Origin of the sequence: Ketobacter sp. GenoA1 (assembly GCF_003671475.1) — a bacterium.
Taxonomy (GTDB): domain Bacteria; phylum Pseudomonadota; class Gammaproteobacteria; order Pseudomonadales; family Ketobacteraceae; genus Ketobacter.
Genome location: NZ_RCHM01000020.1, coordinates 345,286 through 402,956 on the forward strand (window position 1 = coordinate 345,286; position 57,671 = coordinate 402,956).

51 protein-coding genes and 1 pseudogene (2 of these 52 only partly in view) are annotated in these 57,671 nt (G+C 55.8%); 15 read left to right on the plus strand and 37 right to left on the minus strand.

Going from position 1 to position 57,671, the window contains the following annotated elements; all coding sequences use genetic code 11:
* Together D9N13_RS07590 and D9N13_RS07595 are read right to left on the minus strand one after the other, a co-directional pair.
* Nucleotides 1-200, minus strand: partial view of a VOC family protein gene (locus D9N13_RS07590; protein WP_290587848.1) — the beginning only. It extends 604 nt beyond the left edge of the window; the window shows 200 of its 804 coding nt (coding positions 1-200); it begins with the start codon at nt 198-200; its stop codon lies off the left edge, out of view.
* Between the two features lie 110 nt (nt 201-310).
* Nucleotides 311-1,231, minus strand: coding sequence for a LysR family transcriptional regulator (locus D9N13_RS07595; RefSeq protein ID WP_290587850.1), 921 nt, complete (start codon nt 1,229-1,231; stop codon nt 311-313).
* Nucleotides 1,232-1,404: 173 nt separating this feature from the next.
* Here D9N13_RS07595 and D9N13_RS07600 point away from each other — a divergent pair, with 173 nt between their 5' ends.
* Both D9N13_RS07600 and D9N13_RS07605 read left to right on the plus strand, forming a co-directional pair.
* On the plus strand, nt 1,405-2,388 hold the full coding sequence (locus D9N13_RS07600) for a cyclase family protein (protein WP_290587852.1): 984 nt from the start codon (nt 1,405-1,407) through the stop codon (nt 2,386-2,388).
* A 15-nt stretch (nt 2,389-2,403) separates the two neighbouring features.
* Nucleotides 2,404-2,961, plus strand: coding sequence for a nitroreductase family protein (locus D9N13_RS07605; RefSeq protein WP_290587854.1), 558 nt, complete (start codon nt 2,404-2,406; stop codon nt 2,959-2,961).
* 26 nt (nt 2,962-2,987) lie between these two features.
* Here the strand turns inward: D9N13_RS07605 and D9N13_RS07610 are convergent, their stop codons facing one another.
* The 9 genes from D9N13_RS07610 to D9N13_RS07650 all read right to left on the minus strand — a co-directional run bounded on the left by D9N13_RS07610 (nt 2,988) and on the right by D9N13_RS07650 (nt 11,397).
* Nucleotides 2,988-3,602, minus strand: a complete 615-nt coding sequence (locus D9N13_RS07610; protein ID WP_290587856.1) for an alpha-ketoglutarate-dependent dioxygenase AlkB family protein — start codon at nt 3,600-3,602, stop codon at nt 2,988-2,990.
* The gene (locus D9N13_RS07615) at nt 3,581-3,826 is read right to left on the minus strand and encodes an Ada metal-binding domain-containing protein (protein WP_317622475.1); all 246 of its coding nucleotides are present in this window, start codon (nt 3,824-3,826) and stop codon (nt 3,581-3,583) included. The genes D9N13_RS07610 and D9N13_RS07615 overlap by 22 nt, the downstream gene beginning before the upstream one ends.
* Before the next feature lies 1 nt (nt 3,827).
* Entirely contained in the window at nt 3,828-4,550 is a 723-nt protein-coding gene (locus D9N13_RS07620) for a 2OG-Fe(II) oxygenase (protein ID WP_317622476.1), read from the minus strand.
* 194 nt (nt 4,551-4,744) lie between these two features.
* Nucleotides 4,745-5,761: a type I glyceraldehyde-3-phosphate dehydrogenase gene (gene gap, locus D9N13_RS07625; RefSeq protein ID WP_290587860.1), complete on the minus strand. Its 1,017-nt coding sequence runs from the start codon at nt 5,759-5,761 to the stop codon at nt 4,745-4,747.
* A gap of 244 nt (nt 5,762-6,005) precedes the next feature.
* Nucleotides 6,006-7,280: a tetratricopeptide repeat protein gene (locus D9N13_RS07630; RefSeq protein WP_290587862.1), complete on the minus strand. Its 1,275-nt coding sequence runs from the start codon at nt 7,278-7,280 to the stop codon at nt 6,006-6,008.
* Nucleotides 7,281-7,325: 45 nt separating this feature from the next.
* On the minus strand, nt 7,326-8,447 hold the full coding sequence (locus tag D9N13_RS07635; RefSeq protein WP_290587864.1) for a hypothetical protein: 1,122 nt from the start codon (nt 8,445-8,447) through the stop codon (nt 7,326-7,328).
* Nucleotides 8,448-8,682: 235 nt separating this feature from the next.
* Nucleotides 8,683-9,756 carry a hypothetical protein gene (locus D9N13_RS07640; RefSeq protein ID WP_290587865.1) on the minus strand — a complete coding sequence of 358 codons (1,074 nt, stop codon included), beginning with the start codon at nt 9,754-9,756 and terminating at the stop codon, nt 8,683-8,685.
* A gap of 38 nt (nt 9,757-9,794) precedes the next feature.
* On the minus strand, nt 9,795-10,646 hold the full coding sequence (locus tag D9N13_RS07645; RefSeq protein WP_290587867.1) for a DHH family phosphoesterase: 852 nt from the start codon (nt 10,644-10,646) through the stop codon (nt 9,795-9,797).
* 43 nt (nt 10,647-10,689) lie between these two features.
* Entirely contained in the window at nt 10,690-11,397 is a 708-nt protein-coding gene (locus D9N13_RS07650; RefSeq protein WP_290587869.1) for a glutathione S-transferase family protein, read from the minus strand.
* Between the two features lie 95 nt (nt 11,398-11,492).
* Here D9N13_RS07650 and hrpB point away from each other — a divergent pair, with 95 nt between their 5' ends.
* A complete protein-coding gene (hrpB, locus tag D9N13_RS07655) occupies nt 11,493-14,012 on the plus strand; it encodes an ATP-dependent helicase HrpB (RefSeq protein WP_290587871.1) in 2,520 nt (839 codons plus the stop codon).
* Nucleotides 14,013-14,135: 123 nt separating this feature from the next.
* Nucleotides 14,136-15,197, plus strand: a complete 1,062-nt coding sequence (locus tag D9N13_RS07660; protein WP_290587873.1) for an oxygenase MpaB family protein — start codon at nt 14,136-14,138, stop codon at nt 15,195-15,197.
* Between the two features lie 34 nt (nt 15,198-15,231).
* On the opposite strand, the gene D9N13_RS07665 is transcribed toward D9N13_RS07660, so the two are convergent.
* On the minus strand, nt 15,232-17,130 hold the full coding sequence (locus tag D9N13_RS07665; RefSeq protein WP_290587875.1) for a diguanylate cyclase: 1,899 nt from the start codon (nt 17,128-17,130) through the stop codon (nt 15,232-15,234).
* 242 nt (nt 17,131-17,372) lie between these two features.
* Between D9N13_RS07665 and D9N13_RS07670 the strand changes: the two genes are divergently transcribed.
* A complete protein-coding gene (locus D9N13_RS07670) occupies nt 17,373-19,187 on the plus strand; it encodes a M61 family metallopeptidase (protein ID WP_290587877.1) in 1,815 nt (604 codons plus the stop codon).
* Between the two features lie 10 nt (nt 19,188-19,197).
* Here D9N13_RS07670 and D9N13_RS07675 read toward each other — a convergent pair whose 3' ends face one another.
* Nucleotides 19,198-20,055 (minus strand): M23 family metallopeptidase, encoded by an 858-nt coding sequence (locus D9N13_RS07675; protein ID WP_290587879.1) that lies wholly within the window; start codon nt 20,053-20,055, stop codon nt 19,198-19,200.
* Nucleotides 20,052-21,350 carry a lytic murein transglycosylase gene (locus tag D9N13_RS07680; protein WP_290587881.1) on the minus strand — a complete coding sequence of 433 codons (1,299 nt, stop codon included), beginning with the start codon at nt 21,348-21,350 and terminating at the stop codon, nt 20,052-20,054. Before D9N13_RS07680 ends, D9N13_RS07675 begins: the two co-directional genes overlap by 4 nt.
* A gap of 128 nt (nt 21,351-21,478) precedes the next feature.
* Here D9N13_RS07680 and D9N13_RS07685 point away from each other — a divergent pair, with 128 nt between their 5' ends.
* Complete coding sequence (locus tag D9N13_RS07685) at nt 21,479-23,371, plus strand: diguanylate cyclase (RefSeq protein ID WP_290587884.1); 1,893 nt, start codon at nt 21,479-21,481, stop codon at nt 23,369-23,371.
* Here D9N13_RS07685 and D9N13_RS07690 read toward each other — a convergent pair.
* The 4 genes from D9N13_RS07690 to D9N13_RS07705 all read right to left on the minus strand — a co-directional run bounded on the left by D9N13_RS07690 (nt 23,341) and on the right by D9N13_RS07705 (nt 26,194).
* Complete coding sequence (locus D9N13_RS07690) at nt 23,341-23,847, minus strand: hypothetical protein (RefSeq protein ID WP_290587886.1); 507 nt, start codon at nt 23,845-23,847, stop codon at nt 23,341-23,343. The two genes, D9N13_RS07685 and D9N13_RS07690, sit on opposite strands and share 31 nt — an antisense overlap.
* Entirely contained in the window at nt 23,834-24,250 is a 417-nt protein-coding gene (locus D9N13_RS07695; protein ID WP_290587888.1) for a hypothetical protein, read from the minus strand. The genes D9N13_RS07690 and D9N13_RS07695 overlap by 14 nt, the downstream gene beginning before the upstream one ends.
* A gap of 158 nt (nt 24,251-24,408) precedes the next feature.
* Nucleotides 24,409-25,674, minus strand: coding sequence for a spinster family MFS transporter (locus tag D9N13_RS07700; protein WP_317622482.1), 1,266 nt, complete (start codon nt 25,672-25,674; stop codon nt 24,409-24,411).
* 199 nt (nt 25,675-25,873) lie between these two features.
* The gene (locus D9N13_RS07705; RefSeq protein ID WP_290587892.1) at nt 25,874-26,194 is read right to left on the minus strand and encodes a hypothetical protein; all 321 of its coding nucleotides are present in this window, start codon (nt 26,192-26,194) and stop codon (nt 25,874-25,876) included.
* A gap of 120 nt (nt 26,195-26,314) precedes the next feature.
* Here D9N13_RS07705 and D9N13_RS07710 point away from each other — a divergent pair, with 120 nt between their 5' ends.
* The 3 genes from D9N13_RS07710 (at nt 26,315) to D9N13_RS07720 (ending at nt 28,064) form a co-directional block, all read left to right on the plus strand.
* Nucleotides 26,315-26,827, plus strand: a complete 513-nt coding sequence (locus D9N13_RS07710; protein ID WP_290587894.1) for a hypothetical protein — start codon at nt 26,315-26,317, stop codon at nt 26,825-26,827.
* A 386-nt stretch (nt 26,828-27,213) separates the two neighbouring features.
* Nucleotides 27,214-27,834 carry an RNA polymerase sigma factor gene (locus D9N13_RS07715; RefSeq protein WP_290587896.1) on the plus strand — a complete coding sequence of 207 codons (621 nt, stop codon included), beginning with the start codon at nt 27,214-27,216 and terminating at the stop codon, nt 27,832-27,834.
* Nucleotides 27,828-28,064: a zf-HC2 domain-containing protein gene (locus tag D9N13_RS07720; RefSeq protein ID WP_290587898.1), complete on the plus strand. Its 237-nt coding sequence runs from the start codon at nt 27,828-27,830 to the stop codon at nt 28,062-28,064. The genes D9N13_RS07715 and D9N13_RS07720 overlap by 7 nt, the downstream gene beginning before the upstream one ends.
* Nucleotides 28,065-28,083: 19 nt before the next feature.
* Here D9N13_RS07720 and D9N13_RS07725 read toward each other — a convergent pair whose 3' ends face one another.
* Together D9N13_RS07725 and D9N13_RS07730 are read right to left on the minus strand one after the other, a co-directional pair.
* The gene (locus D9N13_RS07725; protein ID WP_290587900.1) at nt 28,084-28,440 is read right to left on the minus strand and encodes a hypothetical protein; all 357 of its coding nucleotides are present in this window, start codon (nt 28,438-28,440) and stop codon (nt 28,084-28,086) included.
* Nucleotides 28,441-28,512: 72 nt separating this feature from the next.
* On the minus strand, nt 28,513-31,194 hold the full coding sequence (locus D9N13_RS07730; protein WP_290587902.1) for a LuxR C-terminal-related transcriptional regulator: 2,682 nt from the start codon (nt 31,192-31,194) through the stop codon (nt 28,513-28,515).
* A gap of 194 nt (nt 31,195-31,388) precedes the next feature.
* On the opposite strand from D9N13_RS07730, the gene D9N13_RS07735 reads away from it, so the two are divergent.
* The 3 genes from D9N13_RS07735 to D9N13_RS07745 all read left to right on the plus strand — a co-directional run bounded on the left by D9N13_RS07735 (nt 31,389) and on the right by D9N13_RS07745 (nt 35,327).
* Nucleotides 31,389-33,704 carry an IPT/TIG domain-containing protein gene (locus D9N13_RS07735; RefSeq protein ID WP_290587904.1) on the plus strand — a complete coding sequence of 772 codons (2,316 nt, stop codon included), beginning with the start codon at nt 31,389-31,391 and terminating at the stop codon, nt 33,702-33,704.
* Between the two features lie 186 nt (nt 33,705-33,890).
* Complete coding sequence (locus tag D9N13_RS07740) at nt 33,891-34,262, plus strand: group I truncated hemoglobin (RefSeq protein WP_290587906.1); 372 nt, start codon at nt 33,891-33,893, stop codon at nt 34,260-34,262.
* A gap of 285 nt (nt 34,263-34,547) precedes the next feature.
* Nucleotides 34,548-35,327, plus strand: a complete 780-nt coding sequence (locus tag D9N13_RS07745; protein WP_290587908.1) for a hypothetical protein — start codon at nt 34,548-34,550, stop codon at nt 35,325-35,327.
* 64 nt (nt 35,328-35,391) lie between these two features.
* On the opposite strand, the pseudogene D9N13_RS24240 reads toward D9N13_RS07745, so the two are convergent.
* Nucleotides 35,392-35,630: pseudogene (locus D9N13_RS24240) on the minus strand (DUF1272 domain-containing protein).
* Nucleotides 35,631-35,756: 126 nt separating this feature from the next.
* A complete protein-coding gene (locus tag D9N13_RS07755; protein ID WP_290587910.1) occupies nt 35,757-37,517 on the minus strand; it encodes a peroxidase family protein in 1,761 nt (586 codons plus the stop codon).
* 513 nt (nt 37,518-38,030) lie between these two features.
* Here D9N13_RS07755 and D9N13_RS07760 point away from each other — a divergent pair.
* The gene (locus D9N13_RS07760) at nt 38,031-40,706 is read left to right on the plus strand and encodes a helix-turn-helix transcriptional regulator (RefSeq protein ID WP_290587912.1); all 2,676 of its coding nucleotides are present in this window, start codon (nt 38,031-38,033) and stop codon (nt 40,704-40,706) included.
* 43 nt (nt 40,707-40,749) lie between these two features.
* Here the strand turns inward: D9N13_RS07760 and D9N13_RS07765 are convergent, their stop codons facing one another.
* Nucleotides 40,750-42,531, minus strand: a complete 1,782-nt coding sequence (locus D9N13_RS07765; protein WP_290587914.1) for a FimV family protein — start codon at nt 42,529-42,531, stop codon at nt 40,750-40,752.
* Between the two features lie 187 nt (nt 42,532-42,718).
* Here D9N13_RS07765 and D9N13_RS07770 point away from each other — a divergent pair, with 187 nt between their 5' ends.
* Nucleotides 42,719-43,630 (plus strand): succinylglutamate desuccinylase, encoded by a 912-nt coding sequence (locus D9N13_RS07770; RefSeq protein WP_290587916.1) that lies wholly within the window; start codon nt 42,719-42,721, stop codon nt 43,628-43,630.
* Here D9N13_RS07770 and D9N13_RS07775 read toward each other — a convergent pair.
* The 12 genes from D9N13_RS07775 to D9N13_RS07830 all read right to left on the minus strand — a co-directional run bounded on the left by D9N13_RS07775 (nt 43,622) and on the right by D9N13_RS07830 (nt 55,540).
* Nucleotides 43,622-44,944 (minus strand): N-succinylarginine dihydrolase, encoded by a 1,323-nt coding sequence (locus D9N13_RS07775; RefSeq protein ID WP_290587918.1) that lies wholly within the window; start codon nt 44,942-44,944, stop codon nt 43,622-43,624. The two genes, D9N13_RS07770 and D9N13_RS07775, sit on opposite strands and share 9 nt — an antisense overlap.
* Entirely contained in the window at nt 44,934-46,406 is a 1,473-nt protein-coding gene (gene astD / locus D9N13_RS07780; protein WP_290587920.1) for a succinylglutamate-semialdehyde dehydrogenase, read from the minus strand. Before astD ends, D9N13_RS07775 begins: the two co-directional genes overlap by 11 nt.
* Complete coding sequence (gene astA / locus D9N13_RS07785; RefSeq protein ID WP_290587923.1) at nt 46,399-47,430, minus strand: arginine N-succinyltransferase; 1,032 nt, start codon at nt 47,428-47,430, stop codon at nt 46,399-46,401. The genes astD and astA overlap by 8 nt, the downstream gene beginning before the upstream one ends.
* Nucleotides 47,431-47,540: 110 nt before the next feature.
* Nucleotides 47,541-49,358, minus strand: coding sequence for a long-chain-acyl-CoA synthetase (locus D9N13_RS07790; RefSeq protein ID WP_290587925.1), 1,818 nt, complete (start codon nt 49,356-49,358; stop codon nt 47,541-47,543).
* A gap of 126 nt (nt 49,359-49,484) precedes the next feature.
* On the minus strand, nt 49,485-51,788 hold the full coding sequence (locus D9N13_RS07795; protein WP_290587927.1) for a PqiB family protein: 2,304 nt from the start codon (nt 51,786-51,788) through the stop codon (nt 49,485-49,487).
* Entirely contained in the window at nt 51,781-52,398 is a 618-nt protein-coding gene (locus D9N13_RS07800) for a paraquat-inducible protein A (RefSeq protein ID WP_290587929.1), read from the minus strand. Before D9N13_RS07800 ends, D9N13_RS07795 begins: the two co-directional genes overlap by 8 nt.
* Nucleotides 52,379-53,017 carry a paraquat-inducible protein A gene (locus D9N13_RS07805; protein ID WP_290587930.1) on the minus strand — a complete coding sequence of 213 codons (639 nt, stop codon included), beginning with the start codon at nt 53,015-53,017 and terminating at the stop codon, nt 52,379-52,381. Before D9N13_RS07805 ends, D9N13_RS07800 begins: the two co-directional genes overlap by 20 nt.
* Nucleotides 53,018-53,027: 10 nt before the next feature.
* Complete coding sequence (locus D9N13_RS07810; RefSeq protein ID WP_290587932.1) at nt 53,028-53,435, minus strand: DUF1330 domain-containing protein; 408 nt, start codon at nt 53,433-53,435, stop codon at nt 53,028-53,030.
* 22 nt (nt 53,436-53,457) lie between these two features.
* Entirely contained in the window at nt 53,458-53,796 is a 339-nt protein-coding gene (locus D9N13_RS07815) for a hypothetical protein (RefSeq protein ID WP_290587934.1), read from the minus strand.
* A gap of 147 nt (nt 53,797-53,943) precedes the next feature.
* Nucleotides 53,944-54,597, minus strand: coding sequence for a Bax inhibitor-1 family protein (locus tag D9N13_RS07820; protein WP_290587936.1), 654 nt, complete (start codon nt 54,595-54,597; stop codon nt 53,944-53,946).
* A gap of 71 nt (nt 54,598-54,668) precedes the next feature.
* Nucleotides 54,669-55,265 carry a GNAT family N-acetyltransferase gene (locus D9N13_RS07825; protein ID WP_290587938.1) on the minus strand — a complete coding sequence of 199 codons (597 nt, stop codon included), beginning with the start codon at nt 55,263-55,265 and terminating at the stop codon, nt 54,669-54,671.
* Nucleotides 55,247-55,540, minus strand: coding sequence for a winged helix-turn-helix transcriptional regulator (locus tag D9N13_RS07830; RefSeq protein WP_290587956.1), 294 nt, complete (start codon nt 55,538-55,540; stop codon nt 55,247-55,249). Before D9N13_RS07830 ends, D9N13_RS07825 begins: the two co-directional genes overlap by 19 nt.
* A 79-nt stretch (nt 55,541-55,619) precedes the next feature.
* Between D9N13_RS07830 and D9N13_RS07835 the strand changes: the two genes are divergently transcribed.
* On the plus strand, nt 55,620-56,177 hold the full coding sequence (locus D9N13_RS07835; protein WP_290587958.1) for a carboxymuconolactone decarboxylase family protein: 558 nt from the start codon (nt 55,620-55,622) through the stop codon (nt 56,175-56,177).
* Nucleotides 56,178-56,229: 52 nt separating this feature from the next.
* Here D9N13_RS07835 and D9N13_RS07840 read toward each other — a convergent pair whose 3' ends face one another.
* Together D9N13_RS07840 and D9N13_RS07845 are read right to left on the minus strand one after the other, a co-directional pair.
* Nucleotides 56,230-57,279 (minus strand): acyltransferase family protein, encoded by a 1,050-nt coding sequence (locus D9N13_RS07840; RefSeq protein WP_290587960.1) that lies wholly within the window; start codon nt 57,277-57,279, stop codon nt 56,230-56,232.
* 290 nt (nt 57,280-57,569) lie between these two features.
* A protein-coding gene (locus D9N13_RS07845; RefSeq protein ID WP_290587962.1) for a hypothetical protein crosses the window boundary here: on the minus strand, nt 57,570-57,671 show its final stretch. Its footprint extends 507 nt past the window's final position; 102 of the gene's 609 nt are visible here — the last part of the coding sequence; its start codon lies beyond the right edge, outside the window; the stop codon is at nt 57,570-57,572.

Consider the following 57,671-nt stretch of genomic DNA (forward strand, 5'->3'; position numbering starts at 1 on the left):
TCCGTGAGTTGCATCAGGCCCGCCACCTCATGCTGCTCGCCGGTGTCAGCATCACGGGCATGCAGAATGCGGTAATCCATGCCCGGTTGGCCACTGTCGCTGGCCACCCAGCCGAGAATGGCTTGATAGAACCGCTGTGCGGCATCGCTATCGCCGGTGAGTAATTCATACCAGATAAATTCGCCGTGTTGGTTTGGCATCGGGGTCTCCATATTGACGCTGAGATTAACAGGTAGTTGCACCCCTTAGTCGGTAACCGTGTCGCTATTTCGACAATGGCCCCACTTTTTTATGCGACGGTTTGCATTGGTTAACGAGGCAAAGTGGTTGAACTACCAACCTGCCAGGGTGGCGCCGCCAGCGCCTGTGCCAGAAACTCGATAAAGGCCCGGGTCTTGGCGGGCATATACTCGCGCCGAGGAAATACCGCATAGATGTCCCGGCTTACGGAAGTCAGTTGGGGAAACAGATTGATCAAGCTGCCTTTTTCCAGTTCCCGGCCCAATAGAAAACTCGGTACTCTGGCGATGGCGCCGCCGCCGAGGACGATCTCTTTGATCGCCAGGCTGTTGTTGCTCACCACCGCCGCAGTGAGTTTCACAGATTGCGGCTGCCCCTCGTTATCCTCGAATGTCCACTCCAATGCCGATTCCTGAAACCGAAAACTGGCAATACGATGATGAACCAGGTCCTGGGGTGATTGCGGCACACCGTATTGTTTCAGATAGGCGGGGGCGGCCACCACCTGGTGACAACAGGTGCCGAGACGGCGGGCAGCCAGGGAGGAATCCTCCAGCTCACCAATGCGAATGGAGACATCAAAGCCCGGGTCAATCACATCCACCTTGCGATCGTCAAAATTCAGCTCCACCTGCACCAATGGAAACTGCGCCATGAAAGCGGGTATCAAAGGCGCCACATGCAGGATGCCGAACGACATGGGCAAATTGACGAACAGCCGCCCTCGGGGCTCCTGGTTCAGTGACCGCACTTCATCCACGGCGGCATCGATGCCACTCAGGCTGACGCTGCATTCCTGGTAGAAACGCTCCCCGGCTTCAGTGAGGCTGAGGCGCCGGGTGGTACGATTCAGCAGGCGCACACCCAACTGGCGTTCCAACTGGCTGAGTCGCTTACTGATCACAGAACGTGCGCTATTCAACTCCTCCGCAGCCCGGGTAAAGCTGCCCGCCTGCACCACCGCAACAAAATTTCGGATCTCTTCCAACATCGCATTTCCCAGCCATCGGTGGCCCAGCACCCAGCGGCTGAACCTGAATTAGTCAATATTTGCGAACAATCTTATTCCAGATCCAGCATTTATCAACACATTCACGCCGAATAGGCTGTGCTCATCGGTTCAGCGCACCATTCAACTCACCTAACTCACATAGGATGATAACCATGAAACCACGTTACAGCGCCCTGTGCGCACTGCTGCTGTTCAGTACCCCCCTGCCCCTTGCCCATGGCGAGGGCCGCCAGGCCGGCATCAGCCCCTGGGGGCCCAATGATGAGATCGGGCGGTTGAACCTGATGACCGATGAATCCCGTGCCCGGGTGCTGGCTCGCATTCGCGGTGGCAAAAGTTATGACCTGTCGGTGGAGTACTTTATCGGCATGCCCAGCTGGCAGGCGGCCGGCGACCCCCACTACCGCATTTGGATGACCCACACCCCCGAGGGCACGGTAATCGATGATCCGTTACAGCTGGGCACCACCATGAACCAGCACGTCAGTTACACCGGCGCGGCGGTGTCCATGTACACCCACATGGGCACCCACATCGATGCACTCAATCACTTCGGCCTGGATGGGAAAATCTGGAACCGCTTTGCGGCAAAGGATCACGCCGGGGATCGCGGCTGGCGCGTTGCGGGGGTGGAAAACTTTCCACCCATCGTTGCCCGAGGCGTGCTCATCGATGTGGCGGCCGCCAAGGGCAAACCCATGCTGGACGACGGCTACCGCATTACCCGCGCCGATATCGAGCAGGCGCTGCAACGACAGAAAGTAGAGTTGCAAACCGGCGATGTGGTGTTGCTGCGCACCGGCCGCATGCAGGAGTATGAGAACGCCCATGCCTACATGCAAAACCCACCGGGCCTGGGCTACCATGCCGCCCGTTATTTGGTGGAAACCGCCGGCGCTATGGTGGTGGGTGCCGACAATCTCAGCCTGGAGGCGTTTCCTTCGCAACTGGAATCCGATTACGTGCCCGTGCACACCTATCTGTTGGCAGAACAGGGTACCCCCATTATCGAACTGGCCTATCTGGAGGATCTATCCCGCGATCAGGTCTATGAATTTGCCTTTATCGGCAGCCCACTGAAATTCCGCGGTGCGGATGCTGCCCCTCTGCGCCCCACCGCTTTTCCACTTGATTGATAACGGAGTATGCACATGAACCCTTTAATAACCCGATCCAGCAATCTGCCGGTGGACCCGATGTTTCTTGCCCGTTGGTCCCCACGGGCTTTCGATGGCAGCCCTCTGCCGCTGACCGATTTGATGACCATGTTCGAGGCCGCGCGCTGGGCGCCTTCCGCCAACAATAAACAACCGTGGCGGTTTATGTACGCCCTGCAGGGGGATCAACATTGGCAAACCTTTGTCTCGCTGCTGCACCCCGCCAACGCCGGTTGGGCACAGCACGCCGGTGCACTGGTTTTTCTGCTGGCGGACACCGACCCGCCCACCCATCGTTTTGATGCCGGCGCGGCCTGGAGCCATATTGCTTTGCAGGCCCTGCTGTTGGGCTATCAGGCCCACGCCATGGCAGGGATTTTACATACCGACGTGCGCACTAAACTGGTGGTGCCCGAGCACCTCAGTGTGGAGATCGCAATTGCCATCGGTGCGCAGGGCAACCCCGGGCAGCTACCCGAGCCGCTACGTGCGCGGGAACAACCCAGCGACCGGCTGGCCCTGGCCGAACTGATCACCCATGGCGGGTACTGATGTTGATTCTGTCGGGCTGGAGGAGTTTACCGGCCCGCCAGAATCGTGCGGAAGGTCAGATTAATACGTGGGGCATGTACTGTTTTGGTTGGTGGCAACCGGTGCAGCCAGTGCGTTTGCGTGGTGCCTTTCATCACCAGCAGGCTACCGTGCTCCAACACCCGGCTAATGGTTTCCCGGGTCTTTTTGTGTTTAAAGGCAAACTTGCGATCAGCCCCCAAACTCAGCGAGCCAATGGCACCATGCCGCTTCAGATCCTTTTCTGCATCACTGTGCCACGCCATGCCTTCACGGCCATCATGATACAGGTTAAGCAGGCAGGCGTTGTAGGTTTCACCACTGTGCTGCTCTACAATGCCTTTCAATGTCTGCAACACCGGTATCCAGGGCAACGCGGTTTTGGTGGTTCCGGAATAGGTATAGGAGAAAGGGCGATCCGCATACCAAGCCACTTTCCGTTTGGTAAAAATGGTGCGGCCGCAGATGATCGCCTGATCCGGCCGCCATGGGATTGTATTCAGCAACCGGTCATAGTAGTACGCAGCTTGCGCACCGGACAGGATCGGCCCGTAGTAATAGACCGTGCCGTCAACGGGCAACAAATTGCGTGGTTGGTTATCTATCTGTTCCAAGAGATCCATCGTGTATAGGCATCTTTCATACAATGAGCGCAGGGTCGGTAACCGCTCCCAACGGCTTCATCTTCACTGGCAAAAAACACGCGCTGTTGTCGGCCCATGCGTTTACCGGATTTACAATATAACGTGCCGTAGATTTTCAGCCTACGATGACCCGCAAACTGAATACTCTTATCGTTGAGCATGATCCTGAGCTCAGCATCGTCAATATCACAGTGCCGGATCATATCAGCTCACCGCATCGTGAAAGATAATCCCCATGGTATAGCGTTTACCATGATGGACCTCACTCACACCGTGTCGCATAGTGGCACGGCAATAGCCGCGCGCACTCTTAACCGGCCGGAACCGGGTGGCCAGTAAAATCATGTCACCGCGCCTGGGGGTCAGTACGATGGGTTTGGACTGTGCCCTTGGCAACTGCTCGGTCATAACGAATGCACCACCGCTGTAGTCGGCACCCGCTTCACTGAGAAAGCAGGCCGCCTGAATGGGAAAGTACAGGTCACCGTACAAATCCTGATGCAGTGTGTTATGGCCACCTGCGCCATACTCCAGAATTAATGGCGTGGGTTGCCGCTGGCCATGTTCATGACAAACCTTTTGCAGTTCATCGTGTTGTGTGGGAAACCGTTGCTCCAACCGCAACTGTTCCATCCAGCAGTTGGCAATCGGCACAAGCTTTGGATAAAGATGTTGGCGCAACGCCTGCACCGATTCCGGCAAGGGGTAATCCCAATACTTATAACGGCCCAAACCATAGCGATGGCGTTCCATAACAACGGTTTTTCTATAGCCATCCTCGGCATCAAACCCATCAATCAGGCGCTGGCACTGGGTGACGTCCAACAGCCCGGTAACCACGGCAAAGCCTGAGCGATTCAGATCCCCGGTCACTTGCTCCCAGTCAATGGTGTAGAGTTGGTTTTCAATTTCAGGCACGTTGTACATCCGTTGTAAGATCGTTGCAGAACAAGCCTTGGGCACGGCCCCGGCATTTCTATTCTGCAAGCCTAGGCAAAAGCGGTGAACATCTCGACCCGTTTCTTGCGGTTGTTACGTACTGTGGATGGGTGGTTACAGAGAGGGGCAACGGGCTGGTTACTGCACAGCAGCGCCCGCCGCCCCCGGCGGATTCACACTGATTACATCTGGCTGCCCATATGATTCAGGGTCCTGATCAATTGCGACACATAGCTCATTTCATTGTCATACCAGGACACCACCCGCACTTCATAAATTTTGGTGCCACAGCGTTGCGCAAGGGTTTGGGTGGCATCAAACAGTGAGCCGAAGCGGGTTCCGATGATATCACTGGAGACCAGCTCTTCGTCGGTATAGCCGAAGGTTTCATCGGCTGCATTTTTCATGGCTTCATTAATACCCGCAACACTCACGGTTTCCGTATCATCCTTCAGGGTGGCGTCCAGAATGGTAATGGAGCCCGACGGCACGGGGACCCGTTGCGCCGACCCGATCAGCTTGCCGTCCAGCTCCGGAATGACCAGGCCGATGGCTTTGGCAGCGCCGGTTGAGTTGGGTACGATGTTGATGGCACCGGCCCTGGCCCGGCGAAAATCCCCTTTGCGATGGGGGCCATCAATAATCATCTGGTCACCGGTGTAGGCATGGATGGTGGTCATAAAACCTGTTCTCAGTTCCCGGTAATCGTTCAATGCTTTGGCCATGGGCGCCAGGCAATTGGTGGTACAGGAGGCGCCGGAAACAATCAGGTCTTCGCTTTTCAACGTTTGATGGTTGACGCCATAAACGATGGTGGGCAGATCATTACCCGCCGGTGCGGAAATCAGTACCCGCTTGGCCCCGGCATCAATATGCGCCTGACTTTTGGCTTTGGAGCAGAAAAAACCGGTGCACTCCAGCACCACATCCACACCATAGTCACCCCAGGGCAATTTACTTGGATCAGGTTCTTTATGAATTCTGATTTTCTTGCCGTCAACAATCAGCGATTCCTCATCGCTCTCAACCGTATGCCCCGAAAACGGCCCCTGCACACTGTCGTATTTCAACAGCTGGGCCAGCATCTTCGGCTCAGTTAAATCATTGATGGCCACCACGTCAAAACGATCATCTGCAAAGATATTTCGGAACGTCAGCTTTCCTATTCTTCCAAAGCCATTAATGGCAACCTTAAGCATAGTCTTTCCCCTAGTCTGAATATCTGCAGTAGAATTTACACGAGCTACGGTGATTTCTGGCCGGTGGCCAGATTAAGGAGAGGGTGTTTGCTGTTGGCCATCCGGTTGCACCTGGCATCAACAGAACGTTGCACCACAAACCTGATAGTAGTGTTAATCAAATCAAATCACCAGTCCACCGGGGCTGAATCAAAGGGTGAGCGCGCCTGTGGCGGGATAAACAGCCGTGCATATATGATCCAGATCAACGTTTTGCCATATAGGAAGCATTGAGAATACTGGGTCGATCCAACTCCTTAAATACGTTCAAATTGATGCCCTGCCATGCCTGCTGTTTCCGCGCTTGTTTAAGAGCCTGCACCAGTGCCTGTGCCCGCTGGCTCAGCTCCGTGGCATGAAACACATGCTGGTGCGCCACCCAGCGCTTCTGCAACAATTCAACCTGGCTGGAAAGACTGTCTGCCCTTGCGATGATGTTGTTAATGGACTGATCCAACTCACGAAGCTGGTCGGGCTGTACACCATTCTTAACTTCATCCTGTAGTTTCAGTGTCTCGGTAACGATGTTGATCCAGTCCATATCCACACTCACGTGATTGTAAATACGCGGTGAATAATGTTCTGCCCGGGTCAGCGCACTGCGCAGTTTGGTCCAGATTGCCTCTCTTGCCTGCTGATCGCTTTCAACTTCCAGCTTCAGTATCAGGTATTTGCAGTTCAGTAAATTGGCTGAGTTGCTGGTGGGATTAAAAAACAGCGCTGTTTCCACGTCATTAGAGCCTTTTTCAATCAGCTTCAAGCCTTTGTCCTGATATCCATAGTCCGCAATTTGCCGGATCATCAGTTCCGCCCGCAGCGTGTAAGTGTAATACGCTGAAGGTTTCACCATTATTGCACGCTCCAGGTATTGTTCCGCGATATGCAGATCCGCATCAGCCCGCCTTGGTTCCGAGTACACCTGGCCAAGAAACTGAAGTGCCTGGTAGTTATTCGGCAACGCCGCCTCCGCCTGGCGCAACATGTGTTCAGCCAGATTGAGCCGCATTTGAAACGCGGATTTACCCGGCTTACCAGGGCGATCCTTCCATTGCTCCGGTTGTACGTGGTTGTTGCCCGTCTCTGTTTCACATTGATCAAGCAACCAATCTCCAGGCTGAAAATCCTCAAGATCAATGATGGGGTCGGCATCCTGAATCCCTGGAGCGTACTCCAGTTCAGCAATCCGGTAATGGGTGTAACCGGCTGCAAAATAATAGCGCGAGCAGATCTCCCGCGTTCTGGCGTCAAAGTGCCCGATTGCCGTATTGTCCGAATTTCCCGTGTACAAACGGGCTTTCTTTCTGGCTTCCTGCAACCAGCGCAGATGCTCCTGGTTGGCAACCACGATTACGCCACTGACAATCTCTTTTACTTCTCCGGCGTCCGCTTCTTCACCGCTGGTGAGTACTTTGATCTTGGCTTGATCTTCAATTCTTAATTTCCGAGGTGCACTCTGGTTACCAAAAATGGTCGCCACCATCTTATCCTTCAAATAGCCTAGATAAATGCCATAGCAATAGGCTAACTAAATACTGGTCAAGGCCTGCAGTTCCTCAAATTTGGCACAGGTGGTAATCGCGTCGGTGGAGGATGTTTTACAATATACCTTGTAGTCCTGATCCAGTTTTTCAGACAGCGCGACCAGCTCATCATGAGCCTGATGAGTGGATCTCCAAACATAGAGCTTGGACAGGGCGGTTGCCTTATGCAACTCAACAGAGCGGATCTCCAGAACGCTCTGCGCTGAAACGGCTGCGCCGGCCGGCTGGGATCTTTTCATAAGATCCAGCAATTGCTCATACACGTGTATGGCCTCTGTTTCGTTGCGGTTCTCCGCAAGCGCCAAGGCCAACAGTTTCAGGCCTTCATTGAAATCGGGCATGTAGGCCCGCAGCAGACGCAGCTTTTCAATGGCCGTTAGCAGATCCTTCTGCCCGCCAAAGGCAAAGTAGCGGGAAAGCGCGCTTTTGCCGTCATAAAATGCGGCAAACGAGCGCCGGTCAGGAAAGCTGATGTTATGAACCGGCAAAGACCGCTGCCAGTTCACGATGTCTTCATTCTTTTCCGATCGGTTGGTCAGATCAAAGGCAATCTGAAAGATAGCCTGATCGATCAGCCGCTCCAGCATCAAAGCCTTCTCTTTTTCAATCTCACCGGGCACCTGTGCATATTCTTCCAGATACCAGGTACGGATCAGCCGATCCCCTCGGGTCATCCGCAGGGAAAGCAGCAAGCGATCGGGCATGGTTTGTATATCGCCTTCAATGGTCCAGCGCGGCGGTTCCGCCACCAGCGTAATGTACCGGTACAGCAAACCAACGTTGACACCTTTCACTTCAATGGTGATGTCATTGAATTTGGATTCCGAATCCGCGGCTAAAAAAAGTTGGGGAAAATCCAGCGTTTGAACTTCGACAAACCCTTTGGAGAGTGGCTTACTGGTTTTAGGTTGAAAATGGTGATCAAAGCGAGCCCGGAACAGCTCTGCGTGACTTTTACTCTCTGTGTTGTCCACCGTAATGGTGCCGATCTTCAAGTTATTGGGGCGATAGTAATCCCACACCCCTACGACCTGCATAAAGAGTATCCAGGCACCAAGCAACAGAAGAAAGACACCCACTGAGACGATAATGGCTGTAGAGAACATTCGCTTTAACTCCCTTAGGCGTTCCAGCAGACGTGATTGGTCTATTTCTTTTAGAAAGTTGGTGAAGAGCGTCTTTGGCGAAAAAGAATGGAACACGTGATCGCACCTTGAACGTGGGCTCAATGTGATTAGTAATTAATCAGCCAACAGGCTGCAAACTTTCCTCGTCTTTTATCATTAATGGGTCGCCCACGAAAGGCAATAGAAAATTTATGGGTTTGGCGTCCGCAATGGTTCACTCACCCTGATGGTCGTTCAGTTTCTGTGCCGCTTCCTGCGCCCGTGCCTCCTGAATGCTTTTCTTGCGCCACATCTCCAGCCGCAAACGAACCTCACCGATGTATTCCAATGTTTCCTGCGACAGCTCCAGGTCATGCTGATCCACACGCCGTTGCATGATGGCCTCCGGCTGCAGGTGATCCGGCAACACACCCACTCCCCCCTGATTCAGTAACCGACCGTGCAGGATGCCGTACCTGGCAATGGGTAATGTTTCGGAGCGACAATGCAGGCCCTGTTGCTGCACACTGCGCAGCAGATCTTCACTACGAAACAGCGGGCAATTAACGCTTTCATTCCACGCGGCATCCACGTAGTCAGCCCACTGGAAACGGTCAACCTGCTGCCACTGGTCATCCACGCAGGCCACGTAGGCACCCGGCCTTTTTCCGCTCAGCGGATCCTGCTGCTGTGCCAGCACCCGGTTCCAGAAACGCAGCCCCTGAAAATTTGCCGTAAGATCCGCAAAAGAATAAACGCCCGTGGTCTGCGCACCAAAGTAAACCGATTCCGACCACTCACCAAACAGCAACCCGCTTTCCAGGGATTTCTTCAGATGATCCGTTACCAGAAAATAGCTGTAACCTTCGCTGAAAAAATGGCCCAGTTTATCGGTACCGATCTCGATCCCGGCCAGGGTAATCACCGATGCCATGCGCTCGGACAACACCAGGGAAGGTGACGATTGCCAGGCAAAATCCCGGTAGATGGAATCCTGCAGTGCCACCGTGCGCCGCGACAGCAGATTGCTGTCTTCGGCGTAGGCTTCCAAGCGGCCTTCTATGGACTCACCGAATTCACGAATCAGTTTTTCGTACAGGCGTTGCTGGTCACAGCCGGGCTTGAGCCAACGCATAGACTTTTTGGGGTTGGCCTGCATGACAGGGCTGTTGGCCCGATCCAGGGCCTGCCGGATCAGGCGATTGACTTCCTGATTCAGCAGATCGACGCTGTCGGGCAAGGTGGCCGGCTCGTTGGGCAACCGGGTAAATTGATCCACTTCCGCCGCCCCCAGCTCAGTGGGCAGCATGATGAAGAAAATCAGCAGGAGAGAGAAATGCAGATTGATCAGGATGAGGGCTCCAACACCAGATGGTCTTGCTCCAGCCAGGTCACAAACCCGGCCGCATTTTTATGCCCACCGCCACCAAACTGTTGGGCGATCAGCGCCACGTCGGCGCCGTCTTTGGCGGAACGCAACGACCAGCTGCGGCGATTGCCATAATCGGTATAGCCTGCGGCAAAAGGCTGACCTTCTGCCAACTGGCCCACCAACTCGCTGACAATGGCCCGCGGGCAATTGACGATGGGTACTCTGTAGCCGGCGATCACACCCATGGCGGCGGCCCGCATGCCCTGCTCGATCATTTGTTTGCGATACCGGTTGATGGCATTGCCTTCATCCACCAGGCGTTGGAAGGCCTGCTCATCGTTGGCAACTTCGTGCCAGCGCTCGAAGCTGAACGGTTGTGACATAAGCCCGGCATTCAGATCGTGGCTTTCAGGAATGTGCCACCACCACATGTCCCGATCCTGCACGCAGGCAATCAGCTTGGGTGCCGGTTCGGAGTGAAAGTACTCCCAGGTAATCATGGCGCCGGAGCGCTCCATATCCAGGAGCAATTCCAGATTGTCGAACTCTTGATCCAGGCCGTTTAATTCTTCCACCGCGGTAATATGGTGATCCAGTACGATGACCCGCTCGGCCTGGCTGCACAGCTGTTCCATGCCTGCCCGTTTATAGGCGTAATCCAGCAGATAAACGGTTTTGCCACTGACATCCGGCGGAGTATCGCCGTGGGCCGCAGGCAGGTATTCCACCGCCATCCCCTGTTTGATAAAAAAGTGTACCCACGCCCCATAGGCGCTTCCAAATCCATCCAGACAGTTGGCGTGAAATATTACCAGGGGGGCATTCATAGCGATCTACTTCTTCCGCGTCAGTAAAAGGGCGCGCACTATATCACGCGCCGTAAATATCCTTCAGTGCCCGATCGGTAAAACTCACCAGGTTTGGCCACTTTTTAACAGTTTCTTTCAAAGGAGTTTCAATCGGCGGGTTAAGAATGTTGGCCAGATAACTCACCGCCACCACATCCAGCTTCACCGCTTGCTCACCGCCAAACCAGGCCTGCTCACCCAGATACTGCCCCAGGGCTTCAATATGCTTGGCACCAATGGAATAGACTTCCGCCTGGTTGTGGCGCCCCATGCCCTGCCCCACCAGATCGGCCTGGATTTTCTTGCGTATTTGCGTGGTGATCATGGGGCGAATCAACTTCGGCATACTGGCAAACAGGGTATCGCGCACCTGTTCCCAGTTGGCATCATCCATCCAGCGACTGTAGAGCATAACGAAATACAGGCTTTCCTCGCACATGGAACGCATGGCATGGTGCACTGCTTTCTGGTGGGCGCTGAGCGGTTCGTCCAGATCTATGGCCTGATGAGAATGCAGGTAATCATAGATTTGTTCGGAATCCCCCATCAACTGCCGGTCGATTTTCACATAGGGCACTTTGCTTTTCGGGCCTTTGCGGGGATCATTCTGATCCACCACTTTGTATGGCAACCCACCCAGTTTCAAATACCCTTCCAGCTTCATGCAGAAAGGCGACGCATTGGGCAATCCCCAAGCCCGGCTGAATTGATACACTGTAATATCAAACATAAGGTTCCCTTCATCCAAAACGACTTTGATGGGATCATACCGTTACCCGCTGCCCAAGCAAACACAAGCCACAAACACCCCCGAGAATCGAGATTGTGCTACCCATTGACGACATCCTGCCGCAACTGATCCAAGCCAGTAAAGAACACCACTGCGTGGTACTGCAGGCCCCGCCCGGTGCCGGAAAAACCACCCGGGTACCCTTGGCACTGCTGGCGTGCGAGTGGCTGCGCGGCAAAATTGTGGTGATACAGCCGCGGCGCCTGGCGGTATACAGTGCCGCCCACCGGCTGGCTCAACAGTTGGGGGAATCTCCGGGCCCCCGGGTGGGCTATCGCACCCGCTACGATCGTTGTGTGGCGCCCGCCAACCGCATCGAGGTGGTCACCGATGGGGTGTTCCTGGCGCAATTGCAACGGGATCCGGAACTGAGCGGTGTGGCCATGGTGCTGTTCGATGAGTTTCATGAACGCTCGGTCAACGTGGACCTGGGGTTGGCGTTTGCCCTGGAGAGCCAACAGGCCCTGCGCGCCGCAGCCGATCCCCTGCGCCTGCTGGTGATGTCCGCCACGCTGGATGGAGAACGCCTGAGCCAGTGGCTGCAGGCACCGTTACTGCAATCCCGGGGCCGCAGTTTTCCGGTAGCAACCCAGTACCGCCCCTGTCCCCGGGATCGTTATCCTGATCAGCACATCTGCCAGGTTATTCTTGAGGCCCTGCGCAACGAACCCGGCAGCCTGCTGGTGTTTCTGCCGGGTATGCGGGAAATTCGTGCCGTGCAGCGGCGGCTGGAGGAATCCCCGTTGCCGGACGCGGTACAGATACATGTCCTGCACGCCTCGCTACCCAAAGAGCAACAGCAGGCGGCGTTGATTCCGGCCCCGGCGCCGCTACGCAAAGTGGTGCTGGCCACCAATGTGGCGGAAACCAGTATCACCATCGAAGATGTACGGGTGGTGATCGACAGCGGTGAGGCGCGGGTGGCCCGTTATGATGAGCGGCGGGGCATGAACCACCTGCACACCGAAATGATTTCCGCCGCCTCCGCAGAACAACGCCGGGGGCGGGCCGGGCGCACCCAGGCCGGGGTCTGCTATCGCCTGTGGGGCGAGAGCCGGCAGACCTCGCTGAAGGCTTTCAGTGATCCGGACATGCTCACCACCGATCTGCAACCCATTGCCCTGGAGCTGGCGCAATGGGGTGTCAGGGACCTGAACGAGCTGACCTTACTGGACCAGCCGCCGGAAGATCGCCTGCAGCGGGCCCGCGCCGCCCTGCAGCAACTGGGTGCCCTGCGTGACGACCACAGCCTCACCCCTTTCGGCCGCAGCCTGAGTGCCATGGGCCTGCCGCCGCGGCTGGCGGCGCTGGTGCTGCGGGCCAAAGGCTCCCCGGCGCAATCAGAGGCAGTGCTCTGCGCCGCCATCCTCAGCGAAGGAGACCCCCTGCGCCAGAGCCCGGCGCATTTTCAGGCGGACATTCATCTGCGGCTGACCCCCACGTCAGCGCCCCGGCCACAACGGCTGCAGCGCCTGTGCCAGCAGATCGAAGGCCGCCTGCGCCGGGCACCAACAGCACCCGAGGTCGAGGTCAAGGTTGAGGTTGAGGTCGAGAGCGACACAACAGGATCCACGGCCACAACACTCCCCATCCTGCTGGCCCGGGCCTTTCCGGACCGGATTGCCCAACAACGCCCCAACCAACCCCTGCGCTACCGTCTGAGCAACGGCAAGGGCGTGCAACTACGGCGCCACGACACGCTGGCCCGCCATCCTTACCTGGTGGTGCTGGACGCCGGTGGCACTGGCACCGATGCCGATATTCAACTGGCTTGCCCCATCACGTTAGAGGCGGTGAGGCAGGCCCTGCCGACGTTGATCACGGAGCAGGAGCACTGCTTTTGGGACAGCGCCAGGCAGGCGGTGAGCGCAGAACGGCAGCAACACCTGGGTCAACTGATCCTGCAGCAGCAGGCACTGGCCAAACCCTGGCCCCGGCAGGCCGCCGACGTGCTGCTGCAGGCGTTGCTGGATGCCGATCTGCAACCCCTGCCCTGGCATGAAAACAGCCTGCAATTGTGTCAGCGTCTGTGCTGGCTGCACCGTTCACAGCCCGGGCAATGGCCGGATTTCAGCCGCGAAGCACTGCAACAGGACGCCCGGGAGTGGCTCGCCCCCTTTCTTGAAAACTGCTATTCATTCAAGGAGTTATCCCACATCCCCCTGCTTGATGCGCTGCGCAACCGCTTGGGTTGGGAGCGTTTGGTGGAGCTGGATCAGGCGGCACCGGCCGACTGGGAACTGGCCACCGGCAAGCATCGCATTCACTATGATAACGGCACCCCCACTCTCAAAGTGCGGCTGCAGGAGTGTTACGGCATCAGCAGCCACCCCACCCTGCCCGGCGGGGAGCCCATCACCTTGGAGTTGCTGTCACCGGCCCGGCGCCCGCTTCAGATTACCCGCGATTTGGGCGCCTTCTGGACCGGCAGTTACCGGGAAGTGGCCAAGGAAATGCGGGGCCGCTACCCAAAACACTTCTGGCCGGACGACCCCGCCACAGCCCAGGCCACCACGCGCACCAAGCGAGCCATGGACAAAAACAACAGCGCTTAGGAAAAAGCCGGTTGCGCCGCGCTTTTTGAATGGTGTACTGTTAAGACTTACCGTCTCATAAGCGGCATATAACAACAATAAATCGGGGTTTTTCAGATGTTCTCCCTGCTGCGAGAGAATCCAATGAGCGATTTTTCAATCAAGCGCCTGTCCTCCAGTGGTGATCCCATTGCCGACGTGGTGGCATTGCGTATCGACCGACGCCGCCCTGCCCAGATGATGGACGAGGTACATTACCTCGCCAAAACGGAAATCAGCATCTATCAGGAATTTGTTGACCAGCTCAACACCTTGCCAACCTGGCTGGATTGGGATCAGATTGAGCACGCCCGGCGTTTGCAGGCCGCGTTTAACCATGCCCGCAGCATCGCAATTTTTTCCGGCAGCCTCATCGAAGGCTATTGCCAGAGTCGCGCCGCCGTGGCACTGGTGACCCGCGGTCACCTCAACCACGAAGTCATCCGCCGCATACATGAAACCAACTACCTGATTCATAGCCTGAAATCCCGCGACAGCCTGAAACCCGGCAACCAGGGGCACCGCGCCCTGTCCGAGCTGCGCTTGTCCAACGCCATGATTCGGAAAAACCTGCTGGCCCGGGGCTGGCCCGATCATTATAAAAGCATACCGCTGTCACAGCTGGATATGGCCTTTGATATGCTGGAATTCGGCTACATCGCCACCAAGGGTATGGAGAGATTGGGTATCCATCTGCAGGCAGACGATAAAAACGCGATTCACCATTTCTGGCGTTTCTGTTCCTGGTTGTACGGCGTGGATGAAAGCCTGATTACTGAAAATCAACAGGCGGAAGAGGCCCTGTACAAGCAACTGAGCCAACGCCAGAAAAAGATATCCAAAGAACACGAATTACTGGCACACACCACCTTACGCTGCGTATCTGAACAATCCCTGCTCAACCTACCCCGGGAGCTGCTGCTCAGTTTCAGCCGCATCTGCCTTGGGCAAGAACAGGCCGACGCCCTGGCCATCAAACAACCCCCCGGCTGGAAGCGCACCGCCAATTTCTATGTGACCGCCAACCGGGGCGCCACCTTTGTCCATTATCACATTCCCGGTATGAGTGGCCTCAACCAGCGCATCAATCACTATCTGTCACAAAATATCATGGTGCCACCGCAACCCCAGGAACGCCGCGCACGGCCGCTGAAAAAAATCGCCTGATGGCATCATGTCCCCAACGGCTGTTCGCCGCGAACTAACCGGCCGCTGATGCTTCCACCGAGCAGTTCCTACCCTGGTTTTTTGCCTCGTATAACGCTTTGTCTGCCGCACCGATAATGGCTTCACCGCCCTCGCCGCTGGCAATCACTCTTCCCACAACACCTAAGCTGGCACTAATAGGAATGCGCTTGCCCTTGTAAATGAAATTCAATTGATTGATCTTGCTGCGAACCCGTTCCGCCACCAAATAGGCCTCCGCTTGCTTCGTATCCGGTAGCACGATGGCAAATTCCTCGCCCCCATAGCGCGCCACCAAATCGGTACTGCGGCTGGCCACTTCTTTTAAGGTCGCCGCCACCAGGCGCAAACAGTCATCGCCCACCAGATGCCCGTAACGATCATTGAATTGCTTGAAGTGATCAATGTCCACCAGAATCAACGACAATGGCTGCCCGGTACGACTGGAACGTTCAATCTCACGCGCCAGAGTTTCATCAAAATAGCGGCGGTTATGTACCTTGGTGAGCGGATCGGTGACACTGAGTTTTGCCAGTTCACGGTTGGCGATTTCAAGGTTCGTCATGGTGCGTTCCAGCTCCTGGGTACGCTGCGCCACCCGCGCCTCCAACGCCTCGTTGGTTTCCTGTTGCATCAACAACATGGCTTCCTGAGCCTTGAGCTTTTCTTCGCGTTCGGAATTCATCAGCATCTGCATATTCAGTGCCTTGCTCTGTGCCAACTCACGTTCGGCACGTTCGCGGTTAATGCGTTCTGCCAGCGCCAGCGACAACAACAGCATTTCCAACACAAAGCCGATCAACTGGCCATTCTCGGTCAGCATGGAATAGGGCAAAACACCCTCCATCATCAGTACCGCCGCTATGGTCAGGGCAATCAGGCCACCCCAGGCAATGGTAAAATAACGGGCCGACACATTGCCCTTGATCCACAACCAAATCGAGGTGGCCAACGCGGCGATACAGGAAAGCAAGGCAAACAGTTCATTGATGGTGACCATGAAATCCGTACCAAACAACAGCACAAATGCGCTGAACAGCCAGTACACGACAAAGAAGGTATTCAGGTGCAACACCCAACCACCCCAGCGCTTCAGTTGCAGGAAGTTGCGCATAAACAGCGCCGCCGCAAAGAAGCTCACATAAATTGAAAGGGCAAAGCCATTCACCCGGAACCACTGATTGTGGCCCCAAAACAAATGATCACCCACACCGGTAAGCCCACCTTCGTACAAGATGACCGAAAACGCGTAAACCGAATAGAACAGATAACTGTTGTCGCGAGTAAAAACATACAGGGACAGGTTATACAGCAGCATCGCCGCCAGTACGCCGAATGCCAGCCCGTACCACACATAGCGCTGCCATTGCGCCTCTGAGAAGGCATCCTCTTCCCATACATACATGGGCAGAAAAACGTTGAATCGCGATGCCACCCGCAGATAAATGTGCTTTGTTTCACCGGCCTGCAAAGCAAAGGGGAACACCCAACTGGTATTGTTGTTACTGGATGCCGATTTCGGATTCAGCAGACCGGCTTCCAGTTTGATCATCGCACCGGTATGTGAATCCTGGCTGTAAAACTCCACCAGTTTGAGATTGATCCAGCGAATTTCCAATAAGCGTGTGATAGCGTGGGCAGAATCATTGGCCACCTCAAAACGGAACCACACAGGATAATCGTGCTTACCTACGTTAATCGATGAACGGCCAATGCTGTGCCATCCTGATTCCGGCAAACCCAGTGGTGAGGCAATTGGATCCTGCTTTGACTCGGGCCAGAAACGCACCATATCCGGCACCAGGCGCACCTGCTCTTGATCCGCCAGCTGCACTAAAGGCAAGGATTCCGACGCATAACCGACCCTGCACATCTGCAGCGCCAGCAACAGGAGACACCCCAATCTGAAAATCATACCACGTTATCACTAATCAGCTACTCAATCTGATTTGAAGTATAGTGTGAAACCAAGGTTCCAATAACCCTCTGTGTTTCGATTTTGTAATCGGCTCCTGCCGTCGCGCTAGAATTTTGTCAAAACTAAAAAGATATGGGAAAGTACACAGATCAACGACAGAATCGGGAACACTTTTCTCCCAGCCACAGCGAATTCCAAACCACAGCGAATTCCAAACCAAAGTAATTTAACGGGCAACTATGACTCACTCTTCTGAATTGCACTACAGTATTACCCCCATCGATCCCTATGCCCACCTGTTTGAAGTGCAGCTGACCATTCCGTTTCCTCTGTCGGCAGGGCAACAGATTCGCTTACCGAGCTGGATACCCGGCAGCTATATGATTCGGGATTTTGCCAAAAACATTGTCGCCATTCACGGTCAATGCGGGGGGCAACCCATTTCACTGACCAAGGTGGACAAACAAACCTGGAGCCTGCCGGCGTGCGCAGACCCGGTGACGCTCACCTATCAGGTGTACGCATGGGACCTGTCGGTACGTTCTGCACACCTGGATCAGAATCACGCCTACTTCAATGGTACCAGCGTGTTTGTAGAGCTGGTTGGCCATGATCAGTTACCCTGCCTGGTGGATATCCATAACGCGACCATCTCCGAAGCCGCCCACTGGAAAGTGGGCACATCGCTTGCGACTGCCGGTGCCGAGCCCTATGGCTTTGGCCGCTACCGTGCGGAAAACTATGCTGAGCTGATTGACCACCCGGTGGAAATCGCCGATTTCAGCCTGGTCAGTTTCGACGCCTGCGGAGTGCCCCATGATTTCGTTCTGACGGGCCTGCATAACGCCGACCTTGAGCGGCTGGCCCAGGATCTGAAGCTCATCTGTGAATACCAGATTAATTTGTTCGGTGAACCGGCGCCCTTTGACCGCTATGTATTTATTACCTGGGCGGTGGGCAATGGCTACGGTGGCCTGGAGCATCGCGCCTCCACCAGCCTGATCTGTAACCGGGATGACCTGCCCTGTGTAAACGAGCGCGGTAAGGTCAGTGATGGCTACAAAACCCTGCTTGGCCTGTGCAGTCATGAATATTTTCATAGCTGGAATGTAAAACGCATTCAACCCGACATCCCCTATGATCTCAGCCGTGAAAACCATACCCCTCTGCTGTGGGCCTTTGAAGGCATCACCTCCTATTATGATGACCTGACATTAGTGCGCACGGGATTGATTTCGCCGCAGGAGTATCTTGAGCTGGTGGGCAAAGCCATCACCCGCGTACTGCGCAACCCCGGACGTTTTCAACAGTCCACCGCAGCTTCCAGTTTTGATACCTGGACCAAGTTTTACCAGCAGGGCGAAAATGCCGCTAACGCCATCGTCAGCTACTACACCAAAGGCGCTCTGATTGCATTGGGTCTGGATCTGACGTTACGCCGACTCAGTAACAGCCAGGTTACACTGGACCAGCTCATGCAGACACTGTGGGTTGAGCACGGTAAAACCGGCAAACCCGTGGCTGAGTTTGATATTCAAAAACACTGTCGGCAATTACTGGAAAGCCAGGGCAGTGATGCCGTGCAACAACTGGACGACTATTTAACATCAGCCATTTACGGCACCGGGGATCTGCCCTTTGCCGAGCTGCTGGCACCCCTGGGTGTTTCCTTTCATACCCGGGCGGCAACCTCGGCCACCGACAGTGGCGGCAAGCCCGCGGCCGGGGCAGGTGATGGAATCCGCCTGGACCTGGGCATCAGCACCACGGCGGATAGTACCGGTGCCAAAGTCATGCGGGTGTTACACGGCAGCAGCGCTCACCGTGCCGGTGTATCCGCCGGCGACACCCTCATCGCCATCAATCGAATCAAAGTGGATAACAGTAATCTGGAGACATTGCTTGGCCGCTATCAGGCCGGTGACCAGGTGGATGTTACCGCCTTTCGCCGCGATGAGTTGATGCAGTTCAAGGTCACGCTGGAAGCCGGCAGCGACGATACTGCCTACCTGCAGATTGAAGATGAAGGTAAGCTTGCCGGCTGGCTCAACTGAAAGATCAGGCTCACTGGGCCTGCGCGGTGTCGGCAGGCACCAGCAATTGCGGGTCCAGACGCTCCTGGTACCAGTTCAAACGCCAGCACAGGTGGGGGCCGGTGGCACGGCCGGTGGCGCCCACCAGGCCGATGACTTGCCCCTGCTTGACGGGCTCACCTTCTGCCACCAGCAGCTTGCTCATGTGCAGATAACTGGTGCTGATGCCGTGGCCGTGATCAATCACCATGGTACCCCCGGAAAAGAACATGTCCCGGTGCGCTAAAGTCACCAAGCCGTCCGCCGGGGCCAGAATCTCCGTTCCCCGGGCGGCGGCGATATCCACGCCAAAGTGGGGGCGGCGCGGCTCACCATTGTAGATGCGTTGGCTGCCATACACCCCGGTAATGGGCCCCTGCACCGGCCACGTGAACGTCTGCAAGAAGCCCCGCAGATCCGTATCGCTGTCCCGCGCCCTTTTCACCTGACCGGCCTCGAACCGTATGCGTTGCAGGTGCTCGGGATCCGGATTCACGGTGCGCCCGGGCACGCCTTCAATACGTTGCAGATTATATTCCCGCTTCTTGAGGGTGAACGGCAATGTCTGCTTGCTGCCATCGGCCAGCACCACCTGTAAAGACTGCCGCAGCGGCTCATCACGCCCAAACCCCAGCACAAACTCACCGGATTCCGTCAATGTCAACGCACGGCCATCGTAGTGCACTTGTGCGCCCTTGGGGGCCTGACCGATAACCATCCCACCCTGCTGCAGATCACCCCGCAACTGCAACGCATCCAGGCTCAAGTCTGCCGCCCAGGTGATGCCAGCAAGCCAACCGCACACTATAACAAGGCTTTGCGCAATACGATGACCTAACCGCTGTCTCAAGGTGTTTCTCCAGTCTGTGCAGGTTGTGCCTGCGCCCATTCCCGCTGCCACGCCCGCAAGCGCTGCAGGACGTCATCCGACAGATAGCCGTCCGCCACCCAGCCCTGTTCTTTCTGTAATTTACGCAACGCCCGTTTGGTGCGGGTACCGAAAATCCCGTCGGCGGGCCCGGCATCGTAGCCGGCGGTGTTCAGTGTCTGTTGTACCCATTGGACCGTTTCAATGCTGAGCCGTTCACCCTCCGGTGGCGCGACTTTCAATTCGCCCCCACCGTTAATACGATCCGCCAGATGGCCCACTGCCAGTGCATAGAACTCGGAGCGGTTCCAGCCCATGATCACCTCAAAGTTTTCATAAACGACGAATGCGGGGCCATTATGCCCGCTGGGAACAATCACCGAGGCTGCCAGATCCAGGGCCGGCACCCGGTTGCCCGCCACATCACGCACACCAAGCTGACGCCACTGGGCAAGAGGTTTACGCACATCCCGCCCCGCCAGGGCATAGTCAAAATCATCAGGCAGGAGCACCTCCCGCCCCCAGCGCAGGTTGCGCTGCCAGCCCAACTGGTTAAGAAAGTGGGCGGCCGAGGTAAAGGCATCCGGTAAGCTGTTCCACAGATCGGCTTTGTCATCGCCATCGGCATCCACGGCAAAACGGCGATAGGCGCTGGGCATAAATTGCATATTACCCATGGCCCCGGCCCAGGACCCCAGCATCGTACCGTGATCGGCCACACCCGCTTCCACCAGACGCAGGGCTTCCAGCAGCTCCAGGGTAAAAAATTCACTGCGGCGGGGATCGCAGGCCAGGGTGGTCAGTGAATCCAGTACATTCATCTTGCCCAGATAGGCGCCGAAATTGGTTTCCAGACCCCAGAACGCCACCAGGTACTGGGGAGGAATACCGTATTGATGGGTCAGTTGCAGCAGCAGGTCATAATGTTGCTTGAGCAGTGTCCTGCCTTTCTGCACCCGGTGTTCATTGACCCGCTGCCCCAGGTAGTTGTGGAATGTTTCAGTAAACTCGGGCTGACGCCGATCCAACTCGATTACCCGCGCCACATACTGCACCGAGTCCATTTGACTGTTTACCACGGCCGGCGCGATCTGTTCCTGCAACGCCCGCGCTTTCAGCTTCTGCACACACTGATCAAACGCAGTCTGATCGATGGCCTGCGGATCTGCGCCCTGTTGCACAGGTGCTTCCGCCTGCGCTGCGCTGGTGGTGGCGGGCAGGGCCAGCACCCCACTTAACACCAGCAACGCGGACAATTTGTAATCACATGATTTCATTAGGGTAATTCCCATCAGCAGTGTGTACTGATGATGCTAACAAAGTTACCAATCGGCCAACAGCTCCCCAGCCGATAATTCTGTCTACACTGAAAAGAAACCCGACAATTCTCAGGAATCCCATTTCCATGCTGTTACGACTACTGGCAACAGTAGTAAGCCTGCTGTTATCCACTGCCGCCCACACCGGCACCCTGACACTGCAGGACGCCAACGAGCGAGTGCCGTTGATGGGCTGGACAGAGGTCTATGTGGATGACACCCGAAGCCAGACCGTACAGGATGTCAACGCCCATCGGGATTGGTTTCAACCCAGTGCGCTGGAGGCGATTAATTTCGGCTTTACGGAGGCTCGGGTGTGGCTGCGGTTCAGTATCCGCAACAACCTTCCGGTGGCACAGCAGCGGATTCTTTATCTGCGCCATTTTCTGTTCGACGAGGTGGTACTGCATACCGTAACCGACAACGGAATCCATAGCCAATACAGCGGCCGCGAGCATTTGGATCAGCATAATGCGAGCCCGTTACCCACACGGTTTTTTCACTTTCAGCTGGACATTCCACCCAACACCACCCGCGACTACTATCTGGCGCTCACCAGCGAAGATGCCCTCTCTTCCAGCCTCACCCTGGTCAGCCTGGAACAGTTCCAGCGCATCATGATCATCGACGCCGCCGCGGTGACGTTCTATTCAGCGCTGATTCTGACCAATCTGTTTTTCGCTGTTTTCATGCTGGTGAAACTGCGGGAGGTCGAACTGCTGTACTACGTGGGCTTTCTGGTGTTCCATCACCTGATCGCCATCATGATGCTGGAAGGCGTGCCCGCCAGCCTGCTGGGTTTTGATAATCTGTTCTGGAATAAAACCGGCTTTATCTTTCTGATCAACGTCGCCATTACCATGGCGGTGCTGTTCTCACGTTCGTTTCTCAAGCTGAAAGAAAAATACCCGGTGGATTACCTGATCTCCCGCGGCTTGCTGGTGCTGATGCTGGTGAGCTGCGTGCAAAGCCTGCTGCTACCCCATGTGATCGGCTCGGCATTGACAACGGTCTTTTGCATGATCGTCGGTGTGGGCATCATGGTCACCTGCGTTCGATGTGCGGCAAAACACGACCGGGTGGCCAAACTGTTTTTACTGTCCTGGACGGCGGGCGTGACCGGGGCCACCCTCTACGGATTGAAGCTGTGGAACATTCTGCCCATCAATGGCTTTACCAACCATGCCTGGCATATCGGTACGGTGGTTGAAGCCATTCTGTTTTCCTTCACCATTGCCGACCGGGTTACCACAGAACGCCGTATGCGCCTGCAGGCGCAAACCGAGCAGGTGGAGCAGGAACGGGCACTGCGCCAGGCTCAGGAACAACTGCTGCAGGTTGAAACCGCGGCCAAAATTGAACTGGAGCAGCAGGTGCAGGAGCGCACCAAAGACATCACTCAGATCATGGCCAAGCTGGAATTCCAGAATCAGCAACTGACGGAATTGTCCATCAACGACCCATTGACTCAGGTTCGTAACCGCCGCTTCTTCAACGATGCCTTCCCCGAGCTGTGGCAGGAAGCGCAACGGGCGGGTGGCTGGCTTAGTATCATCCTGCTGGACATTGATCATTTCAAAGCGGTGAACGATAACTACGGGCACCTGACCGGTGATCAGTGCCTGGTGACGTTAGCGGCCAATCTACGCCAGTGGGTGAGTCGGCCCAAAGACATTATCTGTCGTTATGGCGGTGAAGAATTCATTATTGTGTTGCACGCCACGGATCTGGCATCCGCCACCCAACTGGCACAGCGCTTGCGCCAAGCGGTAAGTGAGATTCAGATCCCGCTGGAAGATACCACCTTGCACATTACCGCCAGCCTGGGTGTGGCCGCCACCATTCCCCAACCCGGTGCCAATCCGGAGCAGCTGATCGCCATTTGCGACCATGCCCTGTACCAGGCCAAAAGCAACGGCCGCAATCAGGTCAGCGTTGCCGGCGCGCTTCAATCCAGGTCACTGTCCAGTAATCGCTGAGCCATCTCCCACACCACACTGCCGCCCACCTGATCCATGGGATCCAACTCCCGCAGCTTCTGCAGCACTGCAAGCGCCGCCTGGACATTGCCTTTGCGCAGCTGAACAAACCCGGTTGCCTTGAGGCTGTACAGATACAGGCGGGTGGCACCGGTTGCATTCAACCAGGTGGCGCCGGCCTGCAGGGAGCCCCAATCGGCGGGGAAACCCGCCAGCGCGGCACTGAGCGTCAAGACCTGCTCAATCCGCTGCAGGGATTCATCAAAGCGATTGGAATAGGCATACATTTTGTAGAGTGCCACCAGCACTTCCAATTGTTGCGGCATTAGACGATGGGCTTCCAACAGCAGGTTTTCCGTGCGCTGCCAGTCTGCACAAACATCCAGAGGCTCACGCAGTAGTTTCTGCAACCGGATATCCACCACAGCGCCTTCCGGCAGGGGCATATCGTCAAACAGATCTTTAATCTGCATCATCCAACTCCTCAATCTGCCGCGTTAACGACGCAGGCATTGCGAACAAACCCTGTGCCCGAATGCGGGCCTTGAAGGCTTTCATCACCGGTCGGGAGAGCCTGGTTTCCGCCAGTACCCGTTGTTCGTAAACCCGGTCTTTATGGGCTTCAGTCAAACACGCCGACACCGTGCGGATGAATTCATGCAGATCATGCCCCATAAGCTCGCCCGGGCGCGTCCGCAGTTGCCGATACAGCGCCGCCATGACCTGCTTTTCCAACGGCTTCATCTTGCATTTTCCATCCAGAATCTTGAGCATCACGGTGATGGCGCAATCCACATCCGTGGCCGAAAAGCGCTGCCCGGATAGCCAGTGACCCACCCAGAGATCCAATGGCGTCCCGTCGCATTGTGATTCAAGCATGATTCATTCAACCACCAGGTTCCACTTGCTGACAGACACCTGAAGCAAAGCCCGCACCAACACTAGAGCGCTGTTTTTATTGGTTTTTTTTGAAAGAGAGAAGCACGATGTCGGCGCTAAACCGACACCGTGGAAAGAATTGTCAGATAGCCAACAGCTTAGGTGGCGGCCACACCCCAACGCGCCACCCGCTCGACGCTCTCCCGATAGGGGCGTAAGGATGCCAACAGCAACAGCACCGCCAGTGAGGTCGCCAGCAGGCTGATGATCAACAGTGAGTAACGCAGGGCCTGATCATCCTGAAACACGAAATCCGTTAACAGGGCCACCGCCGTGGGCCCCACCCCCAAGCCGATCAGGGTGATGACAAACAGGTACATGGCCGACGCCTGGCCCCGCATGGGGTTGGGCATGATCTCCTGAATGGCCGCCGGTGCCACCCCAAACGGCATCGCCAGGGCAAAACACCCCATGCCCACTGCGGCGATGGCCACCGGCAGGCTATCGACGGCATAGCCCATAAAGGTGGGCAAGGCGATCAGCGCCGCAATCAGCCCCACCCGCATGGGGGCATCCCGGTAACCCCGGGCCGTCAGCCAATCCGAGAGCCGGCCACCGACGATGATGCCCGATGATCCGAAAATACCGATCAGCAAACCATAGATGAACCCGACATCGGAGGGATCCAGGGCATGGGTGCGAATAAAGAACGCCGGCACCCAGGATGCCGCCCCGTACGCACTGAACGCCAGACAGGCAAAACTCAGGTTGTGCAACAGCACCGTTTTGCGGTTGAGCTTGATGTAGGCCATCACTTCCCCGAAGGAGACTTCATGCCCCACACCGGCACCCTGCCGCTGCGGCTCTTTCAGCAACAACAGCACCAGGCAGAACATGACACCCACCGCCCCCAGCAGCAGGAATATCAATTGCCAGGGCCGGATGGTGCCCACCACGGGCAGCACCATATCCCCCTGCGCCGAGGCGAAGTGAATCACCAGTCCGCCCAGCAGAAAGGCCAGCCCCGATCCCACGTATATACCCATGGAGTAGACACTGATGGCGGTGGCCCGCTGGTGGGGTGGAAAGCTGTCGGCTATGAGCGAGTAAGCGGCCGGGGAAAGGGCAGCCTCCCCCGCCCCCACACCGACGCGGGCAAAGAGAAAATGCCAATACTGCTTGGCCAGGCCACAGGCCGCCGTCATGGCGCTCCATACCAGCACTCCCGCGGCGATCAGGCCACGACGACTGGTACGGTCTGCCATACGCCCCAGCGGAATACCGCACAGGGTATAAAACAGGGCAAAGGAAAAGCCCATCAGCAGGCTCATCTGGGTATCGGATATCTCCAGATCGCGACGAATGGGGCCCACCAGCAAGTTCAAAATCTGGCGGTCGATGAAAGAAAGGACGTAGGCCATCATCAGTATGGCCACCGTAATCCAGGCTCGAGCCGTAGTGGGGTAAGCAACAGGGGCGTTCAAGGGCACAACCTCATGGTTATTATTCTGATAACCAACAGCGTGGTAGAGCAATGGTGGGTTGGCAACTTGGGATCGCCATACTTGCCAATAAATAACCTAAAACAACCACTTTTCCACGCTTTACTGCCCCGGGCCGCCACTATTGAACAGCAGGGTCCTGCATCATCAACAGCTCAGCGTGGACATCCAGATCCGGCCTTTTGCAATCGTAGCCATCGGGATAGATGACCTGAATGATCTGCGCGGTGCCCATGGACGCGCGCAGGATATCCAGCATGGCCGGCGCCTCATGCTGTGACATATGGGTGAGCTTGCGGCGCACACCGGAGACCGTGGTGTAGAAAAGATCCCCCCCTTTCGCCACCTGGATCGACTTGATCGGCTCGGGAAAGCATTTGACCGCAGCCCAGCCGGGCAGGGCAGTCAACAGCAGCATTGATAACACTAACAATCGGCCCATGGGTTCTCCTCAAACAGTACATTAAATTATGGCATCCAATGTGCTTACGCTATGGTTAGTAAATAAGTGCCTGACAAGGCTACTGGAAACAGCACAATAAAAAAGGACTCCTCCTCCACAATGAAACGGAATTACGATGGGGAACATCCCCCCATTATCCTCGACATTGAAGCCTCTGGCTTCGGCGCGGGCAGCTACCCCATTGAAGTGGGTTTTGCTGCAGACAAACACAACCGATACTGCAGCCTGATTCGCCCTTTTCCCAACTGGACGCATTGGAGCGAAACAGCGCAACAAATCCACGGTATCAGCCGCCGCGACCTGGAACAACGGGGCGGCGAACCAATGGAAGTGGCCCTGGAGCTGAATCGACGCCTTAACGGCAAACAAATTTACAGTGACGGCTGGGTGGTGGATCACCCCTGGCTGATGACCCTGTTTTTTGCCGTCAACATTGAACCCGCCTTCCAGCTCTCCCCCATTGAGCTGATCATGACGGAAAATCAGATGGAAATCTGGGACGACGTGCATCGGGAAGTCATCATCTGCAGTGAGCAGCAGCGACACCGGGCCAGTGTGGACGCCTGGGTGATCCAACAAACCTGGATTAAAAGCCATTACATGACGCAATGAGCCCACCCCATCCACACCTTGTTGCACTGATTTAATGCGAGCTCAGGAAAGAGGCCTTAGCTTGAGGCGATAAAGCGGCGAATATTATGGATAAATCGGCTATTCCAGCCCCTCTTGCGCGCCAATCATCCCCTTGGCACCGACCTTGCTTTAGCTTGTAAAGGAATTCAATTATTCGCCCCCGTGACAGACAGGGGCGCCCCTCTTGGCAGCCGACTCTGCTGTGCTTTGGGCTCGCACACACCGGGCCTGGGAACCCGGTGTGTGTTCGACCCACTATTCTGCTCTGTTTTAATTCAATTGATCTTTGCCTGCGCCTGTCCCCAAGTGTATGATTCTGCTCACAATCAATTCTGACTTCTGCTTCTGCCCGCGCCAGGAAGGATATGACTCAATCCAGCGACAGCTTCGATCAGGACCGCCTGCGACAGCAGGATCATGCCGCCTTTGAAGCTCTGGTGTGCAAATTGCACTCACCCATGCTGTCGGTGGCCCGCGCTATTGTGGGCGACAGCCTGGCGGAGGAAGTGGTACAGGAAGCCTGGGTATCCGCCTATCGCAACCTACCCCGATTCGAAGGACGCTCCTCCATCAAAACCTGGCTGTTTACCATCGTCAGCAATGAAGCCAAGACCCGTCTGCGCAAGGAAAAACGCATGGTGGCGTTGGAAGATATAACCCAGGATGGCAGTGTTGATTACCTGGGGGACGACCGTTTCCACCGCTTCGGCGGGCACTGGAAGCAACCGCCGCCGGACTGGCATCTGGATTCACCGGATCAACTGCTGGAAGAGCGCCACCTGCAGAAATGCATCGACCACACGGTATCCATTCTGCCCCCGCAGCAACGGGCGGTTTTTCTGCTGCGGGACATCGAGCAGGAGGCGTTAGCAGAAATCTGTAATATTCTGGATGTAACCGAGTCTTATGTGAGGGTACTGCTGCATCGTGCCCGTTTGAAGCTAATGCAAGTTATTGATCGTTATCAGGAAACAGGTGAATGCTAAATTGCCGGGACGTGGCTCACGAAGCCAGCGACTACATCGATGACAATCTGAGCTGGTGGCGCCGCCTGATGTTCCGCCTGCACCTGTTTATTTGTCACAACTGCCGGGTTTTCGTGTCGCATGTGCATACCACCCGCGAATTCATTCGCAAACGCGGCACCACCAATGCCTCCCCCGAGCAGGTGCAGAAAGTCATGTCTGCGGTGGAACGACAATCCGAACAAAAATGAGCGGCCTGCATGAGGGGGCTCAATCGCCATCGCTTTTACCCGGTGTCAGCGGCCGCCGGTTGGAGCGTTTGTCATCCCAACTGAGATCTTCCGGGTCATACCATTGAATGGCGTCCAGCACCTTGGCCTGTGTTGCCAGCGACAAAGTGGCCCACAACTCCTCGAACTCTTCCAGCCCCGACTGGCGGCGACTGGCCACCTTGCTACTCAGGCGTGACAGTATCCCGGGCAGGTTCAACGCTTCCCCCAGCTTACCCGGCACCGTATACATCTGCCCCAGGTACTTGCGCCGGTGGGTGCGCTGCTGCAGGACATCCTGTAATGCCTGCGCCGCCGCCAGCGCGGTTTCCTCATCAAACTCCAGTGGAATGGCCATACTCGCGTTACAGTCCGAAAATCGAACCTTAGAGCATAGCAAGACGTTGATTTGATCTCTACTGTGCTGCGTTCACAACAGGTTCATTTCCCGGGCTTTGGCCACCGCTTCAGTGCGGTTACCCACATTGAGTTTGGCGTAGACGTTTTTCAGGTGCCATTTGGCGGTGGTCAACGAAATATTGGCCCTCTGGGCCACATCCTTGTTGCGCAGGCCGGACTGCAGCAGCGTCAATACTTCTTTTTCTTTTTCCGTCAGCTGCTCCACCACAAAGCGATTCATTTGTTCCGCCGAATCCTCCTGCAATACATCACAGAACATCAAACGGTAGGATTCCGGCAACGGGTTGATGACATTACTGTTAACCGCTTTCATCAGCAGCATGGCGCTGCCGGGCGCCTCATCGAACAGGGTCCGGCTCAGACACACCAGCCCGCCGCATTTAACGCTCATTTTTACTTCCTGCAGGGCCTGCTCTTCATTGCCCTGATGCCAGTACACCAGCGCCCGATTCATACGGCTGACCACCGCCCGCGAAACACAGCCATGACGTTCGGCACTGCGTATCAGATGGCCACACAACGCCTCCGCCTGATCAAACTTTTTGGTCATGATCAAAAAGATAACGCGGGAGACCCCCAAGCGGTCCACGCCTTCATCATAACGGGCGTCACTGCCCCAATAACCTGCGCGCTGTTTCTGCTCCAACTGATATTCCTGTTGCACCCAGTTCATGGTTTCCAGATCGCCGTGGGAGCGTGCATAGAGCGTCCATTCCAGGCAAAGCTGTGTGTTGAAACGTTCATAATCACCATGCAGCAACACCCGGGCAAGATAATTGAGCAGGCGTTTCGCTTCACCGTCATTGCCGCGAATGAACGCCAAGCGGGCCAGGGCACAGTAGCTTGCGGTAATGACTTCCGTGGCGCAGGCACTGGAGAGCATGGGCACTACTTCGCGCAACAGTTTCTCGGCTTCATCCAGGCGATTTTGTTCGTAACGGATAATGGAAATGGGCGTCGCCAGATTGACCCACTCCAGGGTGTAGGGCCGATCACTGACCGAACGAAATGCTTCTTCTGCCACCTGCACCGCCGATGGCACATTACCCTGGGCGCGCTCAGCCAATATCAACACCAGGTCGGCAAAACTGCGCAAAAAGTTCTGCCCGGAAATCCGCAAAATATCACGGGCGCGGTAAGCCTCTGATACCGCCGTTTTAAAATCCGCGTTCAACAGGTAATAGTAAGCCCGCATAGGGCTGTAAAACAGCCGCACGTGGTGTTGTACATTCTGCTGGTTGGGCATGCGATAGATATCATTGCGCCGAAATTCCGTATCATTGTGAAACAGCTCCAGCACGTTGAGCAGGAAGGACACGGAATCATCGTTGGCATAACGCCCCTGCATCTCCCCACGCCGGTTCAATTCCTGCACCAGCTCAATGTAGTATTCGGCCTGATTGAAACGCCGATAAAAAATCAGCGCGGTAATCAGCGGATACACCAATTCACTCTGGTTGATGATCCGCTCTTCCGGCAGGCGATCAATCCACTCGATCAAGCGGGTGAATTCACCGGTTTTAATCCACTGATCACTGCAGCGCACAATGGCGCTTTCCAGTGCCTCGCCATCATCGATGTCCGCCAGCAATTCCAGTGCCTGCACACACTCCTTACGCTCCAGCAGTGTGGATGCGGCGCGCCGGGTCAGTGAATCGATCTCCTGCGGGTAATCAGCACGCAGGCGGTACAACAGAAATTCGCGAAAAATAGAGTGATAGCGATACACATCAGGCTGACCATCCACCGGATGCAGAAACACATGATTCTCCATCAAATAATCGATGCAACGCTGGGCGTTATCGATCTGCAGCACATCATTGCAGAGGGTGGCATCCAGGGTTTCAAGACAGGCGGTTTTGATCAGAAAGCGGCGGATATCATCCGGCTGCTGAGCCAGTACGGAGTCGGCAAAATACTGCAGCACCTCGGGGCTTTTACTCTCCTGCGCCATATGATCGGATTGGTCCGCGCCACCGCCCTTGAGTGACAGCGCCATCAGCTTGATACCGGCGATCCATCCTTCAGTCCAGTCCAGCAGGTCTTGCATGAACGCCTTATCGGCTGTCGCCAGCCCCACCGAGCGAAACCAGTTCTCCAACGCCTCCAGATCCCATTTCAGATCGTTGGCATCAATGCTGAGCAGGCTGTCTTCCAGTTTCAACCGGCTCAACTGCAACGGCGGATGGCTGCGGGATGCCACCACGAAATGAATATGGGGCGGCAAGGTAAAAATAACCTGCGACAGGGTACGATGAATATTATCATCCTGTATCAGCTGGTAGTCATCCAGCACCACAAACAAGGGTTCCCGCAAACGGGCCAGCCCCTGGGCCAGGGATTCCGTGACCGCTTCTACGGAAAACTCCACGCTGTCGTTTATCTGATTCAGGTAGTACGCATCGAATTGCGCACAGCTTTGCTTAATGGTTTTGATTAACGAGGAAAAGAACGGGGCAGGACTATGATGCCGGGGCTCCAGATTAAGTACGGCAAAGCGCGTGTTCTGGCGTCCGCTGCGCAACCATTGGCGCAACAGGGTGGATTTGCCGGAACCGGCCGGGGCCAGTAACACCGTTAAACGGTAATCCTCGGCACGATTCACCAGATCAATGAGTTGGGGGCGAAGCAAATTGTTGGACGACCGCTTCCCACTGGCCTCATTATCCCCTGGAGCACAGACATCGGACATAACCTACCTCAATAGCTTGCTTAACTTATTGTTATTTTGATGTTTTTTAGCTCTATTTCATGATATCCGAAATAGTGACCGGCCATTCCCCTTCCTAGGAAGGGCCATTTCTTTAGCCGTTTCAGCCAATCTAACACAGTCAGCGGGAAATTGAGCACAGTCGCCAACCCATAATAATAATGAGGAACACCACGATGAAAATGAATAGAGGACTGCTGGTGCTGATACCGGCAGTGGTTCTGCTGTCAGCCTGCGAGCAGGCAGGCGAGTTCCCGGATTCAGAGGGGCAATGCAGTTTTGATTCGCTACGGGAAAGTGAGCGGGCGGCGTCGGCCGCCAGTTTCGGTACCCCGGAGATCACCAGCATGGCGGTGAACGGCAGTGTGGTTTGGGATAAGGCCGCCCCCCCGGCAACACCACCCAGCCTGCAACCGGGCGACGTCGTTACCCTGAGCGGCACCAATCTGGGCAACGGGCCGGACACCGATTTCACTAAAATCATGATCGGTAACACCCGTGTGCTGGAAACTGATCTGGTGATGTATAAACAGAAACTGGATATCGCCGATCAGGTGAATTTTGAAGTGGACGACCTGCTGGACAGCTGGCCCAAAGACATCCTCAATTGGCAACCCAATCAGATTCAGTTCACCGTGCCCGGGCACGTCAGCAGCGGCCCGCTTACCGTACAAATCCAGAAACGCACCGGCTATAACGAATCCCTCACCGAGCCGGGTCAGCCTTATAATGTAATTGATGCCCAAACCAGCCGCATCACTGATGAAAACTTTGAGCATAAGTGCGATGTGGTGTCTGAACTCAGCGCATCCAAAGCCACCTCCCCCATTGCGGTCAGCATTGTCAATCCGGAGTTTCGTGAGCTGGTGCGCTACGGTGAGGAGATTTTCTGGTCTTACGATTACAACATCGGCCTGGCCCATGCCATCCGCAATCTGTCGTGGGATAAAATCTTCAATTACGAAACCATTGACCCCATTACCGGTGAAGTGGCCGACCCGGCCAAGCTGTTCGGGGCCTATCCCACCGTGAGCGGCGAGGTGCCCACCGCCGCCATCGAGGATGTCTATTTTGAACAATATCCCCAGCCCAGCCCGATCCCCGGCTTTCTGACGGTGGAACCTCAGCTCACCCGCGGCAATACCCGGGATTCAGGCTGGGTGGGTTACCGCTACGCCCAGAGCAGCCACCCCTATGTGGGACGTGGTTCCTGGATCGGCTTTAACTGCGCCTCCTGCCATGGCTACCGGATCAGCTACGACAAGGCACCGGGCACCACGGTGACCAAGGTCTTCCCCGGCCTGCCCAATCCGGAGTGGACGGTGAAGTGGTCTGTTCTGGGGGACCGCAATGCAGAAACCACCTCCACCTTTGACGGCATCGTCACCAGCGAGGAGGGCCCCAGTTGGGATCCCGGCGCGCAGAAGATCGATAAAAGCATGCTGCTGTACCACCTGCCCCAGGGTACCGGCGAGCACAATATGATTCGCGTCAACGGTGAAGGCAGCAGTACCGACAACGACTATCAGTTTTCGCCCCACACCATTCCCAATGTGACCAACTACATGTCCATTCGCCGCTCGCTGTCGCACACTGAATCTTACGTGGGCTTTGAAGGCTCCTATATTCACGCCGAAGAGCCCGATGGCGCCACCGGCAGCATGTACCGTTACCCGCTGCAGGCGCTCACCGCCTATATGACGGTGCTGGACCAGGACGATGCCGATCTGCGCAATGTGGGCCTGTATCGCTGGCTGCGATACAACGGCAAACTGGCCGCGCAAACCGGCAATGAGAACCTCAGCGAAGGGGAGTTTGTGCAGAACGGCTGGGCCGCCTATCCCGGTGTGGTGGCAGCGGTCAATCAGGGCAGCAGCAGCTTTGCCAGTGCCTGTGGCAGTTGCCACCAGGACAATCTGGGGGCCCACACCAACGAGAACATGCTGCCGCTGAACGAAGTGGGGCACTTCTTCGCGCCATCGGTGTATCAACAGAAAACCCAGAGTGTGCGTGTCGGCTTTCTGCGCAATATGTATTGGGTGCAGCACCGCGGCCTGCTGACCGACGGTCACATCCGAAATCTGGAAGATCTGCTGCACCCGGACCGCTGTAACAGCGGCACCGAACTCTATAACCAGTATTACACCCTGCACCCACCGGTGGTACCGGCATTGGGTGGGCCGGACTTCCCCGAACCCTACCCCGCCATCAACCGTAAAGGGGATGTATTCCGGGTACCAAAATCCCAATCCACCGCTGCCGGGGATACCGCCGCACAACGCAATACGTTTATCGAGCGGCACAAGTATTTCGTGGAGGTGCCCTGGGACACTGAACACTACTACTGGGATTACCAGACGTTCCGCGCCCAGTACGGCCCGGATGAACTGGGCACCCCCGCGCCCATCGGCATGCCTGCAGCACCGCACCCATGGTGTGCAAATTCAGCAAGTGAAGTGAGCAACATGGTGCAATATATACTCACCCTGTAATGCATCCCGACTCAGAAAGGGGCCTGCGGGCCCCTTTTTTCGTGCACCGGGCGCACTGAATCACCCTTTTCCCTCTGTGGCATTGTTGTTGCTTTGCTCCAGATCAGTTCATAGGGGCTGGTGGGGCAGTCCCATTGGTTTACACTAAACGACACACTCACGGCGAGTGCAACGAGGAGATAGAGGATGAGCACACTGTACGAGAAAATCGGTGGGGAGCCCGCAGTTGATGCGGCAGTAGACCTGTTTTACAAAAAAGTATTGGCGGACGAACGCATCAAGCACTTTTTTGAAGGTGTGGATATGGCCAAACAGCACCGCATGCAGAAGGGGTTTCTGACCTTTGCCTTTGGTGGCCCCAACAACTACAACGGCAAGAATATGGCCGCCGCCCACCGCAAGCTGGTGGAAGAAAAAGGCCTGGACGACAGCCATTTTGACGCGGTAGTGGAAGACCTGGGGGCAACCCTGGTGGAGTTGGGCGTACCCGACGACCTGATCACTGAAGCCGCCGGAATTGCCGAGAGCGTTCGCGACGCCGTTTTGGGGCGCGGATAAGCCTATAGAGCCTGCAGCGCGAGCCTCCGTGGCTCGCCCTACCCTTCTGAAAAAACCTCCACATTACCTATATTTAGAATCCCTGCCCAGCTTACTTTATAGCGCCCATACCTTTGTACGGTGATGATTTGAGGGAAATTCGGTTTAATGATGGCATCGTAATCATAAGTGCGGGTGTATTCATTCTGCCCCAAGCTGTTAAGTCCCTGTGACTACTATCGCTTACGCTGGACCAAAACGATAACAACGACAAAAACCAAGCCCCATTTATAAAGGTATAAAAATATGATGCGCTATAAAACGGTTGCTGCCATGCTTCTACCCTCCATTTTGCTGATCGGCTGCGGCGGGGAACAAACTCCGGAAACCCGACGCGCCACGTCAAACAGCGCAGATCTGACAGGCTTGTGGCGCTTGAATTTTGAAACCAGCCAATCCGGCCTCAATGCCGATGCCGGCATTACTTACACTCTGGTGGACAACGGCAATGAGCTGAACATGGTAGCCTGCGCCGGCCGCCAAACGGCAACCCTGGCCCGTGATGGCAACACCGTAAGCGGCATGCCGGTGGGTGAAGGCACCATCACCAGCAACGACCGCATGACCGCCAGCGGCGGCCTGGGTGACAGCGAAGCCACCAAAATGACCACCAATCCGGCTTTTGATATGGGATCATTGGCCATGAGCGGTGGCGACCTGGGCAGCATCTCCAGCGCCAACCTCTGCGTACAATCTGACTATGCCAACATCCTGGGCCAGGCCACCCAGGAGCGCTACTCCGCCACCATTCTGCTGAACGGCCAGCCGCTGACCTTTGAGATCAGCCGCATGGGCAGCATCGGTAAGGGCACCTATGACGTGAATCGTGATATGTCAGAAGGCGGCATTCAGGTATTCCTGAAATCCGAAGCCCTCAAGCCCAGAGTGAACCGCTCCGAGCTGAACCTGCGTAACGGTTCACTGACCATCACTGAAGACTCCCTGGTCTGGGTCAAAGGCAACTTCAGCGCCGATATGCCCAATGGTCAAACCGTTGCCGGCAACTTTGAATTTGAAAAGCCCTGATCCGAAGCGCGCACTGAAATCCCGGCCAGCGTAAAGCGCGGCCGGGATTTTTTTTGCCTGTGATTCAGCCTTCTGTACAGCCTGCGGGCTTGCGTACCCGCTTTTGTGAGGCCGGGCCAGTGCGGCCCCGGACCGCAGCGGGCGCGGCAGCAGCTCACCCCCACAGTTGGGACAGCTGCCATGCAGGCGCTGATTGGCGCAAGCAGTACAGAACGTACATTCAAAGGAACAGATCCAGGCACCGGGTTGATCCGGCTTCAGATCTTCATCACAGCATTCACAATTGGGTCGAAGCTCCAGCATCCACACGCCCTCCCGGTCATCACAACTGAACACTAACCCGCTCCCGGCAGCGGCGCAACTGTACAACTACCGCCATAAAAAAAGCCCCGCACAGGCGGGGCTTCAGTTGGCGACGAGGCTCGGAGATCAGCGACGCACGCGGTACTCTTCCAGGAACCATTCGTTCTCTTCATCCCAGGGGAAGAAGGGGTTGCCTACGTTGGCCAGGTCATCCGTGAACTCAGGGAAGTGACGCAGCAACACGGTTCGGAAGTTATTGTCATCGATCCAATCCAGACCCGCAGCAGAATAGACTTCAGGGGTGTATGACTCGGTGAAGAAGCGATCCGCCAGCAGGCGTCGCGATGCCATGGCAATGAAGATCTGGAATGAAGTTTCACCAAAACCATAGCCCGGTGGACGATAGCCTTCCGCGTAGGAGCCGATCATCACGTCAATGGCCTCAATATCATCGTTGTACAGCTCACGCAGCTTCTCGGCCATGGCCGTATCCGGTGTGATATCGGTGAAATCGGTGATGGGGTTCAAACCGATCTGGCGACGGAATTCGTTGTAGCGGGGAATGCCGCGCTCACGATCACGCAGGATATCCACCGCACCCAGATCCGTCATGGCCACACCAGGCTCTGCCGGGAAGTTCTGCAGGAAAGTGGGGAAGTTATTCAATTCAAGCAAACCCGGATGAGTATGGCCGAACGAATAGAACAGGTTGGCCATACCGTGATTGCTGGTCAACTGAGAAGCCCCTTGCAGCGCATGCTCCTGCAATGGGCTCACTTCCCGTACGCTGTCATTGTTATGATCACGTACTTCGATATAGTCACGCAGCAAGGGGTGCATACGATATACGGCAGTGAATTCCTCGGTCAGGCTGAAAGGCACCCCTTCCAGTTGGGTGGGGCCACCAATAATACCGTCCGTTGCCGCTTCACCCAGTTTCGGGAACCAGTACGGCATGAAACCGCGCCAGTTGGCAAACATGGCTTCGCGCAGGGTAAAGTTTTTCAGGATCGCAGGGGTCCAATCCACAGTGTGGACTTTGGCCATCAGGGCCGCGTTGATCAAACGTGCGGTCTGGAACAGACGCTCATCGGACCAAGCGGGATAATTCTGCTTCAACATATCGGCAATGGCGTTATGCTCTTTCACCCACAGGGTGTGCATCATCTCCAGGCCTACCCACCAATTGCGGTTAAAGCCGGTTTCCGGCAAGCCATCGTCACCCATGGGCAACAGGCCGTTTTCCAGCCGCATTTTACCATCCACCATCGTCCGCAGGCTCAACACCTTGGCCTCAGAGGAACCGTAAATCTGGGAACCGTCCCACCAGGCGGTGTTTTCATTAATGAACGTTGGAGCGCGACCGTCGGTTGGGTTTTTGGTGGGATCTGCAGGTGTGCGACCCACCGGCATGGTACCGTCCCCACTGTTGTGGGAATCACCCGGGGCAACCGGCACATTAATCTGATCACTGTGATCACGCAGGCCGTGCTCGAACCAGTCATGAATCATGAACTGGATCCAGTTCGCAGCCAGGTAGTTGAGGAAAGGCACTTCCTTGACACCGCTCTCCCGCGTCAGCAGTTCCTGACTCAGGGTACGGGGATTGGGGGTCAACAGGGTGGCTTCGTCGGGGAACGAAATGTCCGGATTGATATTACGCCCCATGCGCACACCCGCCATCCCCATGGCCGGTAAATCCAGATCATTACAGCGGCCGTCATAGGAGCGGTAGATCAAATCATCGGGCCCGCACTCCACAACCGGCCATTCACCTTCCGCATAGGTATCGAACAGGTTGTTTTCAAACAGTTCGCACCGTATTTGGCTAAGCGTAAGCAATCCAATCAGCGGTCCGAAGATCCACCATTTCATATATACGTTCATAGTCGCTCCAAGTCGTTTTTATAATTATCAATCGATAACAACTGAAAGATACGGTCGCGTACCCTCATGATTGAAAGCATATCCAGTTTGTTCAAGTCAGACGCCGTACATAGGTATGGGAGGGAGGGGTGGAAGGGGCGTTGCCCATCACAACTTGTGTAACTCAAATGAATTAATCGTTCAATTAAATCACCTGAGTAATGTTACGCTTCAGTAAGGCTTTGCAACCAATTGCTATGGTTTGTGGCGTATTTGAATTTTATACATGAGCGTACAGGTTTTTGGGCCTTATTTACGATATAAGTTAATTCCGGCCAAATAGTTGCCTTATCAAAGACCATACCGCGAGCACTGATAAAGAAGAAAACCGGTTTGATAAGATAACACCCTCCCTTAGCATGGGTGTTGATCCAAGGAAGTCATTGCTAGTGCACAAACACCAGGGCTAGAATTCAGGCACAACATCGCATTCACTTTTGACCGACGACCAGAGTAGTGCCCAAAGATCGAGCGATGAAAGCAACAAATAACAAGACCGTGGCAGCGGCGACCGATTTGCAATGTACACTACCCCGCAGTCGGCTCACAGACAGAATTTTGCGTACCCACCTCAACACGGTGTGGATCGGTGCTCCCCGGGGTTTGGGCAAAACCATCCTGTTGCGCCAATTGACCCAGTTGCTCCTGCTTACCATATCCCCACGCCGGGTTCTGGCCATCGATATCGATCAACACAAAGCTCTCGGCAGTCTGTTACAGCACCTGCGCCACGCCTTGCCCGAAGCCACCGGCACAACACCCTCCTCATTGACGGAATTGCTACAGGCGTTGCTCGGCAAGCCTGCCAGGCGAGATACGCTACACCTGCTGATCGATGGCCTGGACACGCGCCAGCATGGCTCCCTGATCCACTATCTGATCGAAAGCAGCAAAGCATTCCCCGGCCAGATTCGGCTTTACCTGGCCGTCGACGATTTCGTGCCATTGCTTAATCACCGTTTATTCAATGACACCCGGATGTTGCATCTTGCCATGGATGATCTACGTATGACGGAAGCAGAAATTCAGTCCCTGCTGGCTTTATACGGGGGCGCCCCCAACGATCATGATGCGCGCAGATTATTGCAGTTAACCGATGGCATACCGGCCGCCCTCACCCAACTGTTGAGCAATGCTCCGGTATCCGGTACACCACGCCATCAGCTGTTATGCAATTGGATCGAACACAACCTGGTCAGTTACCTGGAACCCATGGAAGTGCTGCGCCTGGCCAGCCTGTCAATTCTGCGGGAATTCAATCTGCAGCAGGCCACCCGGCTGCTGGGCGTGCCGGGTGCTGAAACCCGCCGTTGGTTGCAGCGTTACATCCCACTGCTGTTTGTACACGACACCGAACAGGATCGGTTCGTCTGGTCGCAACTGATACAACCCTTCTTTTTTCACTGCCTGTTGAATCAATACCGGGATTTACTGCCCAATATTCTGAAGCGCTCCGAACCCTGGCTGACGGATAGCCATTTCGATGAGCGCTGTCTTGGATACCTGATTCAATCCATCAAGAAAGCCTGGGCACAGGACATCATACTGTCCAAATGCCGCACCTGGTTTGAGCAACGCAACGCATCTTCGTTACTCCAACTGATGGAACACATCCCGGCGGACGACTGCCTGGCGCAAACCGAGCTGGCCCTGTATTACTGCTGGGCGCTGATTCTGCAGCGACGCATCAAAGAAGCGAACCGCTGGATCCAACTGATCGAGCAATACGATACCCCCGCAATTGAGTTGCAGGATAACCTGCTGGTGTTGCGCACCCTGACTCAGATTTTTGATTATCCACGCCCACCTTGTCATCAAAGCGCGACGCTGCTGGAGCAGTGCCTGGACAAACACAGCCTGTTCCAAGGGGAAGTTCTGAGCTTTTATGCCAATATGTTGCATGCAGTGGGCGCATCCGGGGTATCAAAAGAAGCTTTGCTGAAAGCCATCCGCTTCCATCAGTCCAATCACAATCTGAGCCACTTGAGCCATGCCCGCATGCTGTACTGGCGTTTTGAGTTCAACGAAGGTGAAACCGGTACCGTGCTGGAGGCCGCGCAACTTTACCTGCAGGAACTGAAACAAAACAAATGCCAATCTGAATCAGGTGATGACATGCTCGCCGTTGACCTGGCCATCGCCATGGTGCAAAGCGGCATCGCTGACTTCCTGCATGAACGCAACCACATGCCAGAAGCGAAAACGCTGTACCTGGAATCCATACCGGTGTTGACTCAATCGGAATGGACTTACACCAGTGTGGTGGCGCAGGTGGGCCTGACCCGACTGCTGATCAATAGCGGCGATCACGAAGCGGCCAACCGGGAAATGGAGACGATCAAAAAGCGGGTCGTCAACCGGGAAAATACCGGCCTCAACGCCATTCTGTGTTTTGAGACCATGCGTATTCTGCGCTCCCAGGGTAAATCCGTGTTGCCGGCAGCAACCCAATATGAGATGGACCTTAATAATCTGACCATCGAATCGCTGTTTGAAGATCAACTGGACAAAGAACGTTTATTCTGGATCAAGTGTTACATCATGGTGTTGCTGGAACAAAAGAATTTCACCAGCGCGTTGATCTACGCCGTCAAAGGCCTGATCAAAAGTCTGCACCTGCGCGATAACCGCTGCCGCACGCAATTTGCCAACATCAAGGCGTTATGTGAATACGAGCTGGGGCAAAAACAGGACGCCATCAAAAGCATCAACGAAGCCATGCAACTGGCACAGAAATACGGTTTTTTACAAACCATGCTGAGGGATGATTTTGGCTGGGGCAAAGTATGGTTGGAGGTGGACCAGAAACGGGCTTTCGATGCCCTCCTGGTTCCCAGCTTTATCAGCGAGATTCGCACTCAATTACAGGCGGGTACGGCAGATAACCATACTGCTGCCGGGCAACACCCGCTTGATGTCAGCCGTTCCGCCAAACTGGAAAGCTGCCGCCAGCTGGGATTAACAGAAAAAGAATACGAGATACTGAAGTTGTTGGCCGAAGGGCTGTGCAACAAGAAAATCGCCAGCCGCTCTCAGATTGCGCTGACCACCGTCAAATGGCATTTACAAAACATCTTTGGAAAACTTCAGGCGCGCAATCGGACTGAAGCCGTGGTGAAAGCGCAGGAACATTCCCTCATCGGACATTAGCAGGCAAAAAAAAGCCACCTGACGGTGGCTTTCCTGACTCAGTTCAGCTTGCGTCCCGATGCAGTGTCTCGTACTCAAAATCACCACGCAGCTGTTCTGCAATTTTAATGACGTCCTCGTCACCCATTCTGCGCAGCACTTCCATCTGCTCGTCAAACGCATCCCAATCCTGGGATTTGGCGTACACCTGCATTAACCGCAGACGCAGATCCTTACGGCCCGGCCGCTTGGCAATCTCAGCATGAATAACAGCCAGGGCTTTCTGATACTGCTTGTACAGAATGTAAAGGTCGATCATCTGATCAACATCGTCTTTACTGGCTTCTTCCTCTTCTTTTTCTTTGCGCACCTGCATCAAAGCGGCTTCCTGATGGGCAGCCTTTTCCTTGATCTGATGAATGGCCTTTTGTACCTGGTCCGGTGCATCCGCTTTGCTGCGGTCACGTTTGGTACCAAACACCAACTCATACAGGTCTTCATCACGGATTGCTTCCGTGCGTTTGATTTCATCAACCTTACGCGCTCTTAGCCCCATCATCGCCAGCAGCAGGCCAAGCGGCAGCATGGCCAGCAGGTACCAGAATCCAGCACCGGATTTCTCGATAAGGGTGTTCGGGTCATTGCTGCCTGCACCAATCAGATCCTGAGCCACAGCACCCCGTGACGGGGTTTCCGGCAACGGCGCCGACTGCGCAGGTGGCTTGGTTTGTTGCAATGCAGAGGTTTGCGACGCAACCTGCTGCAGGGTCGGTGGTGGTGGCTCCGGCGCCAGTGTCTCAGCTTGCGCTTCTGCCTTGATTTCCTCGCTCAACTCCTGCGCCAGGGCAATGGTCGCGTTCATCGCAACACGCTGTTCCTGCATTCTTAGCATTTCCGCCTGCACCTTCTGCTGAAACGCCACCAGCTCTGCCCGCTCGGCCTGCAATTGCGCTAACTGCGCTTTCAGTTGATCCACTTCACTGATCTGTTGTTCAGTACCGGCAGCGCTCACGGGCACCACCACAGTGGCGGAGGGTTTGGTGTCTGCTGCGAAGGTAACCTCAGATTGGCGCTGCTGGTAACCAGTACTGGCCAATTGATCCAGTCGCGGTGATGCAGGCGCTTGCACCAGCCCCTGGGCCGGCACGGATAAGGTGGCACCTAATTTGAGCAGGCTTCTGTCGCCACGGACAAAAGCCTGCGGATTGTGTTGGTACAACACATCCATTGTTTGCTGAATGGAGAGGCCGGTGGCAGCGCGGAATTTCCCTGCCACTTTCCACAGGGAATCCCCGGCCTGAACCACATAACTGCCGTCCAGGGCGATGTCCGGTACAACAGACTTGGATGTATCGGGCTTGGCTACAACGGGCTTGGGTTCAACCGGCGCCGGCCTGATCACCGCCTGCGCCACAACGGGGCTGAACTGCGCCTGCGGATTGCGCCAGCGCGAGGCGTAACCCGGGGGGTCCAATAACAGGTTGTAGCGACGATAGGTGGTACCTGAAGGCCAACTGAGCTCCACCACAATGTCCAGAAAAGGCTCCACGATACGTTTGGAGGTGCGCACCAGCACGGCCTTATGACCCTGGGCAGTGGTCACCACATCAAACTGGATGCTGCCGTGGCTGTCTTCATAGCGGGCATCAAAACGTTGATACACCTCCATCTGCGCCAGGTTGACACGAATATCCGCCACCCCCAAATCCCCAGGGGACAACAACTGAATCTGTGCTTCCAAAGGTGAACCCAAATAAGACTGGACGTCGATATTCCCCAAGCCCATTCCATTTGCGATACCAGCGTGCAGGGCAGCGCTGGCCAATAACATCGACCGATACTTCATGGCTAATCTCGAATGCTCTCTGAAATTCCCTGCTTAAACTGTAGACCATTTCACAGAAATTTTGATTAACCCGTATACACAAGACATACGAAATATCGCAAAGACTTTCATTTGGCGCCAAATGACCGAATCTGGGTAATTAATTTCCCGTGCTATATTTCGCTAAGGCATAACGGGGAGGTGTGACGTGGAAACCTGGTGCGAAGGGGTCTATTTTGAACCCGGACCAAACAAACCTAATTTGGCTGGAATCATTCTCAGTTGTGGTATTCACGGTGATGAAACCGGCCCCATCCATCTGTTGCAACGCCTGCACAACGAATTACAGTTGGCGGCGCTAGCCCCTTCGCGACCGCTGTTGCTGATTTTCGGCAACCCTGACGCCATCCGGCACCAACAGCGTTATGTGGACAGTAATCTGAACCGCCTGTTCACCCGCACCCCATCCCCCCAGTCGCTGGCCGGGGAAAGCCGTGAGGCAGCACGGGCCCGCCAACTGATGCAGGTCTGTCAGCGTTTTCAGCAGCAGGTACCGCAGGTGGATTTGCATCTGGATCTGCACAGCACCATCAAGCGTTCCTGTATTGAGCGTTTTGCCCTGACCCCGGTACACAGCGGCCACTACAGTGACCGCTGGCTTGGGCAGCTGTGGCAGGCAGGCTTCGGCGGCTTGGTGCACCAAACCCGGCGCGCCAATACTTTCTCCCAGTTTTCGTTGGATGTGCTGGGGGCGGATAGCTTTACCTTGGAGTGCGGCAGCCTGCAGCAGTCTGACGAACCCCACGACCAGCGCTTGTGGCACTGGCTGGTTAACCTGGTGGGTTCCGAAGTGGCCTGGCACACACAGGAGCCCGGCGGCCGTCAGCAACCAGCGCTGCGGCAATTTACCGTGGCCGAGGAAATTATCCGGGCTTCCGATCAGTTCCGTTTTTTAGTGGATGAAGGCTTACCGAACTTTAGCCAGCACCCCCCGGGTACGGCGATTTATCAGGAGGCCCGGGGCACCTTTACCATTGACGAGGAACGCTTCAGCCTGTTCCTGAACAGTCGGGTTGAAACCGGTCAGCGTGCGGGATTACTGCTAAAACACCTACAATGACGCATCCAACAGCGCCAGGGGCAAATCCAGTAACCGATAGAGGTTACGTGTGGTTTCCATCACCTGGCGGGTAAACTGCCAATCGGCCAATTGCTCCAGTGTCAGGCGCTCGGGATACTCCTTCTGCACCAACGCCACCAACTGCTCGTGCAGTTCATCATCCAGGATCAGCCTGCCTTTTAACGCCCGTAACGCTGCCTTGTCCAGATTCACCCGCAGTCGCAGGCAAGCAGGGCCGCCGCCGTTACGCATGCTTTGCTGCAAATCCACATAAGCAATCTCCTGCAGCGCCAGTTGTTGACGTAATTCCGTTTCCACATACCGCTTCACCGCTGCATCCTGTTCACACTCCACCGGCAGCAGTAACACCCGATGGGCGGCGCCCCCCAGAATCTGGCTGTTGAACAAATAGCTGGATACCGCCTGCTGCAGGCTGACGTCCGCCTCAGGCACCTGCACGATGGTGACCTGATCACCACTGCGCGAGCGCACCTCATCCAACACCTGCGGCTGATTCAAAAACGCCTGCTGGTGGCAGAGCAACAGTCCATCATCGGACAGGGCAATCACATCGTTGTGAAATACTCCGGCGTCAATGGCCTCGGGATTCTGTTTCACCAGCATGACCTGCTGCTCGGCAAGCCCCCCTAAACGGGCGATGGCGGCGCTGGCTTCGCGGGTTTGCCGGGATGGATAGCGGCTGGGTGTCCGTCCGCCATTGGCATCATTACCGTAGACAAACACATGCAATGCCGCCTGCCGGGGCAACGCAATACGCATGTGGTTGGCGGCCCCTTCATCGGCGTAGGCCGCCACTGCCGGCAAGGGTGCAGTCACCTGAAAGTAATTTCGGTCAGCGAACACATAGCGCAACAGGGATGTGGTGGCAGCCGCCTCAATGCTGCGGTGAAAATGACTGAGCAGGTTGGCGGGCACCAATACCGTACGTTGCGATTCGTTATCACAAGCCGGTATCACCGTGGCGGCATTGGCCACCCACATGGCCGAAGCGGAACTGCACATGCTCAACAGATGGGGTGACTGCTGCCACACCTGGGTCAGGATGGCCTGCAGGGAACCCTGAAATCCCAACTGGCGCAGCACCGAAAAATTCGGCCGCAATTGCGGCGGCAACACGCCCTGGATAAAGCCACGATCCATCAACCAGCGCATTTTTTCCAACCCCTGCAACGCCGCCTGACGGGGATTGGATACTGCACCCTGGTGGCCTATGGAGGCCAGATTGCCAAATGCCAATCCTGCATAGTGATGAGTGGGGCCAACCAAGCCATCAAAATTCACCTCACAGGACATGTTGTATCCCCGGGGGCAGCGTCGCCGGCAACGCCACTTGATCCGCCCTGAGCGTTGCCACCGGATAGGCGCAGTAGTCCGCCGCATAATAGGCACTGGGTTGATGGTTGCCACTGGCGCCAATGCCGCCAAAAGGCGCCTCGCTGCTGGCACCGGTTAACGGTTTATTGGCATTGACAATACCGGCACGGCTGCGTTGGTAGAATGCATCAAAGTGGCTTGCCTGATCGGTAATGATACCCGCCGCCAGGCCAAAACGGGTGGCATTGGCCAGGCTGATGGCCTCATCCAGATCAGCGTAACGGTAGACCTGCAGCACGGGGCCGAACAGCTCCTCATCCACTGCCTGTTGTGCGTCGCTCATTGCCATCAACGCCGGGGTCATCAAGGTACCGCTCTCATTCAGAAACCTGGGTGGTAACAAGTACTGTCCACCGACGTTCTGCAACAACTGCAACCCATTCTGCAAATGCTTGACCGCATCCGGGTTGATCACCGCCGCCATAAACGGTTGCGGGTCCGCCAGGCCCGGTGCCACCTGTAGCTGCTGGCAGGCGGTGACCAGTTTTTCCTGAAAGTGATCCCCCCACTCACCGGCGGGCAACAACAGGCGCCGGGCGCAGGTGCAGCGTTGTCCGCTGCTGACAAAGGCAGAAAACAGGGTGGTGAAAAGCGCAGCGCGGACATCCTTCACCGGCTCCACCACCAGCGGGTTATTGCCTCCCATTTCCAGCGCCAATACTTTCTGGGGTTGACCGCCAAACTGCTGATGCAGATAGCGTCCGGTCTGGGCGCTGCCGGTAAACAGTATGCCGTCCAGCTGCGGGTGCGCCACCAGCACGGCACCGGTAACCTTGTCGCCGCATACCATATTCAACACCCCCGGTGGTAACCCTGCCTGCTGCCATAATTGCAGCATGGCACAGGCCACTGCCGGCACCAGCTCACTGGGCTTGAACACCACTGTATTGCCCGCCAGCAACGCCGGTATGATGTGGCCGTTGGGTAAGTGGCCGGGAAAATTAAAGGGCCCGAACACCGCCAGCACACCATGGGGTTTGTGACGCAGCAGTAGCTCACCCTGTGCCGTGACCTTGCTGCGGCTGCCACTGCGCTCTTCGTAGGCCTGCAACGAAATGGCCGCTTTACCCGACATGGCAGCCACTTCAGTACGTGCATCCCACAGGGCTTTGCCGGACTCACGGCTGATCAGATTGGCCAGTGACTCGGCGTTTTCCTGTAAGGCCGCAACAAAACGATTCACATACTGCAGGCGCTGCTGCAGCGTCAGCCCGGACCAACTGAAAAACGCGGCACGGGCCGAGGCCACCGCCGCATCCACCTGGGTGCTGTCTGCCGCCCTGCCTTCCCAGAGCGGATGGTTGTCAACCGGATCCCGCGACTGCCACTGTGCCCCGTTGCCATCACTCCATTGCTGATCGATCAATATGGATTTATTCATCTTGACTGGCTTCCCTGTTCAGTACGATGCAACGCACCTTGTCCTGCGCATCCAACTGCAACAAATGCCACAATTGCGCTGTATCCGCCGGGAACCGATCATCGCCCAGAGGCATCAACAAGGTGCACCGGAATTCGGCGCGGTGAGGATTGGCCACCAGCAACGGATAGCCGTGTAATGCTTCTACCTGCAGTTGACTGGCCAGATAACTGTCCCGTATTGCCCGCACCCGATTCGCGTAACATTCCAGAGTCGGGCCGGCATCAAAAATATCCACGCAGCCTTCGTAACGAAAACCTTCGTGCTCCAGTAATCTTTTGGCCGGTTCGGTCTGGCGGTGTACCTTGCCGATCACCTGCCGTGCCGAGGCCGGTAAAAAGCGTGTATAGAAAGGATAGCGCGGCATAAGCTCAGCGATAAATTGCTTCTGATTTAACGCGGTTAAGTAATCCGCCTGGGTAAATTCAATGTCGAAAAAATGCCGGCCCAACCCCTCCCAAAAAGGTGAGTTGCCGTTATCGTCCAGGTAACCCCGCAGTTCCGCGATCAGCTTGTCGGCAAACAGCTGGCGAAACTGCGCAATAAACAGAAAGCGACTTTTCGAAAGCAAGGCGCCGGCCTGGCTGCGGCGAAAGTCGGGATGCAGATACAACGAGCACAGTTCACTGCAACCGCTGTGATCGCTGGTGAGAAACAGGGTTGGAAACTGATGGTAGACGCCGAGCGTCTTGGAGGCATGAACGATGGTGCTGACGCGGTAGGTATAGCAGGCCTGATCCAGGCCAATGGCGCTTTCGATTCCCGCAACGCCCACCAAGCGCCGGCTTTGGGTCTCTTCCAGGACAAACCAGAACAGGCCGTCACCATGATCGGTGAGGTGCTGGTGCGTATCGACCGCGCGGGCCAGTTTTGCCGCGATGGTGGCTTCGTCCGCCGGAAGATTGGTAAGGCCACCGCCGCTGGACTGCGCCAGTTCGACAATGGCCTTGAGATCCTGACGTTGCGCCAGCCTGATTAGCAGCATGACGGCCTCCCACTGGTTTTGGCTCGTTGTGCAGCACGTTATGTTGTAACTATAGGCTAATCAGGGCGATGCAGGCCAGTGACGGATTCATTACACCACACCGCCGGCGGTTACAGGCGAATGGAACCATCCTGAATTTTCTGGAAGCGTGCGTGATCCAGGGGCACATACTCCTGCGCATCGTTATCCAGCATGAACACCGGATCCGCGCACTGTTCCGGATCGAATCCTTCTTTTTTCAACTCCACCTTACGGTTTTTAAAGGTACCGGTGATCTCATGCTCATCCCGCACCCGCACAAATAAGGGTATGGCGTAGCCGGGCAGTGAAGATTGCAGAGTGTGGGCCAGGCCCTTGCCATCAAATTCTTCCAGGGAACCGTGCAGGGTAATCGCGGCCATGCCGGCGCGGCCATCGGCATTGGGCACCTGCACCCCGTACACTACGGCCTGCTCAATCTGATCTACATGTTTGAACGCCGCTTCCACTTCGGTGGTGGCCACGTTTTCACCCTTCCAACGGAAGGTGTCCCCCAGTCGATCCACAAACTGGATGTGCTTGAAGCCCTGATCGCGCACCAGATCCCCGGTGTTGAACCAGCAATCATCGTCTTTGAATACGTTGCGCAGCAGTTTTTTCTCACTGGCGCTGGCGTCGGTATAACCGTCAAAGGGAGCCAGGCGATTGACCTTGGTGATCAGCAAGCCCACACCGCCGGTGTCCACCCGCCGCATGCGGCCATCACTGCCCCGCACCGGCTCCTCGGTTTCCGGATCACACTTCACCACCGCGAACGGCAATGGGCAGAACCCGGCGGTGCAGTCCACATCGAAACTGTTCACAAACGCCAGGTTGCATTCACTGGCTCCGTAGAATTCACACACGCGCTCAATGCCGAAACGCTCCTTGAACTCCATCCAGATCTCGGGCCGCAGTCCGTTACCGATCACAGTGCGTACATTATGCTGGCGATCCTGTGGGGACGGCTCGCGGTTCAACAGATAACGGCACAGCTCTCCGATGTAACAGAACACAGTAGCGTCATGTTGACGCACTTCGTCCCAGAAACGGGAGACACTGAATTTTTTGGTCAGCGCCACACAGGCACCACTGGCCAGCGCCGAACCCCAGCTCACCGTTAAGGCGTTGTTGTGGTACAACGGCAACGGCACGTAAATGGTGTCTTCGTGATTCATGCGGGCAGTCAGCAGGCCCATGCCCGCACCGCCTTTCAACCAGCGCCCGTGAGACATCACCGACGCCTTGGGCATGCCGGTGGTGCCGGAGGTAAAGATATAAAAACAGGGTTGTTGGCTGAGAATGGTTTTGGTGCTCTCCGGATTCACACTGGGCATCAGGCGGGTCTGGGTTTCCAGATCCTCATACCCCAACGGACACAACGCCGGGTCATCACCCAGCCACAAATGACGCACGTTCTGGTTTTTCAGTGGGCTGTATTCGGTGTCTTCCACCGCGGCGACGCTCTCGTCGCCCACCACCATCACTTTGGGTTTAATCAGGCCCAGGCTGTGACTCAACACTTCATCGCGCTGGTTATAATTAACCATACCGGCAATGGCACCCAGTTTGGCGGCCGCTGCCGTGCAAGCCAGCATCTGCGGCCGGTTTTCCGACATGATGGCCACAACATCGCCATTGGCCACACCCAGCTTCTGATACAGGGCGGCAATGCGGTTAACCCAGCCATTGAAGCCGGCATAACTCCAGACTTTATCTTCAAACTTCAGTGCCGCCCCGGCCGGATGGCGTCGTGCCTGCTTTTCCAGCAACAGACCAATGGACATTTTCTTGTCGGGACCGGCACTGATCATGCTGCGAACACCGCTGACAAAAGCAGGGGCTTCGGGAATGGCACGCAGGATGCCGGAGGTGATCTCGGATAGGCTGACTTGTTTATTGGCGTTCATGAGCACACTGTATTTGTTATGGTAAAACGCCGCACATCATCGCAAACTTGCCCGCCATAAGCCAGACTAACCAGTCTCACAACGGCGCCGCTGGAGCCAATGCCGTGCCTGTACCGGCCCCAGCCCCTAGCGCAGAGGGATCTTCGGGCTCCAGCGCAACCATTCCTCATTGGCTTCGGTGTACAGCTTAAAGCGCTCCCCCTGCTTGGCCGGGGCCAGGGTTTGACCCTCATCCGGGGTGGCAAACGAGATGCCGCCCGCCAGGATGGACTCCAGTGATTCGGTTTTGATGCTGGCACCGCTGAATAATCCCACATCGATGTTGACACCACTGGCGTTCCAAAAACGGGTGCCGGCCCGCACCAGAGCGTGGTACGGCGGCTTGATATTGGCGTACACCAACACCTCATCAGCGGTGGCACTCAATTCGTAGCCGGTTACCTGCCCCACCACTATATCCCGGTAGTAAACCCGCAAGCCTTCCCGCACGGAATTCAGGCGGCGCGCCGTGAGTACAATGTTCAGTCCATCCTCCGGTTGCATCACCGACACGGGATCGGTTGCCGCCACAAACTCATAACGGGCGGCACCTTCACCCGGCTGTACTTCGATGTACTGACCTTTCAACAACGTATCCAGGTTGGAGGCCCCGGTGATGCCCAGCTTGGGCTGTACCAGCCAGAAGCGGCTGCCTTCCACGGCAAAACGTTCCGGGTACTGCCGCAACAGGGCGTGGGCGGTCACCCCACTGAGATCCGGATTGAGATCGATGCGTTTTATCTCACCAATGGTGAAACCCTGAAACTTGATCAGGGTGCCCGCTTCCACGCCCTGGCTGTTGGGGAGCCGAAGGCGAATTGCCACGCCGTTTTCCTGGGCCAGCTCATAATCGTCGTACAGATTAAACACGTGACCGTTGGCTACGCTCGGGCCACTGCCCTGCTCCGGATTAAAAAAGGCGATCCCGCCCTGCAGGATACTGGTGAGGGATTCTGCCCGCACTTTCAGTTTGGTAATGGAGCCCGACACCGAAATGCCACTGGCTTTCCAGAAGCGGGAATGTTCATTGACCAGCGCGGCGTACTGCGGTTCGATGGTGATGTCGGCAATCACGCTGCGACGGGAGCGTGACAGCGATACCGCCTGCACCTGGCCCACCGCCACCTGACGATAGAGGATGGGCGTGCCGCGACTGACTGAACTCATGGCGGCGCTTTCCAGCTTGAGGTGCAACCCCGGGCGCGAGTAATCCACCTTGGGCGCCTCCGGCAACGCCACGAATTCCCGCTGTGCCTGCTGTTGCCCGCCTTGCATAACTTCCATTTCAATATGATTGCCTTGCAACAACGTATCCAGGCCACTGACACCCTGCAGGGAGACTTCCGGCTTCACCAGCCAGAAGCGGGTGGCGGAGGTAAGATAGGGTGCTGCTTCGGGGTGAAAGCTGACCTCCGCGGTAACGGCTTGCTGCTCATTGTCATAACTCACCGTTTGCACCAGCCCCACTGCAAAACCATTGAACATAACCCGGGTTTTCTCCGGCTCCAGGGTAACCGGAGGGCGAAAGGTGATGCGCGCCATCACACCACGCTGGGCGGCATCGAAATCCTCATACAGGGTATACACGTCTTTGTTCCTGGCCACCGGGTTGTCTTCGGTTACGGCAGGCGCATCAAAAGTGATCCCGCCCTGCACCACCGACAGCAGGGATTCCGCCTGCACGTTCACCCCACTTAAATCGGCGCTGGCCTTGATCCCACTGACATTCCAGAACCGACTCTGCTGACTCACCAGGCCGGCGTATTCGGGCTCGATGTGAACGCGTATACTGACCAGATCCTGCTTGGGCTTCAGTTCATATTGGGTCACGCTGCCCACCACAATTTTTTTGAACAATACCGGCGCGTCCACATGCAATGAGCCCAGATCGCGGGCTTGCAGTTCCAGATGCAAGCCCGGCACCTGGGTATCCAGCGGCGGGGGATCGGTGAGCGCTTTAAAGTAAGTGGATTTTTTCCCGGTCAGCCCAACTTTGACGCCGATATAATTACCGGTCACGATGGTTTCCAGGCCGGTCACTCCACTGAGGCTGATTTCCGGTTTCACCAGCCAGAACTGGGTACTCTCCCGCAGCAGCGGTTCCGCACGCCGATCTATTTCAACGGTGGCAATAACCCCCTCCAGATCCGTGGTATCCAAGCGAATATCGGTGACGATACCGGCAGTGATGCCTTCGTAGATCACTTTGGTTTTACCCACTTCCATACCGGTCCCGCTGGGGAAATCGATGGTAATTTCAATGGGTGACTCAACCAGGGATTTCACCAGCAACCAACCGCCAATGACCACGGCGATCATGGGAAGCAGCCAGATAATGGAAAAGGATTTGGATTCCCTTACCAGCGCTTCCTGATATTCCTGATCAGTCATTCGGTTCTTCCTGCAGATCCCAGAGTAAACGAGGGTCGAAGCTCATGGCGGCAAACATGGTCAGCACCACCACTGAGGCGAACGCGGTGGCACCGGGCCCGGCACTGATCTGAGCCACTGTTCCCAGATCCACCAGCGTTACCAGAATAGATATCATAAACAGATCCAGCATGGACCAGGCTCCAATCACCTCGATGATTCGATACAGCACCGTACACTCTGTTTTGCTGAGCGACCATTTGAAGTGTACCGTAAACAATAACAACATGATGCCCAGCAGCTTCAGCATGGGCACCGCCACACTGGCAATAAATACCACTATCGCAATGGGAATCATACCTTCTTCCGCCAGCTTGATAACACCGGACACAATGGTATCCGGCTCACCTTCGCCAAAATACACCACGGTCATAATGGGATACAGATTGGCGGGCAACAGCAACACCCAGGCCGCCACCACGAAGGCCCAGGTATGGGAGATACTGTGGCGAATCCGTCCATGGAGGGCACTGCCACAGCGGGGACAGGCGCCCGCGCCGGTGCGCGGTTGCCGTACCAACAGCTGACAGTCCAGACACAACACCAATCCCTCAGAGCGGGCGGTTTTCATGCAGTCCTCCACGAGTTTGCCCGACCTTTTCCCAAATGGGATGGGTGTCAAACATCACTGCGTTCAAGGTGGTGGACAGCATCATGCCGGAAAAGCAAATCATTCCCACCCCCATATGCACCTGCCCCGAATCAATCATCTTGATGTAGGCCACCAGAATGCTGAGCATATAGACTTCCAGCATTGCCCACTTGCCAATTCGACTCTGCGACTTCAGTAACAGAACCAACAGACCACCGTAACGTCCGGCCCGCACCAACAGGCAGATCAGCAGTACCAGTGCATTTTGCAGCATGGGGGCCACAATACTGCAGAACATCACCAGCAGGGCCATCCACCAGAAACCCGCCTGAAACAGATGCAGCACCCCTTTGACCATGGTGTCCACCGTATCCAGCCCCAGCATGTTGAAGGTCATAATGGGCATAAAAAACGCAGGCACCATCAAGGTGAGGGAGGTCAGACTGAGCGCCAGCCCGCGGTCGATGGGATCGCGGGCCGGCTTGCGCAGTGTGCAGCGGCAGCGCGGGCAGACCAGTTTTTTGCCCGGCGGCACCGCCACCGTGGCCAGCAGGGCATCGCATTCGTGACAGGCAATGTGAGGCTGGCCATAGAGCATGACTAGAGCTTCACGCGCCCCGGCCTTGCAGCATGGGGATCAGACGGGCGTCACGGAGGGCGGCGGTGCGATGTTTGGCAAAAGCCTGGTATTCCGGGTTCATCACCATGCCGACAAAGGCTTCAATGGACGGGTAGCGCACCAACAGCACCTCGTCCCACTGCTCATGGGGCGGTGCCACCAGGGGCACCTGGGCCGCCCCCATGAACACCACTTCACCACCACAGGCAGCAACATGCTTGATGGCCTGCGCACTGTAGCGGGCATAGGCTTGCCGCCCGCTGCAGGGTTCGCTGTCATCGTCGTACACGGCCTGTTCGCGAAACGCCAGCAGATTCAACATCACCACCGGTTGGTCTTTGGGCAGCGCCTTTAATGCCCTGGAAAATGCCCCCTGATCGGGATCAACAGTATTCATATGCCTTGTTTACTCACTGTCATTATTTGATTTTAACGGCCATGCCCTGTGCTTTAATGTGACCGAAGCTCACCACATCAAACTGCTCTTCGTAGGTCACCTTAATCACCGCTGTGGCCCCTATCTCACGGGCCTTTTGCATCAGCCCCAGGCGAGCATGACGTTGTGTCGGCTTGGCATTCAACAGGGTGGGAGGACGAATCACCACTTCCAAAGGGCCAATCTCCTCATAAGGCACATCAAGATCGTCGGCGGTGACGGTTACCGGGTAATCTGTGGCGGCCATTGCTTTACTGGAAGGTGGAATATTGGACGTCATGCGGTAGCCGGTACAACCGCTCAGCAAGACCAGAAATGACACTAGACAGATTGCTCTCTTCATAACAAACAGTCCGTTTTTCAATGAGTTAGTTATTTTTTTCGGGCTGTAGACACACACCACTGATAACTTACCACAAATGCCGGCCGAAGACCCAACCGACGCGGCAGGCCTGTGCGGCGTGCTGGATTATTCACGACCCAGAATCCGTAAAATACGCAGGAACAGGTTAATAATATCCATATACAGGGCGGCGGCACTGTCCACGGCATTGTCCATGGTTTTGGGAATCTGGTTGGCCCGGCCCCAGTCATAGCCGATGTAACCACAGAAGATGGCCACCACAATCCAATCCAGAATGCCGTGATGAATACCGAAGACAAAGATCTCCACCAGCTCGACGACAATAACCACCAGCAGGGCAATGGTCAGCACGCCGGCAATCTTTTGGAAAAAGGCGGGAAACATGGACCCCAGACACATCATGATCACTGTCACCAGGCCCGTCACCCGGATGGCTTCAGCCACGATGTCCGGGTCATAACGACTCACCGCCAGATTGACGACAAACCCGAACGGCACCACCACGAAGTTATAGCCGATGAAACTCACCGTGGGATTGCTGGATTTACTGTACAGGTACACCCCAAAAAAACAGGACGCCAGAAAACCCAGAATCAAAATCCAGGGACTCACCCCGGCAACGGATTGCGGCGGAATGGTTTCCACCATGTACCAGTTCAAGCCAAAGCCCCATAACAGGGTCAAGCCGATGATCAGGTTGTAGGCGGTCGCGCTGATGATCGGGTCTGTCGTTCGGGTACGACTGAAGACATTATCCATGTTGATTCCTTACCGCTACTGAAAGGTCTTGCTTGATTGATGTTACGCCAATCTTAGCCGAGGCAGGCGGCTTAAGCGACCACCGCGGCGCCCGTAGCGCCGCCACCTGCGGGCTGCCGCTCCTTCACCAACACGGTGAGGGTCAGAGCCGCCACCTTTGGGGTGCCCACACCCTGCCCCACCGGATAGGGGAGCCTGTCACCGGAAGGCCGATAGCCACGGCGCCGATAAAAATCGATCAAGGCGGTATTCTGGCTGACCACACAAACCTGAAAACGGTGGTGCCAATCCCGGGCGTACGCTTCCGCGTACTGCAGCAGCGCCTTACCACAGCCCTGCCCCTGTAATTCCGGGGCGACCGCATAGGTGCCGAACTCTACGGCATCCGCCAACCGCTTCACGGCGATGCAGCATCGGGGCCGATCCCCGGCAAAGCCAACGATCAGGTCACTGTCATTCTGCTGGATCAATTGCACCAGCGCCCGGGCGGTAATACGCTCGCCGTCCACCAGGTGCTGCTCGGTGGTCCAGCGACCGGCACCATCATCCTTACCACGATAGGCGGCATTAATGAGCCCCCGTATGTCCTCCAGCGCGGCCGGATCCCTGTGTACCCGATACTCCAATTCTTGGCTTGCCGAGCCCGACATTACAGTCGTTTCTGCCATTTGATAGCCCACCCCTTCAACGGCTGGTAAATCTCCAGCAACTCCTCTCCCAACGGGGACAGGCCATAGCCCTGGCTGTCCTGGTTTTCCACCAACAACGAATGCTTGAGCAGCTTCAGTCGGCTGTTTAATGTGGTGGGGGAAATATCACCGCAGGCCGCCTGCAGCTCCCGAAAGGTAAGAGGCCCCGAACGCAGCTCCCAGATTATTCTCATTACCCATTTTTTGCCAAGCAATTCAATAATTTCTGCAATAGCCGGACGCTTTTGATTCATTTTTTGTACCTGCAACGCTTGCGCTACATTATTTGTAGCGCTATCTTAGCTACAAATAATGTAGCGCAGGAGCATAACAATGTCGAATCCACGAGTACCTCCACGGCAGGCACCCTATTCCCCCCAGGTGGAAAAGTCTTTCCAGGTGATTATGCCGCCGGGGATACCACCGCTGAATATTTTTCGCACGCTCGCCCACAACGAGCGGGTGCTGGCGCGGGTAGTGCAGGGTGGATTGCTGGATCGGGGCTCCATCAGCGTGGCGCAACGGGAGCTGGTGATTCTGAGAGCATGCGCCCTGTGCGGGGCTGAGTATGAATGGGGTGTGCACGTCACCGCATACCATCATCAAGCCGGATTCAATGCTGCGCAGATCGCCGATACCTGTGCATCGGCCATCACCAACAGCCTGTGGAACGAGGAACAGCGCTCGCTGTTACGCATGGTGGACGAACTGCATGCCGATGCCACCATCAGCGGCCCAACCTGGCAACAATTACGTACTCTGTTTTCTGATGAACAGCTCATCGAACTGGTGATGTTGGCCGGGCAGTATCATGCCATCAGTTTTTTGGTCAACAGCTTACAGGTGGAAAACGAGGCGTTCGCCGCCAGGTTCCCAGCATCCACTCCGTAGCGAGTGGTGGCAACATCCCATACCGTGATGCCCTGGCCCCAACGTGACCAGGCTACCAGCCCGTCAGATAGCGGCTGCGGTCTTTCAAGGACGCTTTTATCAGGTACGCGGTCAACACGCTTACCCACAACACCAGGCAGAAGGTCACGCCAAAGCCGATCAATCCCGGCAACAAGTCCAGCAATGCCCTCAAACCTGAGGCAGAAAGCGCAAACAATACCCAGGGGTGGATGAAGAAAACTGCAAAGCTGGTAGAGGCCAGCATTTTCAAAACGGGAAGATGGCGGTGCTCATAGTGCTGTAACCACGACAGCAGAAAAAAACACATCACGACTTTCTGGATAAGCAGAATATCCACCCCGCCATACACAAACATTTTTTCTTTATGAAAATTGCCATAGCCCTCATAGAAAAAGGCCTGAAACAGCGCCAGGCTGAGCACGGCAACACCCAGCAACCCGGTCTTGCCGCGCAGGGCCCGCGCCACCTGCTCATGATGAATGGAACTCAGTATGCCCAGCAGATATACCGGAATAAAGTAAAGCACTGAACGCAGTGGATACAGGTTCTCCTGTGGCCGGTGAATCAGCACCGCCACACACAACAGCAACAGACAAGCGGCAATACGCACGCTGGCAGCGAGCCGGATATACAACACGAAAAAAGGCGACAACAGAAACATGATCAGGATAAACGGGATATACCAATAGGGCGTGGCAAGCTTACCGGTCCAGAGATAGATCGCGATGGCACGCAGCCACTGCCCCCAGCCCTGGGGATCACCTATGGCCAGCTCATTGTTATAGGGCAACGGCTCCGCGGTGACGACGAAAAAGCACAAGCCAAGCAGAGACAGAATCAGATAGGGCTGAAATACAAATTTGTATTTTTTCTCAAGAAAGGCACCATACTGAAAATTTCGATAGAACACATGATGAAAGAAGAAGCCTGAAATAAACACAAACAAAGCAGTGCCACCCGTGATCAGGTTAGCCAGTGTTTTTTCCCAAACCGTATCAATGGTCCAGGCACCATAGGAATGCCCGGCAACGATCATGACGATCGCAACACTTCTGAAATAATCGTACGAATTCAGTCTCATACAAACCAAACACCGCAAGCCTGCCGAAAGGCAAAGACCAAAACTGCATGCCGCCAGCAGTCTGCTGCCACGGCAAAGTGGTATTGCAACGCCCGCGCTAGGGGGGGCAAAAAATACCGGGCTATCCTTCGGTGTTGGAGTACATAGAGACGCTTCGCGCTGATTCAAACAAGCGGATTCTACAACCAGTTTCAGTAGGCGAAAATAGGGTTTGAAAAATATATTTCAAACCCTCAAAACGCCCGCTTGAACTCACTGAATAACATCACGAAATGATTAAGGGGCAAAGGTCAGAAAACGATTTTACACACAACTTTCCAATCGCTTCCCGTCACCCCACCCACCCCGTTCATCGCCGAGGCGGTATCACTGAAAGTTTGCCCCCAGCTGTG

Bases quoted from the DNA above. Each gene is read 5' to 3' on its own strand.
- D9N13_RS07595 (WP_290587850.1), bottom strand. From the start codon at position 1,231: ATGTTGGAAGAGATCCGAAATTTTGTTGCGGTGGTGCAGGCGGGCAGC.
- D9N13_RS07600 (WP_290587852.1), top strand. From the start codon at position 1,405: ATGAAACCACGTTACAGCGCCCTGTGCGCACTGCTGCTGTTCAGTACC.
- D9N13_RS07605 (WP_290587854.1), top strand. From the start codon at position 2,404: ATGAACCCTTTAATAACCCGATCCAGCAATCTGCCGGTGGACCCGATG.
- D9N13_RS07610 (WP_290587856.1), bottom strand. From the start codon at position 3,602: ATGGATCTCTTGGAACAGATAGATAACCAACCACGCAATTTGTTGCCC.
- D9N13_RS07615 (WP_317622475.1), bottom strand. From the start codon at position 3,826: ATGATCCGGCACTGTGATATTGACGATGCTGAGCTCAGGATCATGCTC.
- D9N13_RS07620 (WP_317622476.1), bottom strand. From the start codon at position 4,550: ATGTACAACGTGCCTGAAATTGAAAACCAACTCTACACCATTGACTGG.
- gap (WP_290587860.1), bottom strand. From the start codon at position 5,761: ATGCTTAAGGTTGCCATTAATGGCTTTGGAAGAATAGGAAAGCTGACG.
- D9N13_RS07630 (WP_290587862.1), bottom strand. From the start codon at position 7,280: ATGGTGGCGACCATTTTTGGTAACCAGAGTGCACCTCGGAAATTAAGA.
- D9N13_RS07635 (WP_290587864.1), bottom strand. From the start codon at position 8,447: ATGTTCTCTACAGCCATTATCGTCTCAGTGGGTGTCTTTCTTCTGTTG.
- D9N13_RS07640 (WP_290587865.1), bottom strand. From the start codon at position 9,756: ATGCTGCCCACTGAGCTGGGGGCGGCGGAAGTGGATCAATTTACCCGG.
- D9N13_RS07645 (WP_290587867.1), bottom strand. From the start codon at position 10,646: ATGAATGCCCCCCTGGTAATATTTCACGCCAACTGTCTGGATGGATTT.
- D9N13_RS07650 (WP_290587869.1), bottom strand. From the start codon at position 11,397: ATGTTTGATATTACAGTGTATCAATTCAGCCGGGCTTGGGGATTGCCC.
- D9N13_RS07660 (WP_290587873.1), top strand. From the start codon at position 14,136: ATGAGCGATTTTTCAATCAAGCGCCTGTCCTCCAGTGGTGATCCCATT.
- D9N13_RS07665 (WP_290587875.1), bottom strand. From the start codon at position 17,130: ATGATTTTCAGATTGGGGTGTCTCCTGTTGCTGGCGCTGCAGATGTGC.
- D9N13_RS07670 (WP_290587877.1), top strand. From the start codon at position 17,373: ATGACTCACTCTTCTGAATTGCACTACAGTATTACCCCCATCGATCCC.
- D9N13_RS07680 (WP_290587881.1), bottom strand. From the start codon at position 21,350: ATGAAATCATGTGATTACAAATTGTCCGCGTTGCTGGTGTTAAGTGGG.
- D9N13_RS07685 (WP_290587884.1), top strand. From the start codon at position 21,479: ATGCTGTTACGACTACTGGCAACAGTAGTAAGCCTGCTGTTATCCACT.
- D9N13_RS07690 (WP_290587886.1), bottom strand. From the start codon at position 23,847: ATGATGCAGATTAAAGATCTGTTTGACGATATGCCCCTGCCGGAAGGC.
- D9N13_RS07695 (WP_290587888.1), bottom strand. From the start codon at position 24,250: ATGCTTGAATCACAATGCGACGGGACGCCATTGGATCTCTGGGTGGGT.
- D9N13_RS07700 (WP_317622482.1), bottom strand. From the start codon at position 25,674: ATGATGGCCTACGTCCTTTCTTTCATCGACCGCCAGATTTTGAACTTG.
- D9N13_RS07705 (WP_290587892.1), bottom strand. From the start codon at position 26,194: ATGGGCCGATTGTTAGTGTTATCAATGCTGCTGTTGACTGCCCTGCCC.
- D9N13_RS07710 (WP_290587894.1), top strand. From the start codon at position 26,315: ATGAAACGGAATTACGATGGGGAACATCCCCCCATTATCCTCGACATT.
- D9N13_RS07715 (WP_290587896.1), top strand. From the start codon at position 27,214: ATGACTCAATCCAGCGACAGCTTCGATCAGGACCGCCTGCGACAGCAG.
- D9N13_RS07720 (WP_290587898.1), top strand. From the start codon at position 27,828: ATGCTAAATTGCCGGGACGTGGCTCACGAAGCCAGCGACTACATCGAT.
- D9N13_RS07725 (WP_290587900.1), bottom strand. From the start codon at position 28,440: ATGGCCATTCCACTGGAGTTTGATGAGGAAACCGCGCTGGCGGCGGCG.
- D9N13_RS07730 (WP_290587902.1), bottom strand. From the start codon at position 31,194: ATGTCCGATGTCTGTGCTCCAGGGGATAATGAGGCCAGTGGGAAGCGG.
- D9N13_RS07735 (WP_290587904.1), top strand. From the start codon at position 31,389: ATGAAAATGAATAGAGGACTGCTGGTGCTGATACCGGCAGTGGTTCTG.
- D9N13_RS07740 (WP_290587906.1), top strand. From the start codon at position 33,891: ATGAGCACACTGTACGAGAAAATCGGTGGGGAGCCCGCAGTTGATGCG.
- D9N13_RS07745 (WP_290587908.1), top strand. From the start codon at position 34,548: ATGATGCGCTATAAAACGGTTGCTGCCATGCTTCTACCCTCCATTTTG.
- D9N13_RS07755 (WP_290587910.1), bottom strand. From the start codon at position 37,517: ATGAACGTATATATGAAATGGTGGATCTTCGGACCGCTGATTGGATTG.
- D9N13_RS07760 (WP_290587912.1), top strand. From the start codon at position 38,031: ATGAAAGCAACAAATAACAAGACCGTGGCAGCGGCGACCGATTTGCAA.
- D9N13_RS07765 (WP_290587914.1), bottom strand. From the start codon at position 42,531: ATGAAGTATCGGTCGATGTTATTGGCCAGCGCTGCCCTGCACGCTGGT.
- D9N13_RS07775 (WP_290587918.1), bottom strand. From the start codon at position 44,944: ATGTCCTGTGAGGTGAATTTTGATGGCTTGGTTGGCCCCACTCATCAC.
- astD (WP_290587920.1), bottom strand. From the start codon at position 46,406: ATGAATAAATCCATATTGATCGATCAGCAATGGAGTGATGGCAACGGG.
- astA (WP_290587923.1), bottom strand. From the start codon at position 47,430: ATGCTGCTAATCAGGCTGGCGCAACGTCAGGATCTCAAGGCCATTGTC.
- D9N13_RS07790 (WP_290587925.1), bottom strand. From the start codon at position 49,358: ATGAACGCCAATAAACAAGTCAGCCTATCCGAGATCACCTCCGGCATC.
- D9N13_RS07795 (WP_290587927.1), bottom strand. From the start codon at position 51,788: ATGACTGATCAGGAATATCAGGAAGCGCTGGTAAGGGAATCCAAATCC.
- D9N13_RS07800 (WP_290587929.1), bottom strand. From the start codon at position 52,398: ATGAAAACCGCCCGCTCTGAGGGATTGGTGTTGTGTCTGGACTGTCAG.
- D9N13_RS07805 (WP_290587930.1), bottom strand. From the start codon at position 53,017: ATGCTCTATGGCCAGCCTCACATTGCCTGTCACGAATGCGATGCCCTG.
- D9N13_RS07810 (WP_290587932.1), bottom strand. From the start codon at position 53,435: ATGAATACTGTTGATCCCGATCAGGGGGCATTTTCCAGGGCATTAAAG.
- D9N13_RS07820 (WP_290587936.1), bottom strand. From the start codon at position 54,597: ATGGATAATGTCTTCAGTCGTACCCGAACGACAGACCCGATCATCAGC.
- D9N13_RS07825 (WP_290587938.1), bottom strand. From the start codon at position 55,265: ATGGCAGAAACGACTGTAATGTCGGGCTCGGCAAGCCAAGAATTGGAG.
- D9N13_RS07830 (WP_290587956.1), bottom strand. From the start codon at position 55,540: ATGAATCAAAAGCGTCCGGCTATTGCAGAAATTATTGAATTGCTTGGC.
- D9N13_RS07835 (WP_290587958.1), top strand. From the start codon at position 55,620: ATGTCGAATCCACGAGTACCTCCACGGCAGGCACCCTATTCCCCCCAG.
- D9N13_RS07840 (WP_290587960.1), bottom strand. From the start codon at position 57,279: ATGAGACTGAATTCGTACGATTATTTCAGAAGTGTTGCGATCGTCATG.